At 75.0% G+C, this 57,621-nt stretch carries 50 protein-coding genes; 25 read left to right on the top strand and 25 right to left on the bottom strand.

From position 1 onward, the window contains the following. Positions 1-483 (top strand): anti-sigma factor (locus EBM89_RS02145; protein WP_147463422.1); only part of this gene is annotated, 483 nt, incomplete at its 5' end. A gap of 25 nt (positions 484-508) precedes the next feature. On the opposite strand, the gene EBM89_RS02140 is transcribed toward EBM89_RS02145, so the two are convergent. Genes EBM89_RS02140 through EBM89_RS02130 form a run of 3 tightly spaced genes read right to left on the bottom strand, consistent with a single transcriptional unit; the run spans position 509 to position 3,374 of the window. Beyond that, positions 509-1,315: an ABC transporter ATP-binding protein gene (locus EBM89_RS02140; RefSeq protein ID WP_122147810.1), complete on the bottom strand. Its 807-nt coding sequence runs from the start codon at positions 1,313-1,315 to the stop codon at positions 509-511. Continuing rightward, positions 1,309-2,340 carry a FecCD family ABC transporter permease gene (locus tag EBM89_RS02135; RefSeq protein WP_122147809.1) on the bottom strand — a complete coding sequence of 344 codons (1,032 nt, stop codon included), beginning with the start codon at positions 2,338-2,340 and terminating at the stop codon, positions 1,309-1,311. The genes EBM89_RS02140 and EBM89_RS02135 overlap by 7 nt, the downstream gene beginning before the upstream one ends. Continuing rightward, positions 2,337-3,374, bottom strand: coding sequence for a FecCD family ABC transporter permease (locus tag EBM89_RS02130; RefSeq protein ID WP_233571480.1), 1,038 nt, complete (start codon positions 3,372-3,374; stop codon positions 2,337-2,339). Before EBM89_RS02130 ends, EBM89_RS02135 begins: the two co-directional genes overlap by 4 nt. A 99-nt stretch (positions 3,375-3,473) precedes the next feature. On the opposite strand from EBM89_RS02130, the gene EBM89_RS02125 reads away from it, so the two are divergent. Next, positions 3,474-4,487, top strand: a complete 1,014-nt coding sequence (locus EBM89_RS02125) for an iron-siderophore ABC transporter substrate-binding protein (protein WP_122147808.1) — start codon at positions 3,474-3,476, stop codon at positions 4,485-4,487. Between the two features lie 39 nt (positions 4,488-4,526). Here EBM89_RS02125 and EBM89_RS02120 read toward each other — a convergent pair whose 3' ends face one another. Beyond that, complete coding sequence (locus EBM89_RS02120; protein ID WP_122147807.1) at positions 4,527-5,450, bottom strand: phosphoribosylaminoimidazolesuccinocarboxamide synthase; 924 nt, start codon at positions 5,448-5,450, stop codon at positions 4,527-4,529. A gap of 81 nt (positions 5,451-5,531) precedes the next feature. Between EBM89_RS02120 and EBM89_RS02115 the strand changes: the two genes are divergently transcribed. Continuing rightward, a complete protein-coding gene (locus EBM89_RS02115) occupies positions 5,532-5,750 on the top strand; it encodes an SCO4848 family membrane protein (RefSeq protein ID WP_122147816.1) in 219 nt (72 codons plus the stop codon). Positions 5,751-5,756: 6 nt separating this feature from the next. On the opposite strand, the gene purD is transcribed toward EBM89_RS02115, so the two are convergent. The 3 genes from purD to EBM89_RS02100 all read right to left on the bottom strand — a co-directional run bounded on the left by purD (position 5,757) and on the right by EBM89_RS02100 (position 8,961). Beyond that, entirely contained in the window at positions 5,757-7,019 is a 1,263-nt protein-coding gene (purD, locus tag EBM89_RS02110) for a phosphoribosylamine--glycine ligase (RefSeq protein ID WP_122147806.1), read from the bottom strand. A gap of 44 nt (positions 7,020-7,063) precedes the next feature. Then, the gene (locus EBM89_RS02105) at positions 7,064-8,350 is read right to left on the bottom strand and encodes an adenylosuccinate synthase (protein WP_122147805.1); all 1,287 of its coding nucleotides are present in this window, start codon (positions 8,348-8,350) and stop codon (positions 7,064-7,066) included. 188 nt (positions 8,351-8,538) lie between these two features. Further along, positions 8,539-8,961 (bottom strand): DUF3151 domain-containing protein, encoded by a 423-nt coding sequence (locus EBM89_RS02100; protein WP_122147815.1) that lies wholly within the window; start codon positions 8,959-8,961, stop codon positions 8,539-8,541. A gap of 91 nt (positions 8,962-9,052) precedes the next feature. On the opposite strand from EBM89_RS02100, the gene EBM89_RS02095 reads away from it, so the two are divergent. The 4 genes from EBM89_RS02095 to EBM89_RS02080 all read left to right on the top strand — a co-directional run bounded on the left by EBM89_RS02095 (position 9,053) and on the right by EBM89_RS02080 (position 12,846). Continuing rightward, the gene (locus EBM89_RS02095) at positions 9,053-9,424 is read left to right on the top strand and encodes an STAS domain-containing protein (RefSeq protein ID WP_122147804.1); all 372 of its coding nucleotides are present in this window, start codon (positions 9,053-9,055) and stop codon (positions 9,422-9,424) included. Positions 9,425-9,724: 300 nt separating this feature from the next. Continuing rightward, positions 9,725-10,336: a hypothetical protein gene (locus EBM89_RS02090; protein ID WP_122147803.1), complete on the top strand. Its 612-nt coding sequence runs from the start codon at positions 9,725-9,727 to the stop codon at positions 10,334-10,336. Between the two features lie 47 nt (positions 10,337-10,383). Continuing rightward, on the top strand, positions 10,384-11,196 hold the full coding sequence (locus EBM89_RS02085) for a hypothetical protein (RefSeq protein ID WP_122147802.1): 813 nt from the start codon (positions 10,384-10,386) through the stop codon (positions 11,194-11,196). Positions 11,197-11,235: 39 nt separating this feature from the next. Further along, entirely contained in the window at positions 11,236-12,846 is a 1,611-nt protein-coding gene (locus EBM89_RS02080) for an immunoglobulin domain-containing protein (protein WP_122147801.1), read from the top strand. 98 nt (positions 12,847-12,944) lie between these two features. Here EBM89_RS02080 and EBM89_RS02075 read toward each other — a convergent pair whose 3' ends face one another. Together EBM89_RS02075 and EBM89_RS02070 are read right to left on the bottom strand one after the other, a co-directional pair. Further along, positions 12,945-13,514 (bottom strand): S24 family peptidase, encoded by a 570-nt coding sequence (locus EBM89_RS02075; protein ID WP_122147800.1) that lies wholly within the window; start codon positions 13,512-13,514, stop codon positions 12,945-12,947. Positions 13,515-13,658: 144 nt separating this feature from the next. Further along, on the bottom strand, positions 13,659-15,902 hold the full coding sequence (locus EBM89_RS02070; protein WP_233571479.1) for a SpoIIE family protein phosphatase: 2,244 nt from the start codon (positions 15,900-15,902) through the stop codon (positions 13,659-13,661). 105 nt (positions 15,903-16,007) lie between these two features. On the opposite strand from EBM89_RS02070, the gene EBM89_RS02065 reads away from it, so the two are divergent. Then, positions 16,008-16,427, top strand: coding sequence for an STAS domain-containing protein (locus EBM89_RS02065; protein ID WP_122147799.1), 420 nt, complete (start codon positions 16,008-16,010; stop codon positions 16,425-16,427). A gap of 89 nt (positions 16,428-16,516) precedes the next feature. Here the strand turns inward: EBM89_RS02065 and fbaA are convergent, their stop codons facing one another. The 3 genes from fbaA to purT form a co-directional block, all read right to left on the bottom strand. After that, the gene (gene fbaA / locus EBM89_RS02060; RefSeq protein ID WP_122147798.1) at positions 16,517-17,539 is read right to left on the bottom strand and encodes a class II fructose-bisphosphate aldolase; all 1,023 of its coding nucleotides are present in this window, start codon (positions 17,537-17,539) and stop codon (positions 16,517-16,519) included. Between the two features lie 104 nt (positions 17,540-17,643). Next, entirely contained in the window at positions 17,644-18,321 is a 678-nt protein-coding gene (locus EBM89_RS02055) for a TrmH family RNA methyltransferase (protein ID WP_122147797.1), read from the bottom strand. Then, a complete protein-coding gene (purT, locus tag EBM89_RS02050; protein WP_122147796.1) occupies positions 18,318-19,538 on the bottom strand; it encodes a formate-dependent phosphoribosylglycinamide formyltransferase in 1,221 nt (406 codons plus the stop codon). Before purT ends, EBM89_RS02055 begins: the two co-directional genes overlap by 4 nt. 95 nt (positions 19,539-19,633) lie before the next feature. Here purT and EBM89_RS02045 point away from each other — a divergent pair, with 95 nt between their 5' ends. From EBM89_RS02045 to EBM89_RS02035, 3 genes are all read left to right on the top strand, one after another. Beyond that, a complete protein-coding gene (locus EBM89_RS02045) occupies positions 19,634-20,392 on the top strand; it encodes a VTT domain-containing protein (protein WP_122147795.1) in 759 nt (252 codons plus the stop codon). A 35-nt stretch (positions 20,393-20,427) separates the two neighbouring features. Then, positions 20,428-21,195, top strand: a complete 768-nt coding sequence (locus tag EBM89_RS02040) for an HAD-IIA family hydrolase (protein ID WP_122147813.1) — start codon at positions 20,428-20,430, stop codon at positions 21,193-21,195. A 142-nt stretch (positions 21,196-21,337) separates the two neighbouring features. Then, positions 21,338-22,192, top strand: a complete 855-nt coding sequence (locus EBM89_RS02035; RefSeq protein ID WP_122147794.1) for a YwiC-like family protein — start codon at positions 21,338-21,340, stop codon at positions 22,190-22,192. A 28-nt stretch (positions 22,193-22,220) separates the two neighbouring features. Here the strand turns inward: EBM89_RS02035 and pyrE are convergent, their stop codons facing one another. Together pyrE and EBM89_RS02025 are read right to left on the bottom strand one after the other, a co-directional pair. Beyond that, entirely contained in the window at positions 22,221-22,784 is a 564-nt protein-coding gene (pyrE, locus tag EBM89_RS02030; protein ID WP_122147812.1) for an orotate phosphoribosyltransferase, read from the bottom strand. 35 nt (positions 22,785-22,819) lie between these two features. Further along, entirely contained in the window at positions 22,820-23,590 is a 771-nt protein-coding gene (locus tag EBM89_RS02025) for an SDR family NAD(P)-dependent oxidoreductase (RefSeq protein WP_122147793.1), read from the bottom strand. Positions 23,591-23,699: 109 nt separating this feature from the next. Between EBM89_RS02025 and EBM89_RS02020 the strand changes: the two genes are divergently transcribed. From EBM89_RS02020 to EBM89_RS02010, 3 genes are read left to right on the top strand one after another with little or no spacing between them, the layout of a single operon-like run. Continuing rightward, positions 23,700-24,503, top strand: coding sequence for an exodeoxyribonuclease III (locus EBM89_RS02020; protein WP_122147792.1), 804 nt, complete (start codon positions 23,700-23,702; stop codon positions 24,501-24,503). A gap of 43 nt (positions 24,504-24,546) precedes the next feature. After that, positions 24,547-25,665, top strand: a complete 1,119-nt coding sequence (locus EBM89_RS22400; protein WP_122147791.1) for a DUF4190 domain-containing protein — start codon at positions 24,547-24,549, stop codon at positions 25,663-25,665. After that, a complete protein-coding gene (locus tag EBM89_RS02010) occupies positions 25,665-26,333 on the top strand; it encodes a DUF4190 domain-containing protein (protein WP_122147790.1) in 669 nt (222 codons plus the stop codon). The genes EBM89_RS22400 and EBM89_RS02010 overlap by 1 nt, the downstream gene beginning before the upstream one ends. Positions 26,334-26,337: 4 nt before the next feature. Here the strand turns inward: EBM89_RS02010 and EBM89_RS02005 are convergent, their stop codons facing one another. Beyond that, complete coding sequence (locus EBM89_RS02005; RefSeq protein WP_122147789.1) at positions 26,338-26,937, bottom strand: TetR/AcrR family transcriptional regulator; 600 nt, start codon at positions 26,935-26,937, stop codon at positions 26,338-26,340. Positions 26,938-27,093: 156 nt separating this feature from the next. Between EBM89_RS02005 and EBM89_RS02000 the strand changes: the two genes are divergently transcribed. Beyond that, positions 27,094-29,373 carry an aryl-beta-d-glycosidase gene (locus EBM89_RS02000; RefSeq protein WP_122147788.1) on the top strand — a complete coding sequence of 760 codons (2,280 nt, stop codon included), beginning with the start codon at positions 27,094-27,096 and terminating at the stop codon, positions 29,371-29,373. Between the two features lie 104 nt (positions 29,374-29,477). On the opposite strand, the gene EBM89_RS01995 is transcribed toward EBM89_RS02000, so the two are convergent. After that, a complete protein-coding gene (locus EBM89_RS01995; protein WP_122147787.1) occupies positions 29,478-29,738 on the bottom strand; it encodes a hypothetical protein in 261 nt (86 codons plus the stop codon). 141 nt (positions 29,739-29,879) lie between these two features. Between EBM89_RS01995 and EBM89_RS20970 the strand changes: the two genes are divergently transcribed. From EBM89_RS20970 to EBM89_RS01985, 3 genes are all read left to right on the top strand, one after another. Then, complete coding sequence (locus EBM89_RS20970) at positions 29,880-30,371, top strand: hypothetical protein (RefSeq protein WP_158609439.1); 492 nt, start codon at positions 29,880-29,882, stop codon at positions 30,369-30,371. Between the two features lie 46 nt (positions 30,372-30,417). Further along, complete coding sequence (locus EBM89_RS01990; RefSeq protein WP_158609437.1) at positions 30,418-32,808, top strand: cutinase family protein; 2,391 nt, start codon at positions 30,418-30,420, stop codon at positions 32,806-32,808. Between the two features lie 106 nt (positions 32,809-32,914). Then, positions 32,915-34,006: an FAD-dependent oxidoreductase gene (locus EBM89_RS01985; RefSeq protein WP_122147785.1), complete on the top strand. Its 1,092-nt coding sequence runs from the start codon at positions 32,915-32,917 to the stop codon at positions 34,004-34,006. Between the two features lie 64 nt (positions 34,007-34,070). Here the strand turns inward: EBM89_RS01985 and clpB are convergent, their stop codons facing one another. Continuing rightward, positions 34,071-36,671 carry an ATP-dependent chaperone ClpB gene (gene clpB, locus EBM89_RS01980; protein WP_122147784.1) on the bottom strand — a complete coding sequence of 867 codons (2,601 nt, stop codon included), beginning with the start codon at positions 36,669-36,671 and terminating at the stop codon, positions 34,071-34,073. 758 nt (positions 36,672-37,429) lie between these two features. Here clpB and EBM89_RS01975 point away from each other — a divergent pair. The 5 genes from EBM89_RS01975 (at position 37,430) to trmB (ending at position 44,221) form a co-directional block, all read left to right on the top strand. Continuing rightward, positions 37,430-39,094: a glycosyltransferase family 2 protein gene (locus tag EBM89_RS01975; RefSeq protein ID WP_122147783.1), complete on the top strand. Its 1,665-nt coding sequence runs from the start codon at positions 37,430-37,432 to the stop codon at positions 39,092-39,094. Then, positions 39,087-40,811: a glycoside hydrolase family 26 protein gene (locus EBM89_RS01970; protein ID WP_233571476.1), complete on the top strand. Its 1,725-nt coding sequence runs from the start codon at positions 39,087-39,089 to the stop codon at positions 40,809-40,811. The genes EBM89_RS01975 and EBM89_RS01970 overlap by 8 nt, the downstream gene beginning before the upstream one ends. 236 nt (positions 40,812-41,047) lie before the next feature. Beyond that, complete coding sequence (locus EBM89_RS01965; protein WP_233571482.1) at positions 41,048-42,313, top strand: UDP-glucose dehydrogenase family protein; 1,266 nt, start codon at positions 41,048-41,050, stop codon at positions 42,311-42,313. Positions 42,314-42,650: 337 nt separating this feature from the next. After that, positions 42,651-43,436: a VOC family protein gene (locus tag EBM89_RS01960; RefSeq protein ID WP_158609436.1), complete on the top strand. Its 786-nt coding sequence runs from the start codon at positions 42,651-42,653 to the stop codon at positions 43,434-43,436. A 32-nt stretch (positions 43,437-43,468) separates the two neighbouring features. Beyond that, complete coding sequence (gene trmB, locus EBM89_RS01955) at positions 43,469-44,221, top strand: tRNA (guanosine(46)-N7)-methyltransferase TrmB (RefSeq protein WP_122147780.1); 753 nt, start codon at positions 43,469-43,471, stop codon at positions 44,219-44,221. Between the two features lie 81 nt (positions 44,222-44,302). Here trmB and cydC read toward each other — a convergent pair whose 3' ends face one another. From cydC to EBM89_RS01925, 7 genes are all read right to left on the bottom strand, one after another. Further along, positions 44,303-46,120, bottom strand: a complete 1,818-nt coding sequence (gene cydC / locus EBM89_RS01950) for a thiol reductant ABC exporter subunit CydC (RefSeq protein ID WP_122147779.1) — start codon at positions 46,118-46,120, stop codon at positions 44,303-44,305. Further along, positions 46,117-47,982, bottom strand: a complete 1,866-nt coding sequence (locus EBM89_RS01945) for an ABC transporter ATP-binding protein/permease (RefSeq protein WP_122147778.1) — start codon at positions 47,980-47,982, stop codon at positions 46,117-46,119. The genes cydC and EBM89_RS01945 overlap by 4 nt, the downstream gene beginning before the upstream one ends. A 466-nt stretch (positions 47,983-48,448) precedes the next feature. After that, positions 48,449-51,613 carry an HtaA domain-containing protein gene (locus tag EBM89_RS01940; RefSeq protein WP_147463421.1) on the bottom strand — a complete coding sequence of 1,055 codons (3,165 nt, stop codon included), beginning with the start codon at positions 51,611-51,613 and terminating at the stop codon, positions 48,449-48,451. Positions 51,614-51,687: 74 nt separating this feature from the next. Further along, positions 51,688-52,503: a hypothetical protein gene (locus EBM89_RS20965; RefSeq protein WP_158609434.1), complete on the bottom strand. Its 816-nt coding sequence runs from the start codon at positions 52,501-52,503 to the stop codon at positions 51,688-51,690. Beyond that, the gene (locus tag EBM89_RS01935) at positions 52,500-53,276 is read right to left on the bottom strand and encodes a heme ABC transporter ATP-binding protein (RefSeq protein WP_369408614.1); all 777 of its coding nucleotides are present in this window, start codon (positions 53,274-53,276) and stop codon (positions 52,500-52,502) included. Before EBM89_RS01935 ends, EBM89_RS20965 begins: the two co-directional genes overlap by 4 nt. Positions 53,277-53,398: 122 nt before the next feature. Further along, the gene (locus EBM89_RS01930) at positions 53,399-54,445 is read right to left on the bottom strand and encodes a FecCD family ABC transporter permease (protein ID WP_199731938.1); all 1,047 of its coding nucleotides are present in this window, start codon (positions 54,443-54,445) and stop codon (positions 53,399-53,401) included. 59 nt (positions 54,446-54,504) lie between these two features. Beyond that, on the bottom strand, positions 54,505-55,644 hold the full coding sequence (locus EBM89_RS01925; RefSeq protein WP_122147774.1) for a heme/hemin ABC transporter substrate-binding protein: 1,140 nt from the start codon (positions 55,642-55,644) through the stop codon (positions 54,505-54,507). Positions 55,645-55,835: 191 nt separating this feature from the next. Here EBM89_RS01925 and EBM89_RS01920 point away from each other — a divergent pair, with 191 nt between their 5' ends. Further along, positions 55,836-56,345 (top strand): hypothetical protein, encoded by a 510-nt coding sequence (locus EBM89_RS01920; RefSeq protein WP_122147773.1) that lies wholly within the window; start codon positions 55,836-55,838, stop codon positions 56,343-56,345. 33 nt (positions 56,346-56,378) lie between these two features. Here EBM89_RS01920 and EBM89_RS01915 read toward each other — a convergent pair whose 3' ends face one another. Then, a complete protein-coding gene (locus tag EBM89_RS01915; RefSeq protein WP_122147811.1) occupies positions 56,379-56,765 on the bottom strand; it encodes a DUF5997 family protein in 387 nt (128 codons plus the stop codon). Positions 56,766-56,898: 133 nt separating this feature from the next. On the opposite strand from EBM89_RS01915, the gene EBM89_RS01910 reads away from it, so the two are divergent. Then, positions 56,899-57,621, top strand: a 723-nt coding sequence (locus EBM89_RS01910) for a LysR substrate-binding domain-containing protein (protein WP_122147772.1), incomplete at its 3' end; no start/stop codon positions are given.

The following is a 57,621-nucleotide window of genomic DNA, read 5'->3' as shown; positions in this document are numbered from 1 at the left end:
TCCCGCCCCGCCGGGCGCCCGGGCGCACCGCGTCGGCGTCGCCGCTGGTCGGGCGTCGTCACCGCCCTGGTCGTCGCCGTCGCGGTGGCCGTCCCGAGCGGCATCGCCTGGCGCGAGTCGCAGCGGGCCGCCGAGGCGCAGGCCCGCGCCGACCGCCTGACCACGGCGCTCGCGCAGCCCGGCGCCCAGGTGGTGTCCGCGGACGTGACGTCCGGCGGCAGCGCCGTGGCCGTCATCTCCGCCGACTCCGCGCTCGTCACCGCGAGCGGGGTCACGAACCCGCAGGACGGGCAGGTCTACCAGCTGTGGGTCATGCGCGACGGCGTGCCGCTGCCCGACGCCACGCAGCCGACCTCCGACGGCACCCTCGAGATCAGCACGGCGGCGTACCGCACGGGCGACGCGCTCGCCCTGACGGTCGAGCCGGAGGGCGGCTCCGAGGCCCCGACGTCCGAGCCGGTCGTCGTCCTCGCCCCGGCCTGACGCCCGGCCCACCCCGCGCCGTGCCTCAGGGCGCGGGGTGCGCCGTGCCGCGCGGGATGACCAGCGGGGTACCCGACAGCGGGTCCGGGATCACCAGGCACGGGAGGCCGAACACGTCCTCGACCAGGTCCGCCGTGACCACCTCCCCCGGGTCCCCCTGGGCGACGACCTCACCGCCCTTCATCACCACGAGGTGCGTCGCGTAGCGCGCGGCGTGGTTGAGGTCGTGCAGCACCGCGACCAGGGTCGCGCCGTCGCGGTGCAGCCCGGCGAACAGGTCGAGCAGCTCGATCTGGTGGGCGATGTCGAGGAACGTCGTCGGCTCGTCCAGCAGGAGGATGCCGGTCTGCTGGGCCAGCGCCATCGCGACCCAGACCCGCTGCCGCTGCCCGCCGGACAGCTCGTCCACGGGCACCTCGGCGAGGTCCGCGACGTGGGTCGCCGCCATCGCCGCCGCGACCGCCTCGCGGTCGGCCTCGGTCTGCTGCCGGAACAGGTTCTGGTGCGGGTACCGCCCGCGCGCGACGAGGTCGCCGACCGTGATGCCCTCGGGCGCCAGCGCGGACTGCGGCAGCAGGCCGACCCGGCGGGCGACCTCCTTGGTCGCGATCCGGTGGATCGACTCCCCGTCGAGGACGACGTCGCCCGCGCTCGGGCGCAGCAGCCGCGCGAGCGACCGCAGCAGGGTCGACTTGCCGCACGCGTTCGGCCCGACGACGACCGTGAACGAGTCGTCGGGGATCGTCACGCTCAGGCCGGTCGACACCGTCTTCCGGTCGTAGCCGAGCGTCACGGCGTCGGCCCGCAGCCGTCCCGTCCCTGGGTTCACCATCGCCGTCGCGCCTCCTGCACGATCAGGGCCAGCAGGTACGCCCCGCCGAGCACCACGGTCACCACGCCGACGGGCACCGCCGTCGGCAGCACGTGCTGCGCGATCATGTCCGCGCCGAGCAGCACCAGGCCGCCGGTGAGCGCGGACGCCACCAGCGGCAGGCCCGGCGACCCCGCGAGGCGCCGAGCGATCTGCGGCGCGGACAGCGCGACGAACGCGATGGGCCCGGCGGTCGCCGTGACGGTCGCGATCAGCGCAACACCCAGCACGACGACCACGAGCCGCGACCGCTCGACGCGCAGGCCGTGCGCCCCGGCGGCGTCGTCGCCGAGCTCGAGCTGGCGCAGCGGCCCGCTCGCGGCGCAGACCAGCGGGGTCAGCACGGCCAGCACCACGAACGCCGGGACGGCCTGCGACCAGCCCGTCAGCGCGATGGATCCCGCGCCCCAGATGGACGCCGCCATCGCGACCTCGGTCTCGGCGCGCAGCAGCAGCCACACGTTGACGCCGTGCAGCATCCCGGTGACGCCGATGCCGACGACGATGAGCCGGAACCCTTGGACCCCGTCGCGGTACGCCAGCAGGTAGACGACGAAGGCGGTGGCGAGCCCGGCGAGCAGCGCCCCGGCCGACACCCCGAGCACGCCCGTGCCGAGCACCGTCGTCACGACGAGCACGCCGGTGTACGCGCCGGTGGAGAACCCGATGACGTCCGGGGAGCCGAGCGGGTTGCGGGTCAGCGACTGGAACAGCGCCCCGGAGACGCCGAGCGCGGCCCCGAAGACCAGCGCGACGACCACGCGGGGCAGCCGCCAGCCGGTGACGACGGTGGTCGCGAACCCCTGGTCGCTGACGAGCGCCCGCACGACCTCCGGGACGCTCAGCGGGTAGTCGCCGAGCCCGAGGGCCAGCAGCGCGAGCAGCAGGGCGGCGACGGCCAGCGCGGCGGTGGTCAGCGGGCCGCGGCGGACCCGCACGCCGGCGCGGGCGGGCGCGGGGGCGTGGGCGGGCGCAGGGGCAGTCACAGCCCGCTCGCCTTCCGTCGGCGCACCAGCGCGATGAGCACCGGCGCACCGACGAACGCGGTCACGACCCCGACCGGCAGCTCCCCCGGCCAGAGCAGCACGCGAGCGGCGACGTCGGCCAGCAGCACCAGGACGGGCCCGGCGAGCGCGGACGCCCCGAGGATCCACCGCTGGTCCGGGCCGACCAGCCACCGCACGATGTGCGGCACCATCAGGCCGACCAGCGTGATCGGTCCGGCCATGGCCGTGGCGCCGCCCGCGAGCAGCGTGATCGCGACGACCGCGAGCACCCGCGTCCGGGCCACCGACGCACCGAGCGCCGTCGCGAGGTCCTCGCCGAGCCCGAGGGTGTTGAGGGAGCCCGCCACCAGCCCGGCGAGCAGCAGCCCCACGAGCACGAACGGCAGCACGGGCAGGATCACCGACCAGCCGCGGGACTGCAGCGACCCGGACTCCCAGGTCAGCAGGACCGCGAACCGCTCCTGGTCGGCGAGCCGCAACGCGCCCACGACGCCGGTCAGCACCGCCGACAGCGCGACGCCCGCGAGCGTGAGCTGCACCGGCCCGGCGTTGGACCGGCCCGCCGAGCCCACCAGGTACACCGCGAGCGTCGCCAGCAGCGCCCCCGCGAACGCGAACCACACGTACCCGGACGGCCGGGTGACGCCGAGCAGCACGACCCCCATCGCGACGGCGAACGCCGCACCGCTGGTCACGCCGAGGATGCCCGGGTCCGCGAGCGGGTTGCGGGTCAGCGCCTGCATCAGCCCGCCCGCGACCGCGAGTCCCGCGCCCACCAGCACGGCGATCACGGTGCGCGGCAGCCGCAGCCCGACCACGGCCGCGCGGTCCGCGGCGGGCACCGCCTGGTTGGTCAGCGCGCCCCACACCGTCGGCAGGTCCACCGGCCGCGACCCGACCGCGAGGCTGAGCGCGAGCGCGGCCACCAGCAGCCCCACGAGCAGCAGCAGCGCGCCGGCGCGTCGGGTCGCTGCGGACGTCCGCACGCGCACCGGAGCACCGACGGCGGTCACCCGGGGTACCTGCGCGTCATGAGGCTAGGCTAACCTTCCGAACGATCCGCCCTGTCGCCGCGCCGTCGCGCGCACGGGCCCCTCCACGAAAGGTCTTCGATGAAGTCCATGCGTGTCGCCGCCGGCCTCGCCGCGGTCGCCGTCCTGACGCTCAGCGCCTGCTCCAGCACCGACGACTCCGGCGCCGGCTCGGGCGAGACTACCCCCGCGGGCGGCTCCGGCACGTCCGCCGAGGGCACCTTCCCGGCCACGGTCGAGACCAAGTTCGGCGAGGTCACCGTCGAGTCCCGCCCCGAGCGCGTCGTCGCCCTGGGCTGGGGCGACGCCGAGACCGCCCTGTCGCTCGGCTACCAGCCCGTCGGCGCGTCCGACTGGCTGGCGTTCGGCGGCGACGGCGTCGGCCCGTGGGCCGAGGGCCAGTACGACGAGTCCCCGGAGATCATCGAGACGCTGGAGCCGTCCTACGAGGCCATCGCGGCCCTGGAGCCGGACCTGATCCTCGACGTGAAGTCCTCCGGCGACCAGGACCGCTACGACCGCCTGTCCGAGATCGCCCCGACCGTGGGCGTCCCCGAGGGCGGCGACTCCTACCTCACCACCGGGCAGCAGCAGCTCGAGCTCATCTCCACCGCTCTCGGCGTCCCGGAGAAGGGCGAGGAGCTCGAGGCGCAGCTCGAGGACACCTTCGCGGCCGCCCGCGACGCGCACCCCGACTGGGACGGCAAGACCATCGCCGCGGCGACCCGCACCTCCGAGGGCTGGGGCGCGTACATCGAGGGCGGCGACCGCGTCGACTTCCTCCAGAACCTCGGCTTCGTGCAGTCCCCGACGATCGCCGACCTGCCGGTCTCCGCGTCCGGCTTCAGCGTCGACATCTCCTCCGAGCAGCTCGACCTGCTCGACGCCGACCTGATCGTCGCGTTCCCGATCTACATCGACACCGCCGAGATCACCGACGACCCGCAGTGGCAGGCCATCCCCGCCGTCGCCGACGGCCGCGCCGTGGTCATCGACGGCGACCTGTCGTCCGCCTACTCGCTCGGCACCATCGGCGCCCAGCAGTACGCGCTCGACAACCTGGTCCCGCTCATCGAGGACGCGCTCGGCTCCTGAGCCGCAGCACCGCACGCCCGCGGGGGCGTCGCCCGGCCCTCACCGGCCGAGCGGCGCCCCCGTCAGGCGTTCCAGGGCCTCGCGGTAGCGGTCCTGGGTGCGGGCCACGACGTCGGCGGGCAGCGCCGGGGGCGCCACGTCGCCCGCACGGTCCCAGCCCGACGCGGGCGAGGTGAGCCAGTCCCGCACGAACTGCTTGTCGAAGCTCGGCTGCGCGCGCCCGGGCTCCCAGCCGTCCGCGGGCCAGAACCGCGACGAGTCCGGCGTCAGCACCTCGTCGCCGAGGGTCACCTCGCCGGTGGTCGGGTCGATCCCGAACTCGAGCTTGGTGTCCGCGAGGATCACGCCCCGGTCCCGCGCGACCGCCTCCGCCCGGGCGTACACCGCCAGCGTGAGGTCCCGCAGCTGCTCGGCGCGCTCGCGCCCCAGCAGCGCGACGACGTGCTCCAGCGGCACGTTCTCGTCGTGCTCGCCCAGCTCGGCCTTGGTCGCGGGCGTGAAGATCGGCTCCGGCAGCCGGGACCCGTCGACCAGGCCGTCCGGCAGCGCGATCCCGGTGACCGAGCCGGACTCCCGGTACTCGGCCAGGCCCGACCCGGTCAGGTACCCGCGCGCCACGCACTCCACCGGGAACATCTCGAGCCGGCGGCACACCATCGCCCGCCCCAGCACCGCCTCGGGCACCTCCGGGGCGTCGGCGCTGACGACGTGGTTCGGCACCAGGTCGGCGAGCTGGTCGAACCACCACAGGCTCAGGCGGGTCAGCACCGCGCCCTTGCCGGGGATGCCCGGCTCGAGGACGTGGTCGTAGGCGCTCACCCGGTCGCTCGCGACGACGAGGACGACGTCGCCGTGGGCCTCGGCGACCGCGGCACCGGCCTCCTGCGTGGTGTCCGGGACGTAGAGGTCACGGACCTTGCCGGAGTAGGTGTGCGTCCAGCCGGGCAGCGCGGGTGCGGTCATGCGCCCATCCTGCCGCAGGTCGGGCCGCCCGCGGTGGACGGCCCCGGGGCCGGACCGGGACGCCGTGGCATGCTCGCGGGCATGGAGCTCCCCGTCGCCTGGTCCGTGGTCCTGCTCGTCGCCGGTGCGTGGAGCCTGCTCGTCTGGCCGCAGTTCGGCCGCCGCATCGTCAAGGACCCGCGCTCCCGCGACGCGCAGGGTCGCCCGACGCGGTTCCTCACCGTGCACGTGGTGCTGATCTCGGTGTCGATGCTCCTGGGCGCAGCGACGGCGCTGGTGGGCGTGCTGGCCCTGGTCTGAGGCTCGTCAGCCGCGCGCGGCCGCCTCGGCGATGTCGCCGCGGTGGTGCGCGTCGGCGAGGTCGATCCGGGCCACGCCCGCGTAGGCCGCGTCCCGGGCCGCCCCGAGGTCCCCGCCGGTGCCGACCACGGACAGCACCCGTCCGCCCGCGGACAGCACGGCCCCGTCGGCCCCGGCGGCGGTGCCCGCGTGCAGCACGTGCACGTCCGGCAGCGCGTCGGCGTCCGCGAGCCCGCCGATCACGTCGCCGGTGCGCGGCGCCTCCGGGTACCCGGCCGACGCGACGACGACCGTGACGGCCGCGTCGTCCCGCCAGCGCAGCGACGGCAGGTCCGCCAGCGTCCCGGTCGCGGCGGCGAGCAGGACGGCCGCGAGCGGCGTCTCCAGCCGCGCCAGCACGACCTGGGTCTCCGGGTCGCCGAACCGCGCGTTGAACTCCACGACGCGCGTGCCGCGGCTGGTCAGCGCGAGGCCGCAGTAGAGCACCCCGACGAAGGGCGTGCCGCGCCGGGCCATCTCGTCCACGGTCGGCTGCGCGACCTGCGCGACGACCTCGTCCACCAGCCCGGCGGGCGCCCACGGCAGCGGGCTGTACGCGCCCATGCCGCCGGTGTTCGGGCCGGTGTCGCCGTCGCCCACGCGCTTGAAGTCCTGCGCGGGCACCAGCGGCACCACGTGCGTGCCGTCGGACAGCACGAACAGCGACACCTCGGGCCCGTCGAGGTAGTCCTCGACCACCACGCGACCGCCCGGCTTGTCCAGGCACGCGAGGGCGTGCGCGAGCGCCGCGTCCCGGTCCTCGGTGACGACGACGCCCTTGCCCGCGGCGAGGCCGTCGTCCTTGACGACGTAGGGCGCGCCGAAGGTGTCCAGCGCCGGACCAGCCTCGGTCGCGTCGGTGACGACGACCGGGTCGGCGGTGGGCACGCCCGCGGCGGCCATGACCTCCTTGGCGAACGCCTTCGAGCCCTCCAGCCGCGCGGCGGCGGCGCTGGGCCCGAACACCGGGATCCCGGCGGCCACGACGGCGTCCCCGACGCCCGCGACCAGGGGCGCCTCCGGGCCGACCACGACGAGGTCGGCGCTCAGCGACGTCGCGAGCGCGGCGACCGCGGCCCCGTCCAGCGGGTCCACCGCGTGCAGGGTCGCGAGCGCGCCGATGCCCGGGTTGCCGGGCGCGGCGTGCAGCCCGGTGACCGCGGGGTCGCGGGACAGGGCGAGGACCAGGGCGTGCTCACGGGCGCCGGTGCCGACGACGAGGATCTTCACGCCGCCGACCCTACCGACTCCCCCGCGCGCCGCCCGCGCCCGTCTCAGCCCAGCAGGTCGTGGATGGTCACGGTGGCCTCGCGGCCCGGTCCCACGCCGACGGCCGAGATCCGGCAGCCCGAGATCTCCTCCAGGTGCGCGAGGTACCGCTGCGCGTTCACCGGCAGGTCGGCGAGCTCGCGGGCGCCCGAGATGTCCTCGGTCCAGCCGTCCAGGTACTCGTACACCGGCTTCGCGTGGTGGTAGTCGCTCTGGTCGTCCGGCATCTCGTCGAACCGGCGGCCGTCCACGTCGTACGCCACCGCCACGGGGATCTTGTCCCGGCCGGTCAGCACGTCGAGCTTGGTGACGACGAGGTCCGTCAGCCCGTTGATGCGCGACGAGTACCGCGCCACGACCGCGTCGTACCAGCCGGTGCGGCGCGGCCGCCCGGTGGTCGTGCCGAACTCGCCGCCGGTCTGGCGCAGCCACTCGCCGTCCTCGTCGAACAGCTCCGTCGGGTACGGGCCCTCGCCGACGCGGGTGGTATACGCCTTGGCGACGCCGACGACGCGGTCGATGCGGGTCGGGCCGATGCCGGAGCCGGTGCACACGCCGCCTGCGGTCGCGGAGGACGACGTCACGAACGGGTAGGTGCCGTGGTCGACGTCGAGCATCGTCGCCTGCCCGGCCTCGAACACCAGGGTCTTCCCGGCGTCCAGCGCCTGGTTCAGCACCAGCGGGGTGTTCGCGACGTACGGGCGCAGGCGCTCGGCGTAGGACAGCAGGTCCTCGACCGTCTCCTCGACCGTGATCGCGCGGCGGTTGTAGACCTTCACCAGCAGGTGGTTCTTCTGGTCGAGGGCGCCCTCGACCTTCTGCCGCAGGATGTTCTCGTCGAACAGGTCCTGGATGCGGATGCCCACCCGGTTGATCTTGTCGGCGTACGCGGGGCCGATGCCGCGGCCGGTCGTGCCGATCTTCCGCTTGCCGAGGAACCGCTCGGTGATCTTGTCGACCGTGCGGTGGTAGGGCGCGATGACGTGCGCGGCGGACGACACCAGCAGGCGCTCGGCCGAGACCCCGCGCGCCTCCAGCGCGTCGATCTCCTCGAACAGCACCTCGATGTCGATGACGACGCCGTTGCCGATCACCGGGACCACGCCGGGCGACAGGATGCCGGAGGGCAGCAGGTGCAGGGCGTACTTCTCGCCGTCGATGACGACGGTGTGCCCGGCGTTGTTGCCGCCGTTGAACTTCACGACGTAGTCGATCCGCGAGCCGAGCTGGTCGGTCGCCTTGCCCTTGCCCTCGTCGCCCCACTGGGTCCCGAGCACCACGACGGCAGGCATCTGATCACCACTCCCTGGCCCACCCGGCGACGGCCCGTCCGCGGTGGCTCGGGCACGGGGCCCGGTCGCGGGAGGTCGGGGCACCGGGCGGCAGGCGACCCCGGTACCTCCGGGAGTTTACGCCAGGCACCTGCCGCGCGTCCGGGCGCCACCCCCGTGGGTAGGGGGTGACGTCCCGGCTCAGACGCTCAGCGGAGCTCGGCGACCTCGGCGGCCGACGTGCCCGAGTCCAGCAGGAACTGGGTGCAGCGCTCGGCCTCGTCGTCCTCGCCGATGGCCTCGGCGGCCTCGGCCAGGGCCAGCAGCGCGCGCAGGAACCCCTGGTTGGGCTCGTGGGCGGCGGGGACCGGGCCGCGGCCGCGCCACCCCGCGCGCCGCAGCGCGTCCAGCCCGCGGTGGTAGCCGGTGCGGGCGTACGCGTAGGCCGCCACGGGGTCGCCGACGTCGCGCAGCGCCGCCTCCGCCAGCAGCGCCCACGCCAGGCTCGACGCGGGGACCTCGCGCGCGGCGTCGCGGGGCTCGCTCCCCCCGGACAGCAGCGCGCGCGCGTCGGCGTCGGCGCCCGGGGGCAGCAGGGTGGGCTCGGGCTCGAGCAGGTTCGGACCGGTCATCCGCCCAGTGTCGCAGCCGGGCTCCGCGTGCGTCCCGCCGGGCCGGTGGTTACAGTCGTCCAGCCCCTGCAGGTCCTCCTCGGAGATGCCCATGATCGAGATCGCCACCTCGGCCGCGACGACGACGCTCGTCATCGGCGGGGATCTCGACCTCGCGGAGCGGGACCAGTTCCCCGAGATCGCCGCGCGCGTGGTCGGGCTGCGGCGCCAGCTGCTGGTCATCGACATGTGCGACGTGACCTTCATGGACTCCACCGGCGCGGCGTTCCTCATCTCGCTCGCCGACGCCAGCCGCAAGCGCGGCGGGGCGACCGTCCTGCGCGGCGCGGACCCGCGGGACCTGTTCGTGCTCGAGATCTGCGGCGCTCTGGAGCTGTTCCGCATCGACACGGACCACCGCTGCGCGGGCGAGGCGGACGACGCCGCGACGGCGGCCGGTCAGGACGCGACGACGCGCGCCTGACGCCACGCACCCGCTAGGGAGCGACTACTCCATTGCCACCTAACTGAGTGCCGTTCAGCACTCAATACGGCGGCAGATCGCCCCTCGATTGCCGCCGTAATCTGCGCAATCGCCACTCAACACCCCTACGTAGTTCTGCGTAGGCCGTTGGGTGCTGCACGGGAACCCGTTGACTCTTCCACGAGCGAACCGCGCAGCACGACACGCTCCGGAGCACCAGGCCCCGCGACATGGGGCGACAGCTGACCGGGCACCGCGTACCCGCTCCTCCCTGTTCAACAAACTCGAGAGGACACCACGGTGACCACGACCACCACCCCCCAGACGCAGGACTCCCGCAAGAAGAAGATCTGGACCGTCGTCGGCGTCGGCGCGCTCGCCGCTGCCATCGCCGGTGCGGGCGCCGTCTCCATCCTGAACACCACGATCGGGGACAACCGCTTCAAGGCCGAGGTGCCGACCGAGGGCGAGGGCGTCACGCGGGGCGTGCACCTGGCCATCGCCGGTCAGGAGTTCGACGAGACGTTCGACGCGATCACCGCCAACCGCCAGTACCAGCGGGAGTGGGTCCTGACGAACAGCGGCCCGGACACGGGGACCTTCGACGGGGAGTTCACGAACTTCTCCCAGCTCGACGCGGCCCTCGGCGACGCCCTGACCATCGAGTACCAGGTCACGGGCGACGGCATCGACACCGGCTTCGTCCCCGCCGGCACGCTCGCGAGCGGCGCCTCGTTCGCCGACGCCACCGGCATCTCGACGATCGACGGCAACGAGACCCTCACGATCACCGTCCGGGTCACTCTCGTCGACCCCACCGTGCTCGGCACCACCCCCGAGGGCGACGACCCGGTGACGCTGAACGTGGCCGGCGACTTCGTCGTCAGCTACACCAACCCGTTCGGCGTCTGACACCGCCCGGCCGACCCACCGCACACCACGTCGACAGGAGATCCACCGTGACCGACGACGCCACCCGCACCGGGTACGCCGCCCACGGTGGCCCCCCTGGCCCGGACCGGCCGGAGCGTCGCCACCCGGCTGCTCCCGGCCGGGCCCGGGGCGCGGGTCCCGCCGCCCACGCGGCTGCGGGGCTCGCGCTCGCCGGCCTGGTCGTCGCGGGGGTCGCCGGTGCGGCGACCCCCGCGGTCGCCGCACCGGACGGCCCTGTGGTCACCATCTCCGGCGACCCGCTCGTCCACACCTTCGACACCGAGGTCCCGGGCGACGCGGTCACCGGCACCTGGACCGTCAGCACCACCGCCACGCACCCGGTGCCGTTCAGCGGCACCCTGCGCGCCGACGCACCCGACCCGCTGGCGGACGCCCTGGCCGTGCAGTACGGCGAGGTCGGCGCCGACGGCAGCGTCTCCACGTGGCACGACGCGGGCACGCTCGCCGAGCCGGTGGCCTACGCCGCCGCCGTCCCGACCGCGACGTCCGTCTCCGCCGCCAGCCCCCTCACGATCCCCGTCCGCGTCTCGCTGCCCGACCCGTCCGCGCTCGTGGGCGACCCCGGGCAGCCCCTCGACGTCACGGCGACCTTCACCGTCACGCACCTCGACCCCGGCGCCGGCGGCACCCCCGCGGTCACCGACCCCACCGCACCCGGCCAGGCAGGTCCCGGCCCCCGTGGGGTCCTCGCGATCACCGGGCCCACGGGCTGGTTCGCCCTGCTGGCCGCCGCGCTGGTGGCCGCCGGCATCACCACCCGCCGCCGCGCCCGCCGCAGCGCGGCCACCCTGCCGACCCCGTCGGCCGACATCCCCTGACCCCGTCCGACCCACCGCACCCGACCCGGAGGTGAGACCGTGCTCCGCACCTTGCCCACGCGCCCCACCCACCCCGTGCTCGGCGCGCTCCTGGCAACCGTCCTGGGCCTGACGCTCGGGCTGTCCCCGGCCGCAGCGCCCCCCGCCCACGCAGACCCCGTGCCCGCGAGCGAGCCGGACGACGCGACCTCGACGCCCGAGGAGGCTGAGGAGGCTGAGGAGGCTGAGGAGGCTGAGGAGGCTGAGGACGAGTCGTCCTGGGTCGAGGAGCCGGAGGCTCCGGCCGAGGGTGACGAGTCGTCGGAGACGACGGACGGCTCCCCGTTCCGGATCCAACCCGAGGACGTCATCGTCCCGGAAGGGGAGGTCATCCTCATGCGGACCACCGTCCTCAGCCCGTTCGACGGCCTGGTCACCTGGGAGGTGTCGACGGACGACGGCCACAGCTGGCGGGCGAGCACGACCGGACCGGCCACGGTGCTCGCCGGCCGCCTCACCCCGGCGGTCCTGACCGTGAACGCACAGCTGGGTGCCACCGTGACCCGGAACGGTGAGCACCGCCGTGCGGTGCTCACCTACGTCGACGACGTCGGCGAGACCCACGTCCTGCGTTCCTCCAGTGCGACCATCACGGTCACCCCTCGCGCCGTCCAGGTCTCCGCGCAGCCGGAGAGCCAGTCGGTGGTCGCCGGGACTCCCGTGCGGTTCCACGCGGAGAGCACCGGCACGACCTTCCCCACCGAGGTGAAGTGGCAGGTCTCCACGGGCCTCGTGGACGCCGCCGGCGAGCCGCTCTGGACGTACCTCGCCGGCGCCGACAGCGACACCCTCGATCTCGGGCAGGCCAGCATCGCCATGGACGGGCGGTGGTACCGGGCTCGATTCGACAACGGATCGCCGGACGCCCCGGACGGCGTCTACACCGAGCCCGCCCGGCTGCGCGTCGCCTACGCCCTGCCGGCCGCGACCGGTGGAGCCGCACCGACCCAGAGCGCCGCTCTGACGGTGCGCGACACCGTCCGGTCGTACACCGGACCGCTCGAGGTCCACGCCCCCGCCGGCACCCGCATCACCGACGTCGGCACCGACGACGGCTCGACGCCGCCCACCGTGGCCATCGCGGAGGACGGCCGGAGCGCGGTCGCCGGGTCTGCGCGGTGGGGCCTCGGCGCCGCCGGGATCGTCGTCACCCTCGAGGTGGACGGCGACCAGCAGCCGGGTGCCGTGCTCGACGGCGGTACGGCCCGGATCCTGCGCGCCGACGGGTCGGTCCTCGCCGAGTCCGCGCTCTCGGTCGCGGTGCTCGGCGTCCCCGAGGTCACGGTCCAGCCGATCTCGAGGTCCGCGCTCGAGGGCCAGGACGTCGCGTTCGAGGCGGTCGCCACGGGCGTGCCCTCGCCGACCGTCCAGTGGCAGGTCTCGACCGACGGGATCGCGTGGACCGATCTGCCGGGCGAGACCGGGACGACGCTCGCACTGGACCGGGTGACCACCGCGCAGGACGGCTCGTCGTACCGGGCGGTCTTCACCAACACCGCGGCACCCGGGGGCGTCCCCTCGGACCCGGCCACGCTGCGGGTGCGGCCCGTCACGCCCCTGCACCTGACCGTGACCCCGAGGGTCCAGGTCGTCAGCAGGCTCCCGGCCTGAGAGCACGACGCACCGCGCACGACGACAGCAGGCCCTCGGTCCAGCCGGACCGAGGGCCTCGTCGTGCCAGACCCCGGTCGGGGCACGACGTCGACGCGTCAGTGCGTGGCGCGCGGCTCGTCCTCGCCGCCCGGGTCGCCGGCCTCCGCGTGGTCGTCCGCGCCGGCCACGACCGCGCCGTCCGCGCGCCGCCGCAGCGGGAGCAGGAGGAGAAGCAGCGCCGCACCGCCGAGGACGACCCGGCCGACCACGGACTGGGTGAACTGGAAGGCGTCCGCCATCGGGCCGGTGAGCGCGAACCGGGGAGTGCCCCGCACCGCGTCCTGGCTCACCGGCCGCGGGTCGCGCTCCTCGTTGCCGTCGCCCTGCAGCCACGCCGTCCCGTCGTCGAGCGGCTCGACGACGCGGTGCACGTACACGGGCGCGTCCTCGGCCGGTTCCGCGCCGGCGCTGAACGCCACGACGACGATCTCGCCGGTCCGGGTGAGCTCGGCTCCGTCGGGCTGCTGGACGACGAGGACGTCACCCACCTGGTAGGTGGGCGTCATGGAGCGCCCCTCGACGGTGAGGTAGAAGTCGCCGGTCGCGACCCGCCAGACGAGCGGCCCGGCGAGGGCCACCAGCAGCAGCGCCGCCACGACCCGGGCGAGCACGCGGACAGTCGTCATCTCGGTCGTCCCCCTACGGTCTCGGCTGCTCGGGCGGCGGGACCATCGTCACCGGCCGCGACCCCAGTACAGCAGCGGGCACGGCACCCACCCACCGGCGGCGCGCCCCTACGCAGCACCAGCGACGTGTGGTCCCTCCCGTCGTCACACCGGGTCCGTCCCCCGGGTCCCGGCGGCGGAGCCGTCCGGTCCGGCAGCCGGGTGCACCCGCGCCCAGACGACCTTTCCGCCCCCGGACGGCCGCCACCCCCAGTCGGCGAGTCGCTCCACGATCCGCATCCCGAACCCGCCGATACGCCCCGGGTGGCCCTCGGTCGCGACGGGCGGCGTCGGGTTGGAGTCCTCCACCTCGATACGCAGGCCCTCGCCGGTGTCGTGCAGCCGCAAGGTCACCCGTCCCCAGCCGTGCAGCACCGCGTTGGCGACCAGCTCGGACACCACGAGCTCGGCGTTCGCCGCGTCCCCGAGGTCCCACGCGTGGCAGGTGCGGACGACCGCGTGCCGGGCCCGGGCGATGGAGGACGGCTCGCCCGGCAGCTGCCAGCGGCGGCTGCGGACGTTGCCTGCGTGCCCCGAGGCGTCCACCAGGTCGGGGATCCGGACGACGACGACCGCGACGTCGTCCTCCGGGCTGTCCGCGAGGCGTGCCAGCAGCTCCTCGCCGATGCCGGCGGCGTCCACGGCCGTCGCCCCCGCGGCGATCTCCCGCAGCGCCACGAGCCCGTCCAGCAGCGACCGGTCGCGGCGCTCGATGAGGCCGTCCGTGTAGTAGACCAGCACGTCACCCGGGTGCAGGTCCTGCGACGCCGTGGACCGGCGCCCGTCGCCGAAGCCGATGAGCGCGCCGCCCGCCGCGTCCAGCAGCGTCACCTCGCCCGCGCGCACCAGCAGCGCGGGCAGGTGCCCCGCGCGGGAGTAGTCCAGCCGCCACGTGGCGCACGCGCCGTCCGCGGGCACCGACCGGGTCAGGGTGCTGAGCACCAGTCCCGCCGACCGGGGGATGCGCATGCCACCGACCAGCGTGTCGACCCGCTCCAGCACCGGCCCGGGCTCGGTCACCTCGAACGCGTACGCGCGGACCACGGACCGCAGCTGCCCCATCGCGGCCGCGGCCTCCACGTCGTGCCCGACCACGTCGCCGATGACGATGCCGACGACGTCCGACGAGATCTGCACGACGTCGTACCAGTCGCCGCCGACCTGGGCGTAGACCACGTTCGGGGCGTAGTACGACCAGACGTCCAGCCCGTCGACCTCCGCCTGCTCGGGCAGCATCGCGCGCTGCAGCGTCTCGGCGACGCGGTGCTCCCGGGCGTACAGCCGGGCGTTCTCCATCGCGAGCCCGACCCGCCGGGCGGTCAGCGACAGGATCGTCCGGGTGCGCGCGTCCATGCCGCCGCGCACCGGCACCGGTGCGCCGAGCCCGCCGCGCGGGGGGACGGCGCCGGGGCGCGCCAGGACCACGAGCAGGCCGAGCACGCGGTGGCGGCCCGGCAGCGGCAGGACCGCGACGTGGTGGGGGTCCCCGCCGTCCGCGACGGCGTCGCCGAGCCGGTCGCGCAGGTCCGCGGCGAGCCACGCCGACACCGACCCGGCCTCGTGCGGTCCGTCGAGCGGCAGGTCGATCGGGAACGCCGCCCCCTCCCCCTCGCCGTCCAGCAGGCGCTGCACGGCGTCGGTCGGCGACGGCCGCCCCCGGCGCACGTACGCGGGCCGGGCCTGGCCACCCGCCGGGGGACGACGGCCGGCGGCGTGGGCGGCCCGGCGGTTGTCCAGGCCGTCGGCGGCCTGCAGCCCGTCGTCGTCCACGTAGAACCCCGCCCAGGCGACCACCCGACGGATGAGCAGCTCCGCGATGAGCTGCAGCCCGTACGGGTCGTCCAGGTCCATGATCAGGTCCGACACCGCGGCGATCAGCGCGAGGTCCTCGCTCTCGCGCCGGACCACCTCGACCTCCTGGGCGACCGCGGCGTCCCGGTCGACCTCGGCGGTGACGTCCACCAGCGCGGCGACCCAGTGCGTCGGCGTGTCGTCCGCGCCGCCCGCGATCGGTGTCACCACCGTGCGCGCCCAGAACCAGTCGTCGCCCGCGCGCCGCAGCCGCAGCAGGGCCGACGTGGGGCGGTCCGCCAGCACGGCCTCCCCGAGATGCCGCAGGCCGGAGCCGTCCTCCGCGGCCATCGCCACCAGCCCGGCAGCCGGTCCGGCGACGTCGTCCAGCGTCAGCCCCGTGGTGCGGGTGAACGCCTCGTTGACCCACACGACGGGCCAGTGCGGCGCCTCCGCGGTCGCGATGAGCACCGGCATGCCGACTACCTGGTCGATGACCCGGCGCAACCCGTCGAGGGCGACGTCGCCCCCGGAACCCGGCGCGGAGTTGACCACCACCGCCTCCGATCGTCTAGCGTTCCAGCATGTCCGGCGAAGCCACCCACCGGACACCGACACCCGGTACGGCCGACGCGGGCCGTCACCCGGAGGGAAGGGAGCATCGTGCGCGACGGTAACAGCACACCGCCGGGCGGGCTCGCCGGGGACCAGGGCGACCCGGACGCTTCGGCGCCGACGGTACCCGCTCCCCGCGAGGCACCGGGAGAGCCGGGCTCCGTCCACGTCATCCTGTCCCCCGACCGGACCACGATCGTGCTGTCCGGGGAGGTCGACGCGGACCTCGGGCCGGACCTCACGCAGGCGACCACCGACGCCGAGCAGGCCGGCGTGCCGATCGAGGTCGACGCCCACCACGTGACGTTCATGGACTCCTCGGGCGTGGCGTTCCTCGCCCGCCTCGCGAGCCGCACCCCGCATCGCGTGCGGCTGCTGCACGTCCCGCCCACCGTGCAGTTCCTGCTCGAGGTCACGCGGATCGGCGAGCTGCTCGACGTCGTCGAGGACGCGCCCCGCCAGGACTGAGCCCCGCGCTCCCGACGCACGGCCCACGACGCACGAGGGCCCGGTCACCGTCACGGTGACCGGGCCCTCGTCGTCTCAGGACCGCGGGGTCAGGAGAGCTTGTTGCCCGCCGAGCGCAGCTGCTGCGCGGCTTCGACGATGCGGGCGGCCATGCCGGCCTCGGCCAGCTTGCCCCAGGCGCGCGGGTCGTAGGCCTTCTTGTTGCCCACCTCGCCGTCGACCTTGAGGACGCCGTCGTAGTTGGCGAACATGTGGCCGACCACCGGACGCGTGAACGCGTACTGGGTGTCCGTGTCGATGTTCATCTTGATGACGCCGTTGTCGACCGCCTCGGCGATCTCCTCGGCGGTCGAGCCGGAGCCGCCGTGGAAGACCAGGTCGAACGGGTCGGTCTTGCCGATCTCCGCGCCGACGGCCTTCTGGATGTCCGCGAGGATCGACGGACGCAGCTTGACCGCACCCGGCTTGTACACGCCGTGCACGTTGCCGAAGGTCAGGGCCGTCAGGTAACGGCCCTTCTCGCCCGCACCGAGCGCGCGGACCGTCGCGAGACCGTCCTCCGCCGTGGTGTAGAGCTTCTCGTTGATCTCGGCCTCGTGGCCGTCCTCCTCGCCACCGACGACGCCGACCTCGATCTCGAGGATGGTGCGCGCGGCCTGCGACAGCTCGAGCAGCTCGGCCGCGATGACGAGGTTCTCGTCCAGCGGGATGTCGGAGCCGTCGAACATGTGCGACTGGAAGGTCGGGTTCTTGCCGGCCTTGACCTCCTCGGCCTCCAGGGCCAGGAGCGGACGGACCCAGGAGTCCAGGTTCTTCTTCACGCAGTGGTCGGTGTGCAGGGCGACGGTGATGCCGTAGCCCTTCGCGACCTCGGCCGCGTACGCGGCGAGCGCGCGGGTACCGGCGACGCGGTCCTTGACCGTCGAGCCGGACGCGTACTCCGCGCCACCGACCGACACCTGCAGGATGCCGTCCGACTCCGCCTCGGCGAAGCCCTGCAGCGCGGCGGTGATGGTCTGGGAGGACGTGATGTTCACGGCCGGGTAGGCGAACTTGCCCGCCTTCGCCCGGTCGATCATCTCGGCGTACACCTCGGGGGTGGCGATCGGCATCGCAGCAGCTCCAAAGAAAGTGGGGTATCGCTATCGCACCAAGTCTGGCACGAGTCACGGGCCCCGCGTCCGGGACGTCCTGCCCACCGGACGCCGGGCGACCCTCAGACCGGCCCGGGCCCCGCGTGCCGGAGGGCCCACGCGTGCATCGCGATGGCCCCGGCCGCACCCGCGTTGATCGACCGCGTCGACCCGTGCTGCGTGATGTGCAGGACCGCCTCGGCGCCCGCCTGGGCCGCGGGCGTCAGACCCGTGGACTCCTGGCCGAGCAGCAGCACGCACGCCCGCGGCAGCGGGTACCCCTCGATCGGCACGGACCCGGGGACGTTGTCGATCCCGAGCACGGGCAGCGCCGTCCCGCCCTCCCCCGCGGTCGCCGCCCAGGCCAGCAGGTCGCCGACGTCGGGGTGGTGGTGCACGTGCAGGTACCGGTCGGTGACCATCGCACCCCGGCGGTTCCACCGGCGCCGACCGACGACGTGCACGCCCGCGACGTTGAAGGCGTTCGCCGTGCGGACGACCGAGCCGATGTTGAGGTCGTGCGCCCAGTTCTCGATCGCGACGTGCACGGGGTGCCGCCGGGTGTCGAGGTCGGCGACGACCGCCTCGACGGTCCAGTAGCGGTAGGCGTCGACGACGTTGCGCCGGTCGCCGTGGGCGAGCAGGTCGGGGTCGTACCGGGGGTCGTCCGGCCACGCGTCGGGGCCGCCCGGCCACGGGCCGACGCCGACCTCCTCGGGGTCGCGGGGCGCGTCGGGGACGGCCTGCCCGTCGTCCGTCACGGCGCCGGGTCCAGCGCCACGGTCAGCGCGTCCGCCGCCGCCCGTGCCCGGTCCAGGGCCTCGGGGACGTCGGTGCCGCGCGCCACGGTGACGGCGACACGCCGCCGTCCGGCGACGGCGGGCTTGCCGAACAGCCGCACCTGCGCGGTCGGGACCGCGAGCGCCGCGTCCACCCCGGTGAACCGCGGGACGCCCGTGCCCTCGGCGAGCACGGCGACCGACGCGGCCGGGCCGAGCAGGTCGACCGCCGGGACGGGCAGCCCGAGCACCGCGCGGGCGTGCAGCGCGAACTCGGACAGGTCCTGCGACGCCAGGGTGACGAGCCCGGTGTCGTGCGGGCGCGGGGAGACCTCGGAGAACAGCACCGTGTCGCCGACGACGAACAGCTCGACGCCGAACACGCCCCACCCGCCGAGGGCGTCGGTGACCTGCTTCGCGACCCGTTGCGCCTCGGCGAGCGCCGCGGCGGGCAGCGCCGCGGGCTGCCAGGACTCGCGGTAGTCGCCGTCCACCTGCACGTGCCCCACCGGGGCGCAGAACGTGGTGCCTCCGGCGTGCCGGACCGTCAGCAGGGTGATCTCGGAGTCGAAGCGCACGAAGCCCTCGACGATGACGCGCACGGCGCCGCCGTCGCCCGCCGTGGCGCGGCCCCCGGTCTGCGCGGCGGTCCACGCGGCGTCCAGGTCGTCGGCGGTGCGGACGACGGACTGCCCCTTGCCCGAGGACGACATCACGGGCTTCACGACGCACGGCAGGCCCACCTCGGCGGCGGCGGCGCGCAGGTCGGCGAGCGAGTCCACGAACCGGTAGGGCGACGTCGGCAGGCCGAGGTCCTCGGCGGCGAGGCGCCGGATGCCCTCGCGGTCCATGGTCAGGACGGTGGCGCGCGCGGTCGGCACGACCCGCACGCCGGTCGCCTCGACCTCGGCGAGCACGGCGGTGGCGATGGCCTCGATCTCGGGGACGACGACGTGCGGGCGCTCGGCGTCGAGCACCGCGCGCAGCGCCTCGGGGTCGAGCATGTCCACGACGTGCGAGCGGTGGGCGACCTGCATCGCCGGGGCGCCTGAGTACCGGTCGACGGCCACCACCTCGACGCCGAGACGCTGGAGCTCGATCGCGACCTCCTTGCCGAGCTCGCCGGAGCCGAGCAGCAGGACCCGGGTCGCGCCGGGGGTCAGGGGGGTGCCGAGGGTGCCGGGCCGTGCGGTCGTCATGCCCGCCATCCTCGCGCACCGGGAACCACCGGGAACCACCGGGAACCACCGGGAACCGACCGGGGTCCCGGGTCGCCGGTCGTACCCTGGGCCCCATGCCTGCGTCAGCCGCGCTCGCCGCGCTCGTCCCCGCCCTCGGCCCCCGGCCCGCGCTCCTGCCGGACTGGCTGGACGCGGAGCACCTGATCTCGTCCTTCGGGACCTACGCCCTCATCGGCATCGTCCTGGTGGTGTTCATCGAGACGGGTCTGCTGTTCCCGCTGCTACCGGGCGACTCGCTGCTGTTCACCGCGGGCGCTCTGGTCGCGCAGCAGGCGCTGGACTTCCCGCTGTGGCTGCTGTGCGTGCTGCTGTTCGCCGCCGCGTTCCTCGGGGACCAGGTCGCGTACCTGATCGGCAACAAGGTCGGGCCCCGGCTGTTCCGGCGACCCGACTCGCGGATCTTCAAGCAGCAGTACATCGACAACACCTACGCGTACTTCGACAAGTACGGCGGGCGCACGGTGATCCTGGCGCGGTTCGTGCCGATCGTCCGCACCTACGCCCCCGTGGCGGCCGGTGTCGGGAAGATGCGGTACCGCACCTTCGTCTCGTACAACCTCGTCGGCGCCCTGGTGTGGGGCGTCGGCGTGACGGTGCTCGGCTACCTGCTCGGCACCATCACGTTCGTCCGCGAGAACATCGAGGCGCTGGCGATCCTCATCGTGCTCGTCTCGGTGATCCCGGTCGCGATCGAGCTCTGGCGCGGACGGCGCGCCGCGCAGCGCGGCGACCTGACCGCCGAGGGCCGGGACAGCCGGTATGACGAGGCCGCGGAGCGTGCGGCCGTGGAGCGGAAGGCGTTCGACCGGTGACCACCCAGCGGCCCATCACCTCCTGGCTGTCCGACATGGACGGCGTGCTCGTCCACGAGGGCGTGGCCCTGCCAGGCGCCCCGGAGCTCGTCCGCGCCCTGCGCGACGGCGACCACCCGTTCCTCGTGCTGACGAACAACTCGATCTTCACGCCGCGCGACCTGCGCGCCCGGCTCGCGTCCTCCGGCATCGACGTCGCCGAGGAGTCGCTGTGGACCTCGGCGCTCGCCACGGCGCAGTTCCTCACCGACCAGATGCCCGGCGGCTCCGCGTACGTCATCGGCGAGGCCGGGCTCACGACCGCCCTGTACGAGGCGGGGTACACGCTGACGTCCGCGGACCCGGACTTCGTGGTGCTCGGCGAGACCCGCACGTACTCGTTCGAGGCCATCACCCGGGCGATCCGGCTCGTCCAGGGCGGCGCGCGGTTCATCGCCACCAACCCGGACGTCACCGGCCCCAGCCAGGAGGGCGACCTGCCCGCCACCGGCGCGGTCGCCGCGATGATCACCGCCGCCACCGGTCGGCAGCCCTACTTCGTCGGCAAGCCCAACCCGATGATGATCCGGTCCGCGCTCAACCGCATCGACGCGCACTCCGAGACGACCGCGATGATCGGCGACCGCATGGACACCGACGTCGTCGCCGGGATCGAGGCCGGGCTGCGGACGTTCCTGGTGCTCACCGGGTCCACGAAGGCCGAGGACGTCGCCCGCTACCCGTTCCGCCCGACCCAGGTCCTGGACTCGGTCGCGGACCTGGTCGACCGCGTCCCGGAGTGGGCGGTCACGCCCCCGGCGTGACCCGCGCCGAGTGCGCAGAACCTGGTCCGTGATGCGGCGTTCGTCCCACGGGTTCTGCGCACTCGGCGGGGACCGCGGGCGTGAGGCGGGCATGAGCCCGACGTCCCTGGTCCCGCCTCCCGACGGTCGAGACGATGGGGGGATGAGCCCCACCCGACCCGCGCGCGCCGGACGGCCCGGACCGGCGACAGCCAGGACCCCGGTCGCGCCCCGCCGTCGGCGCATCCCCCGGGCGTGGGTGCCGAACCAGCACGGCGCGTGGGCGATGGTCGTCACCCCGCCGCTGGTCGGGGCGCTCGTCGCCGGACCCCGCCCGGTGCACCTGCTGCTGCTCGTCGCGTGGCTCGCCGCGTACTGCACCTACTTCGCCGCGACGCAGTGGCTCCGGTCCGGCCGCAGAGCGCGCTACCGCACACCCGTGCTCGGGTACGCGGCGGCCACCGCCGTGCTCGGCGTCCCGCTGCTCGCGCTGCACCCGGCCCTGCTGCGCTGGGCGCCGGTGTACGCGCTGCTGCTGGCCGCCAGCCTGCGCTACGCCGCCCGGCGCGCGGACCGGTCGTGGGCGAACGACCTCGTGACGGTGCTCGCCGCCGGGCTGATGACGGTGGTCGCGGCGGGGCTGCCCGGCCCGGCACCGTCGGGGCTGCTCCCGCCGGGCGCCGACGACGGGCGCGCCTGGACCGCCGCCGCAGTGCTCACCGCGTACCTCGTGGGCACCGTGCCGTACGTGAAGTCGCTGATCCGCGAGCGCGGCGAGGCCCGGACGCGGCGGATCTCCACCGGGTACCACGCGGCGCTGCTGGCCGTCGCGACGCTGCTGGCCGTGACGGGAGCGGTGCCCGCGCCCGGGGGCGCCGGGCTGGCGGTCGTCGCGGCGGCGCTCCTCGCGCGCGCGGTCGTGGTGCCGCGGCGAGGTCGTCCCAGCCCCGCCGCGATCGGCGCGGGCGAGGTCGTCGCGACCGTCGCGGTGACGGTCGCGACGCTGCTCGCGGTCTGAGCGCGGACGCGCCCGCCGCGGTCGCGCGTCAGGCCAGGCCGAGGTCCGTCAGGTCGAACAGGTAGTGGTACGGCACACCCATCGCCTCGATCTTCTCCCGGGCGCCCGTGGCCCGGTCCACGATGACGGCGACGCCGCGCACGTCCGCCCCGGCCTCGCGGGCGGCCTCCAGCGCGGCGATCGGGGACCCGCCCGTGGTGGAGGTGTCCTCCAGGACGACGACGGGGCGGCCCGCGATGTCGGGGCCCTCGATGCGGCGCTGCATGCCGTGCGCCTTGGCCTCCTTGCGGACCACGAACGCGTCGAGGTCCTGGCCGCGCGACGCGGCGGCGTGCAGCAGGGCGGTGGCGACGGGGTCGGCGCCCAGGGTGAGCCCTCCGACGGCCTCGACCTCGGCGGTGCCGAGCCCGACCTCCTCCAGCCGGTCGAGCAGGACGTGCCCGATGAGCGGCGCGGCCCGGTGGTGCAGGGTCACGCGGCGCAGGTCGACGTAGTAGTCGGCCTCCCGCCCGGAGGACAGCGTGACCTTGCCGCGCACGACGGCCAGGTCGACGATGAGGTCGCGCAGCTGCTCGCGCGGGGTCGGGGACATCGCGGTGTTCACGCCCGCCAGGGTAGCGGGGCGGCCTACTCCCCGAAGCCGAGGGCGCGGCGCGGCTCGTTGAGCTTGCGCACCGCCGCGCGCGGCAGCACCCGCAGCAGGCCGGACCCGAGGCGGTAGCGCAGGCTCGGGGTGGAGATGACGACGCCGCGGCGCACGTCCGCGAGCGCCGTCGCGACGACGCGCTCGGGGCTGAGCCAGGCGATCTCCGGGACGTGCTGGTCGATGCCCGCGCGCTCGTGGAACTCGGTGTGCACGAGGCCGGGGCACAGCACGGTCGCGGTGACGCCGGTGCCGTGCAGCTCGGAGGCGAGGCCCTCGGTGAAGGTGCGGACCCACGCCTTGTGCGCGGAGTACGTGCCGGTGGCCGTCAGGGCCGCGACGGAGGCGACGTTGAGGACGGCCCCGCGCCCGCGGCGGACCATCGGCTCGACGGCCGCGCGGGACAGCACGAGCACGGCCCGGACCATGAGGTCGAGCGCGGCCTCCTCGCGGGCGAGGTCGCCGGTGACGAACCGCTGGTGCAGGCCGAGGCCGGCGTTGTTCACGAGCAGGCCGACGGGACGCTCGTCGGAGCGCAGCCGCTCGGCGACGCGCTCCAGGTCCGCGCGGTCGGTGAGGTCGGCGGCCAGGACCTCGGCGTGCACGCCCGCGGCGGCGCGCAGCTGCGCGGCCAGCCGCTCCAGGCGCTCGGCGTCCCGGGCGACGAGGACGACGTCGTGCCGGGCGGTCGCGAGCTGCCAGGCGAACTCCAGGCCGAGGCCGGCGCTCGCCCCGGTGATGAGTGCGGTTCCCATGCGCCTCACCCTACGGACCGCCCCGTCGGGTTGTCGCCAGGTCGTGGGGGTGGTCCCGGGGAGGTGGGGTGGCAGCACCGTGTCGGGTGCGCCCGGTAGGTTGCCGGGCATGCGCCTCGCCACCTGGAACGTGAACTCCGTCCGCACCCGCGTCGACCGCGTCATCGCCTTCCTGGAGCGCTCCGGCACCGACGTGCTGGCCATGCAGGAGACGAAGTGCAAGGACGAGCAGTTCCCCCGCGAGGCGTTCGAGGCCGCAGGCTACGAGGTCGTCACCAGCGGGTTCAGCCAGTGGAACGGGGTGGCGATCGCGTCGCGCGTCGGCATCACGGACGTCGAGCACGCGTTCGCGGGCCAGCCGGGCTTCGGCGAGGAGCCCGTCGTGGAGGCGCGCGCGCTCGGGGCGTCGTGCGGCGGGGTGCGGGTGTGGAGCCTGTACATCCCGAACGGCCGGGAGATCGACGACCCGCACTTCACGTACAAGCTCCGCTGGCTGGAGGCGCTGCGCACGGAGGCCGGGCGTTGGATCGCCGACGACGGCGACCCGGCCCTGCCGGTCGCGCTGGTCGGGGACTGGAACGTCGCGCCGCTCGACACCGACGTGTGGGACATCGGCGTGTTCGCGGGTCGCACGCACGTGACCCCCGCCGAGCGGGACGCGTTCGCGGCGTTCGCGTCCGCCGGGTACACCGAGGTGTCACGCGAGCACCTGCCCGCCGAGCACACCTACACCTACTGGGACTACCAGCAGCTGCGGTTCCCCCGGAACGAGGGCATGCGCATCGACTTCACGTGGGCGTCCCCGGCGCTCGCCGTGCGGGTCACGGGGGTGGAGATCGACCGCAACGAGCGCAAGGGCAAGGGCGCGTCGGACCACGTCCCCGTGATCCTCGACATCGCGGACGCCGCCTGATCGGCCGACGTCGGGGCACGCGCGGCTCGGCTAGGTTCGGCGCATGACGACGCCCACCGGTCCGGACGCCCCCGGCCCGACCCCGACGCCCGCGCCGACGTCGGGCTCGCCGTTCGCGCCCGCGGGCTGGCCCGCGACGTCGTCCGTGCCGCCGGAGGACATCGCCTGGCCGCCGGCCCCGGCGCAGCCCGCGTACGCCGCGCAGGCCCCGTACCCCACGCAGCCGGTGCAGCCCGCGTCGTCGCCGTACGGTCCGCCGTCCACGCACGCCCCGCAGTCGCCGACCCCCGGCTGGCCCGGTCCCACCGGGTACGCCTCGGCGTGGGAGCCGCAGGCCCCGCTGCCCGCCCCGACCGGGACCGCACCCGCCTGGGCACCCGACCCCACCCCGACCTCCCCGGCCGCCCCCACCTACCCCGCCCCCGGTGGGTACGCGCAGCCGTGGTCCCCGCCGCCCGGCCCGCCGCCGACGGACCCGCTGGCGGTGGCCTCGCTCGTCACCAGCTGCACGGGCCTGCTGATCGTGCTCGGGGCTCCGGTCGGTCTGGGTCTCGGCATCGCCGCGCTGCGCCGCATCCGCCGCACGGGCGCCTCGGGCCGGGGCCTCGCCCTGGCGGGCACGTGGATCGGTGCGGTCCTGACGGGGGTGTTCACGCTGGGCCTGGTGGCGGCGGTGGTGATCCCGGTCGCGCTGAACGCGCAGGACGGGACCACCACGTCCACGGGCACGTCCGACGAGGAGCAGTGGGCGCAGGACACGACGATGCCGCCGTTCGAGCTGAGCCTCGACCTGGCGCCCGGTCAGTGCCTCGCGACCGCCCCGGAGGCCTACGACATGTCGGACGCGGCCGTCGTGGACTGCGGTGCGGCGCACGAGACCGAGGTGCTGGAGATGCTGGCGATGTCGGCGCCGGTGCTGGAGGACCTCACCGCCCCGGATGCGGGGTACACGGAGCTGCTGGACCGCTGCGAGCAGGCGGTCGCGACGGCGGTGGACCCGGCGGTGCTGCCGGTGGAGAGCTACGCGGACGTGTACTACCCGCACCCGTCGCAGTGGGAGGGCGGCGGTCGCACGGCGTACTGCGTGCTGACGACGTTCCCGGCGGCGACGGGCTCGGCGGTCGCGGGCACGTTCGCGGCCGGTGGCGGGACGAGCGCCTGATGCCGCAGGGGTACCCGGAGGCGTACTACGCGCCGGGCTGGGGCGCGCCGCCCCCGCCCCGGACGGACCCGGTGGCGGTGACGTCGCTGGTCACGGGCGTGCTCGGGCTCGGCCCGGTGGCGCTGGTGCTGGGGCTGGTGGGCCTGCGCCGCACCCGACGCGGTCGCGAGCCCGCGCGGCGCGGCCGCGGGCTGGCGGTGGCCGGGACGGTGCTGGGCGTCGTCGGCACGGTCGTGGGCGCGGCGCTGGTGGCGTTCGTCGCGGTGACGACGGTGACGTCGCGCCCGCTCCCCCCGGACGTCACCGAGCCGGTGGACGCGCGGGCGGTGCAGCTGGTGACCGGGTCGTGCCTGGAGACGCTGCCGCCGGATGGCGAGGTCGACCGGGTGCGGGTGGTGCCGTGCGCCGACCCGCACGAGGCGCAGGTGCTGACGGACTACCGGTTCGACCGCGGGGCGCGCTGGCCCGGCGCCGAGGAGGCCGCGGCGGCGGTGGCAGCCGCGTGCACCCTGACCCCCGACGAGGTCGCGCAGGGCATGCGGGTGGTGGCGTGGTCGCCGACGGAGGCGTCGTGGCGGCGGGGCGACCGCACCGGGTTGTGCGTGGGCGTGCTGCCCGACCCGGTCACGGGGTCGCTGCTCGACGAGAGCGCCACCCCGGTCGGCTGAGGTCTCAGAGGTCGACGGTGAGGTGCCCAGCGACGAGCGCCCGGACGACGGCGACCATGTCGGTGGCACCGCCGTCGAGCAGCCACTGGACCTGCATGCCGTCCATGAGGGCGATGAGCTGGCGCCCGGCGACCTCGGGGTCGACGCCCTCGCGCAGCTCGCCCGCGTCGCCCGCCTGCCGGTAGGCGCGGACGGCGGCGTCGACGGACGTGCGGTAGCGGTCCACGAAGAACTGGTGCGCGGGGTGCTCGGTGGAGGTGGCCTCCGCGGAGAGCACGGCGTAGAGCTCGACGATGTGCCGGCGGGTGGTGTTGAGCTCGACGAGCTCGACCAGGCGGCGCAGGGTGACGACGCCGTCGGTGTCGTCCAGGCCGACCCACTCGATGTCGACCTCGTCGCGGTGCTCCAGCACGGCGAGCAGCAGGGACTCCTTGGTCGGGAAGTGGTGCAGCAGCCCGGGGTGGGAGATGCCGCAGCGGGCGGCGATCTCGCGCAGCGACGCCCCGCGGTAGCCGACCTCCCCGAACATCGCCATGGCCTGGTCGATGATCTCGCGGCGCTTCGCGCGCCCCTTGGCGTAGCCCCGTTGCACCTCGACGCTCATCGGTCTGCCCCCTCGCGGTCGCCGGCCCCGGTCCTACGGGGCCGTGCTGGCGCACAGCGTCTCACAGCGGGGTGGAACCGTACCCCCACAAACCCGACCGCCTGGTCGGCAACTGGAGTACGGTGGAAACCCACTGATCGCACGAGGAGGTGCCGCATGTCCGTCGCACTCGACGTGGAGCGTGTCCTGGCCGGGCTCACGCTGGAGGAGAAGGCCGCCCTGACGTCGGGATCCGACTTCTGGCACACCGAGGGCGTCGAGCGCCTCGGCGTCCCGGCGGTCATGGTCACGGACGGCCCGCACGGCCTGCGCAAGCAGGCGGAGGACGCCGACCACCTCGGGATCGGCAACTCGGTGCCCGCCACGTGCTTCCCGCCCGCCGCCGCGCTCGCGTCCACGTGGGACGTCGACCTGCTGGACCGCGTCGGCCGCGCCCTCGGCCGCGAGACCGCCGGGAACGACGTCGCGGTGCTGCTCGGCCCCGGCGTGAACATGAAGCGGTCGCCGCTGTGCGGGCGCAACTTCGAGTACTTCTCCGAGGACCCCGCGCTCGCGGGCGACCTCGGCGCCGCCCTGGTCGCGGGCATCCAGTCGCAGGGCGTCGGCACGTCGCTCAAGCACTTCGCCGCGAACAACCAGGAGACCGACCGCATGCGCGTGTCCGCCGAGGTGGACGAGCGCACGCTGCGCGAGATCTACCTCCCGGCGTTCGAGCGGGTCGTCACCCGCGCGCAGCCCTGGACCGTCATGTGCTCGTACAACCGGGTCAACGGCACCTACGCCTCCCAGGACCCGTGGCTGCTGACCGAGGTGCTGCGCGATGAGTGGGGCTTCGAGGGCCTGGTCGTGTCCGACTGGGGCGCCGTCGTGGACCGGGTCGCCGCCGTCGCCGCGGGCCTGGACCTGGAGATGCCCGCGACCGGCGGGCGCACCGACGCCCTCGTGGTCGACGCGGTGCGGAACGGGACGCTGGACGAGGCGGTGCTCGACGTCGCCGTGCGGCGCGTGCTCACCCTCGTCGCGCGGGCGCAGCCCGCGCTCGCCGCACCGGCCCAGATCGACGTCGAGGCGCACCACGCCCTGGCGCGCGAGGCCGCGGCCGACGGCTCGGTGCTCCTGAAGAACGACGGCGCCGTCCTGCCGCTGTCCGCCGAGGCCGCCACGGCGGCCGTGGTCGTCGGCGAGTTCGCCCGCACCCCGCGCTACCAGGGCGCCGGGTCCTCGCAGGTGAACCCCACCCGCCTGGACGACGCCCTCACCGCGCTGCGCACCGCGACCGGGGTGCACCTGCCGTTCGCGCCCGGGTTCTCCGTCGCGGGCGTCGCCGGGTCCGAGGCGGCCGACGACGCCGCCCTGCTCGCCGACGCCGTCGAGGCCGCGCGCGGCGCCGGGACGGTGCTGCTGTTCCTGGGCCTGCCCGCGCCCGACGAGTCCGAGGGCTACGACCGCACCCACCTGGGGCTGCCCGCCAACCAGGTCGCGGTCCTGCGGGCCGTGGCCGCCGTGAACCCGCGCGTCGTCGTGGTGCTCGCGAACGGCTCGGCCGTGTCCGTCGAGTGGCAGGACGACGCCGCCGCGGTGCTGGAGACGTGGCTCGGCGGCCAGGCGGGCGGCTCGGCCGTCGCGGACCTGCTGCTCGGCGTCCGCACCCCGTCCGGCCGGCTCGCCGAGACGATCCCGCACCGCGTCGAGGACACCCCCGCGTTCGGCAACTTCCCCGGCGAGGCCGGGACCGTCCGGTACGGCGAGGGCGTGCTCATCGGCTACCGCTGGTACGACACCCGCGGTGTGGACGTCGCCTACCCGTTCGGCCACGGGCTGTCGTACACGACGTTCGGCTACACCGACGTCGTCGCGACCGTCACCGGCGAGGGCCCGACGTCCGCCGTGCGCGTCGGCGTCACCATCACCAACACCGGGACGGTCGCGGGCGCGGAGACGGTCCAGGTCTACGTCGGCGACCCCGAGGCCGCCGTGCTGCGCCCCACCCGCGAGCTCAAGGCGTTCGCCAAGGTCGCGCTGGCGCCGGGCGAGTCCCGCGCGCTGACGTTCGACCTGGACGCCCGGGACCTGTCCTACTGGCACCCCGGCCTGCACCGCTGGGTCGTCGGCGGCGGGCGCACCGTGGTGGAGGTCGGCGCCTCCTCCCGCGACATCCGCGGCACCGCCGAGGTCGAGGTCGCCGGCGAGCCGCTGTTCGGCCCGCTGTCCGCCGAGTCGACCGTCACCGAGTGGCTCGCGCACCCCACCGGGTCCGCGGTGCTGGGCGCCGCCTTCGGCGAGGCCACCGCGGCGCTCGACGACACGATGCTGGCGATGCTCGGCGACATGCCGATGCGGGTGATCGCGAGCTTCGGCATGGGCGGCTTCGACGCCGACGGGCTGGACCGCATGGTCGCGGAGGTCGCGGGGACGACCGGGACCGCCGCGGCCTGAGCCCCCCCCCGCCACGACGACCGAGCCCGCGGGACCAGCTGGTCCCGCGGGCTCCGTCGTGCCCAGCACCGCCGCCCCGGCGCGCCGCGAGCGTCGAGGCACCACTACGCGAGCAGGAGCACGAGGACCGCGACGCCGACCAGGACGGTGATCACCACACCCGCCGCGAGCGCGGCACCGGCGACCGCGAGGACCACCCGCATCACCACGGCCCGCACCCGGTCCGCCACCGTCTCCCGCTCCGCCCGCTGCAGCATCAGCGCGAGGACGACGACCACCAGCGCGACCGCGCAGACGACCGCACCCACCGGGGCGACGAGCATCCCCAGCACCACGATGTCCAACGCCCAGTCCGCCGACGTCACCCTCCACCTCCACGCACCGCCGATCGTTCGTTCCCACCCTGGCGCCCCCGTCCACCCACGCCTGCACCAGCGACGGTGCGCGGTTCTGCGTAGGTGGTGGCGGCGGCACTGGGTGCTGTGACCCGCCCTAACGTCGCCTGTGTGCCCGGGCCCCCGCATGAACGCCGCACCCGGCACCCGCGCGGCCCGGTACCGCTCGTCCTCGTGCTCGGCGTCGTCGCCGCGACGACCGTGGCGTGCTCACAGACCGACCCCGCGCTCTACGCGCCGCTGCACGAGCTGGCCGACGACCTCGGCGTGACCGACGTCGGTCCCGTGCTCGCCGAGCGGACCTGGGGTACCGGGGGCTTCTCCTCCACCGACCCCACCCTCGGGTACCTGATCGGCGGGTGCGACATCTACCCGACGCTGGTCGACCTGGTCAACGACGCGGGGTTCGAGGCGTATGCCCCGACCCGCTACGTCGAGGGTCGGCCGGTCTCGGGGTGGTCGACGACGGGCAGGGCGACCGCTCCGCTGGTGTCCGTCGCCGAGCAGGAGCCCGATTCCGCAGCCACGTTCCACGACGAGCTGGTCGAGTTCGAGGGCTGCGCCACCCAGGTCAACATCCTCGGCTCACGACCGACCCCGTGAGCACCCACCCCCAGCGCGATCCCGCTACCCGAAGGAGAAGGATCAGATGAGACGACTTTTCGCCGCGCTCGCCCTGGTCGCCCTGGTCGGCATCGGCAGCGTCGGGCCGGTGGCGCCGCCCGCGACGGCCGGTGAACTCCGTGAGACCTGCACCACCTACGAGTTCATCGGTGCGCGAGGTTCCGGCCAGGCACCGACCCACGCACCGCTCGACCCAGCGAGCTACCTCGCAGACGAGCGAGCGGGCATGGGCCGCGAGGTGTTCGCGGTGTTCGAGGGCGTCGAGCAGGCGGTCCTCGCTGCGGGCGAGTCGATCACCGGGCACGGCCTGCGGTTCCCCGCCCCGGGCGTCTTCGACGGCACGGATCTGATCAACGGACTGCGAGCAGCGAACAGCTGGGGTCAGAGCGGGGCGTACGGGGACTCCGTGCGGATCGGCAGCGCGGAGCTGCTGCGCCGGGTCGAGTCCCGCGCAGCGCAGTGCCCGGATATGACGTTCGTGGTCGCGGGGTACTCGCAGGGGGCCGAGGCCGCAGGGACCGGTCTGGCCGCACTCCCCAGACGGTTGCAGCAGCGGGTGGCCGCGGCCGCCTTCTTCGGGGACCCGCTGTTCAACGCGAACGACGCGGACCCCGGCTACTCCTCGTTCGACCGTGACCACCACGGTGCGATGGGAGCCCGCGTGCTGTGGGACCGCTCGCGCCAGGGCGCGGTCACGGCGTCCTACTGCCGTCTGGCGGACCCGATCTGCAACCTCACGACGATGACCGTCCTCGACCCGGGGCAGGTGAAGTTCTCCCGGGACCTGGGGTGGCTGATGCGCACGACGCGGTCGCTCGGGATCGGCCTGTTCGACCACCACCTCACCTACTCCGCGGCGGACGGCGACCTGGCGCGGTCACCGGACGTCAGGGACGCGGTGATCCGCCTCAGCAACGCCCTCGGGGTGACGAGCGGGGTGGTCACCTCGATCCCGACCGACGTGGTGTTCGTGATCGACACCACCGGCTCGATGTCCGGGCCGATCAGCTCGGTCCGCCAGCAGGTGCACCACCTGGTCCGGGTGCTGGAGGAGCAGTCCGCGGACTTCCGGGTCGGGTTGGTCGAGTTCCGCGACTGGTTCGACGCGTTCCAGGCCAGGGTCGTCACACCGCTGACCACGGACACGGAGGTGTTCCGTGCCGGGTTGAACGGGCTGGTCGCCTTCGGCGGTGGGGACACGCCCGAGAGCGTGTACTCGGGGCTCGTTCGCGCCTTCGACCAGGACTGGCGGGCAGACGTCCGCCGCACGGTGGTGCTGGTGGGCGACGCTCCGCCGCACGACCCGGAGCCGGTCACCGGCCTGACCCGCGACCAGGTCGTCGCGCGGGCGCTCGGCACGGACGTCGTCACGGGCGTGCCCGGCCCCCGGGCCGGCCGCGGCACCGAGCCGATGGCGGGCGAGGCACCCTCCCTGCGCGGGCCGGTGGCGGTGTACGCCGTCAACTCGGGGAGGTCCGCCGACACCTCCGCGGCGTTCGGCGACATCGCCGAGGCCACGGGCGGGTTCCTGATCGAGTCCGTGGGTTCGGTCGCCGACCAGGTCGGCGAGGCGCTGCTCGCTGCCGGCCAGGCGCCCGAGGTGCAAGTGGCACCGACCTTCTCCCGCGCCGGCCAACCCGCCTCGCTCAACGCCGGAGGGACCTACCCCGCGGCGGGGGACGTCGTCGTCGCCTACGACTGGAACCTCGGGACGGGGACCCCGGTCGGCAGCTACGACGCCACCACAGACGGGCCCCGGCTGGAGTGGGTGTTCGACGAGCCCGGGGAGTACCGGATCACCGTTCGCGCCCGGACCGCTGGTGGACGCTCCGCGGTCGCGTCGAACGTGCACGAGGTGGATCCGGCCTACACGCGGGTCCCGCACGTCCCCCAGGACGTGATCGCGACGACGGCGGCCGACGCTGAGGTGGAGGTGTCCTGGGCGGCGGACCCCGAGGCGTACTGGTACACGTTCTGGGACGCGGACGGCGAGGTCATCGACGCGTACAGCTGGTACGAGCCGGGGTGGACGCTGTACGACCTGCCGCCGGGTGAGCCCGTGACGTTCTTCCTCACAGCGGGCAACGACCTCGGGACCAGCGAACCCGCGGGCCCGTTCACGGCGGTCGCCGGAGGTGAGCGCACCCCCGACCCGGCGGTCGCCCCGGACGAGCCCGTACCGACGGTGCCGACGGACGGGCTCCCGGAGGGCGCGCCCGGCGACCGCGCCGACGGCGCGGGCACGTCTGCGGCGGCCGTACCGCAGTCCACTCCGGGACAGGCGGACCGACCGGGCGGGACGGCGCTGGCGGCGACCGGCGCTGGACTGGTGATCGCCGCCGTCGGCGCACTGGCGGCCTCGGGCGTCGGGGCCCGGGTGTTGCACCGCGTGCGCGGGCGCGGCGACGGGGACTGAGGCCTGCCCGGGCGGGCTGGACGTCCCAGGCGACCGCCCCGCGCGGGTGCCAGGGTGGACGTACCGGTGCGGGACGCGCCGGCACCGGGCGAGGAGAGGAAGTCCCATGGGCGGGTCGCGGGTGGTCGTGGTCGGTGGCGGGTACGGGGGGTCGCTGGTGGCCTCGCTGCTCGACGACGTCGCGGAGGTGACGCTGGTCGAGCCGAAGGACGCGTTCGTGCACGCGTCCGCGGCCCTGCGCGCGGCGGTGGACCCGGTCTGGGAGGACCGGGTGTTCTACGGGTACGACCGGCTGCTCACCCGCGGCCGCGTGGTGCGGCAGCGCGTCGAGCGAGCGACGTCCGCGGGCGTGCAGCTCGCCGACGGCACGGCGGTCGAGGCCGACCACCTGGTGCTCGCCACCGGGACGGCGTACCCGTTCCCCGCGAAGTTCCTCGAGTCCGAGACGCGCGTCGCCCGGGCCCGGCTCGCCCGGATGCGCGAGGGCCTCGCCCGCGCCGAGCGGGTGCTGGTCGTCGGGGCGGGCGCCGTCGGGCTGGAGCTCGCCGGCGAGCTGCTCGACACCTTCGGGCACCTGCGGATCACGCTGGTCGACCAGGCGCCCGACGCGCTGACCACCGGGGACTACCTTCCCGAGCTGCGGGCCGCCGTGCACGCCCAGCTCGACGGCCGCGTGGACTTCGTGCTCGGCTCGCGCCTCGGGTACCTGCCGCCGTCCGACGTCGGCACGTACGAGCCGTTCGCGGTGGAGACCGAGGCGGGCGTGCGCGTCGAGGCGCAGATGTGGTTCCGCTGCTACGGCACCGTCGCCGCCTCCGACTACCTGGCGGGCGACCTCGCCGGGGCCCGCAACGGGCTCGGCGAGGTCCGCGTCGAGCCGTCGCTCGCCCTCACCGGGCACCCCGGGGTGTGGGCGGTCGGCGACATCACCGACGTGCGGGAGTCCAAGCGCGCGTCCGCCGCGCGGGCGCACGCCGAGGTCGTGGCCGCGAACATCCGGGCCCGCGTCGAGGGCCGCGAGCCGACGGCGACCTACGCCCCCGCGCCGGAGCGGATCGTGCTGCCGCTGGGCCGCACCGGCGGCGCGAGCCAGGTGATGGGGCCCGACGGCACCCGCCACGTGCTCGGCGCGGAGGAGACCAGCCGCATCAAGGGCGCGGACCTGTTCTCCAGCGAGATGGCCGCGCTGTTCGGCTGACGACGAGGCGGGGGTCGCCGGTCCCTCTCGGGACCGACGACCCCCGCCGTCGCACCTCGCCGGTTCAGGCCCGCTCGAGCACCAGCCCCGGGGCGTCGTCCGGCGCCCGGGTGACCCGGACCGTGTCGCCGTCGTGGACCTCGCCCGCGAGCAGCATCCGCGCCAGGCGGTCGCCGATCTCCCGCTGCACCAGGCGGCGCAGCGGCCGGGCGCCGTACGCGGGGTCGAACCCCTCGATGGCCAGCCACTCGCGCGCCGCCGGGTCGACGTCCAGCGTCATCCGGCGGTCCCGCAGCCGGCGGCCCAGCGACGCGACCTGCAGGTCCACGATGCGGCTGAGCTCGTCCAGCGACAGCGGGTCGAACAGCACCACGTCGTCCAGCCGGTTGAGGAACTCCGGCTTGAACGCCTCCCGCACCGCACCCATGACGGCGTCGCGGCGGGCGTGGTCGTCCAGGGTCGGGTCGACCAGGAACTGCGAGCCGAGGTTGGACGTCAGCACGAGGATGACGTTCCGGAAGTCGACCGTGCGGCCCTGGCCGTCGGTGAGGCGCCCGTCGTCGAGCACCTGCAGCAGGATGTCGAAGACCTCGGGGTGCGCCTTCTCGACCTCGTCCAGCAGCAGCACCGAGTACGGGCGCCGCCGCACGGCCTCGGTGAGCTGGCCGCCCGCCTCGTAGCCGACGTAGCCCGGGGGCGCCCCGATCAGGCGCGCGACCGAGTGCCGCTCCTGGTACTCCGACATGTCGATGCGCACCATGGCGCGCTCGTCGTCGAACAGGAAGTCCGCGAGCGCCTTGGCGAGCTCGGTCTTGCCGACGCCGGTCGGGCCGAGGAACAGGAACGACCCGGTGGGCCGGTCCGGGTCGGCGATGCCCGCGCGGGCGCGGCGCACCGCGTCGGAGACCGTGGCGACCGCCGCGGACTGCCCGATGAGGCGCCCGCCGATGACTTCCTCCATGCGGAGCAGCTTCGCGGTCTCCCCCTCCAGCAGCCGACCGGCGGGGATGCCGGTCCACGCGGCGACGACCTCGGCGATCTCGTCCGGGCCGACCTTGTCCGCGATCATCGGGGCGTCCGCGACCAGGGCGTCCCCGGCGCGCTCGCGCTCCTCGGCCTCGGCGATCTCCTGCTGGACGGCGGGGATCTCGCCGTACTGGATGCGGGCGGCGGCGGCGAGGTCGCCCTCGCGCAGCAGCCGGTCCGCTGTCGAGCGCAGGTCGTCCAGGCGGGCCTTCAGGTCACCGACCAGGTTGTGCCCGGCCTTCTCCGTCTCCCACCGGGCGGTGAGGCCGGCCAGCTCCTCGCGACGGTCCGCGAGGTCGGCGCGCAGCTTCTCCAGCCGCTCGCGGGAGGCCGGGTCGTCCGCCTCGGACAGCACGACCTCCTCCATCTCGAGCCGGGTGACGGCGCGCTGCAGCTCGTCCACCTCGACCGGCGAGGAATCGAGCTCCATCCGCAGCCGGGACGCGGCCTCGTCGACCAGGTCGATGGCCTTGTCCGGCAGCTGGCGGCCGGTGATGTACCGGTCGGACAGCGCGGCGGCAGCGACGAGGGCGGAGTCGGCGATGGCGACCTTGTGGTGCGCCTCGTACCGCTCCTTGAGCCCGCGCAGGATCGCGACGGTGTCCTCGACGGACGGCTCGCCCACCAGCACCTGCTGGAACCGGCGCTCCAGGGCGGGGTCCTTCTCGATGCGCTCGCGGTACTCGTCCAGGGTGGTCGCGCCGACGAGGCGCAGCTCGCCGCGGGCGAGCATGGGCTTGAGCATGTTGCCCGCGTCCATGGCGCCCTCGCCGCCGGCACCCGCGCCGACGACCGTGTGCAGCTCGTCGATGAAGGTGACGACCTCGCCCTCGGAGGAGGTGATCTCCGCCAGGACGGCCTTCAGGCGCTCCTCGAACTCGCCGCGGTACTTCGCGCCCGCGACCATGGCGGCCAGGTCGAGCGAGATGAGGCGCTTGCCGCGGAGGGACTCGGGGACGTCGCCCGCGACGATGCGCTGCGCGAGGCCCTCGACGACGGCGGTCTTGCCGACGCCGGGCTCGCCGATCAGCACCGGGTTGTTCTTGGTGCGCCGGGACAGCACCTGCACGACCCGGCGGATCTCGGCGTCGCGGCCGATCACGGGGTCGAGGCGGCCGTCGCGGGCGCGCTGGGTGAGGTCGACGCCGTACTGCTCCAGGGCCTTGTAGGTGCCCTCGGGGTTCGCGCTGGTGACGCGAGCGGTGCCGCGCACCGACGGCAGGGCTGCGGCGAGCGCGTCGCGGGACGCCCCCTGGGCGCGCAGGGCGTCGGCCACGCCGGTCTGCCCGGCGGCGATGCCGAGCAGCAGGTGCTCGGTGGACACGTAGTCGTCGCCGAGGCTGCGGGCCTCCGCGTTGGCGGCGTCGAGGACGGCGCCGGTGGCGCGGGACGGCACGGGCTGCGACACGGACTCCCCGGACGCGGCCGGGAGGCCGACGAGCACCGCGCGCACGGCGCGGCCGAGGGCCTGGCGGTCGGCGCCGACGGCGTCGAGCAGGCCGTTCGCGACCCCGCCCTCCTGGGCGAGCAGCGCGTTCAGCAGGTGCGCGGGCTCCAGCTGCGGGTTGCCCGCGGCCGAGGCCTGCTGGATGGCGTCGCCGAGCGCCTCCTGCGTCTTGGTGGTGAGCTTCGCGTCCAACGTCCCCTCCGTGCGGTTCGTGCGGTCTGTGCGGTGCGCGGGCCCGGTGCGGTCCCTGCGCTGTCCTCCGGTGCAACCCGGTCGAAGTTGAGCCTATTCCGCTCAACTCTGTCCCGTCGACCGCGCTGGCGGCGCCGACGGCGCCCGACCGCGGCCCGGCGCGCGGCGTCCCTGGCGGCGAGCCGGCCACCACCCGACCCGACCACCGCCCGACCGGACGCGCGGCGACCTGCCCGCGACGCCCGACCCCGTCACAACTCGCTGTCACAGCACACGTTGACACCTACTCAGGTCACAGGGCGTTGTGACGGAGTTCACGCCCGTGACACACGCCCGACGCACGCGTGTGACATCGCGCGCCGCCGGTGACCTGCGGCGACAGCACCTCGGAGATACGTCCCACGATGTCCGGTCTGCGAGACGTTGATCTGCGCATATGGTGGCAATCCGGACAGCCGATCAGTGATCAATCTCACAAACAGTGCCCGATTCGCCCGAAGAGAGTTGCGTTGCACCAGCCGCGACCAACACTCTTGGACCACTCAGCCGGGTGCTCATCCGGCTCACAGGAATCACTCCTCCGCACCCGCCCGAACGGGTGACCCCCTCCGATCCACCGCCCATCCTCCAGTCACAGCGGACGGCGAACCCTCACCTCGGCAGCCGGTCGAGGACAGCGCCTTCCGCCCCCCGCACAGCCCCTCCGCCGCGTCACCGTCGCCGCCGGCTCCCACCCCCCGACAGCGCCGAGGTGAGCGATGTTCATCTTCATCCTGCAGATCCGGCACATGCTCGACGACCACGCCGAGCTGTACCTGTTCACGGTGTTCTCCGCCCTCGTGTGGGCCCTGTGGATCCTCAAGGTCGCCCTGTCCCGGCGCTACAAGCCCTGGACCGAGGAGCACCACGAGACCACGAGCGTCATCGTCCCCGTCGTCGACGAGCCGCTGGACCTGTTCCGCGACGTGCTCACCCGCGTCACCGAGCAGCACCCCGACGAGGTCATCGTCGTCATCAACGGCAAGCGCAACCCCGACCTCGAGGCCGTGTGCGAGGAGTTCGCGCCGCTCGTGCAGTGGGTGCACACCCCGATCCCCGGCAAGCGCAACGCCGTGAAGATCGGCACCGAGATGTCGAAGTACGACATCACCGTGCTGCTCGACTCCGACACCGTGTGGACGCCCGGCACCCTGAGCGAGCTGATCAAGCCGTTCAAGGACGCGAACGTCGGCGGCGTCACCACCCGCCAGCGCATCCTCGAGCCCAGCCGCTCCTGGATCACCCGCTGGGCGGACTGGCTGGAGAACTCGCGCTCGCTCTACTCGATGCCCGCGCAGTCCGTGCTCGGCCAGGTCGGCTGCCTGCCGGGACGCACCATCGCGTTCCGCCGGCACATCCTCATGGAGGTCATGGACGACTTCATGACCCAGCGGTTCATGGGCGTGTTCCTCGAGGTCTCCGACGACCGCACCCTGACCAACCTCACCCTCAAGCAGGGCTACCGGACGGTCTACCAGCACACCAGCCTCGTCTACACGGACGCCCCGCTGCAGATCAAGAAGCTCTTCAAGCAGCAGCTCCGGTGGGCGCGCGGCTCGCAGTACAACACCCTGCGGATGCTGCCCTGGATGCTCGGGCACGCCCCCGTGCTGTCGATCTTCTTCCTCGCCGACATCATCCTGCCGTTCCTGCTGGTCGGGACGATCGCGGGCTGGGTCTACCGGGCCGCCAGCGGCACCGGCGTCAACCTCTACGAGGCGATGCTCGAGACGTACGGCGCGCAGGCCGGCTGGTTCTGGGTCATCGCGCTGATGGTCGTCTCGTCCGTGCTGTCCATGGCGATCCGGCAGATCCGGCACCTGCAGGAGGTCCCCAGCGACTTCTTCCGGCTGCCGATCTTCATCATCGTCTCGACGTTCTTCCTCATGCCGGTCCGGCTGCTCGGGTTCCTGCGCATGGCGCACGCCTCCGGCTGGGGCACCCGCGCCGGGGCCTACGCCGGTGGCGACCCCGGTCAGGGCGGCGTGGAGCCCGAGGGCGGCGTCGCCACCCTGGAGGCCGAGCTCGACCTGATGTCCCGCCCCGCCCCGGTGGACGTCGTGGACCGGGACGGCGGCCTGCCGACCCAGCGCGACCACGCCACCGACCCGCAGCACGGCACCCCGGTGCCCGCGGGTGTCGCCGCGCACGCGGCGCACGCCGAGCAGGCCGCGTACGGGTCCACCCCCGCGTGGCACACCACCGCCGCCGGCGGCGTCCCCGCCGGTGCCGTCGAGACCGCGCCCGTGGCCGAGGCGACCCGTCGCCAGGCCCGGGCGGCCGCCCCCGCGCCGACCCCGAAGAAGCGGCTGAACCCGCTCGCCGGGATCCCCTACGTGATCGCCGCGGTGATCTTCGCCCTGGAGGCCCTCCTCTATGTCTGACGCACCCGTCCCCCACGGCAAGGCCTGGTGGGCTCCCACCATGGGCCGGATGACCGTCCGCGCGCGCATCGCCACCGCGGTGATCGCCATCGCCCTGCTGGGCATCACCCTCATCGTGTGGAACACCCCCGCGGTGTCCTCCATCGTCAACGCGCAGGCCGACGAGCCGACCGCCGCCGAGCTCGCGCTCCGCGAGCGCAACGCCGAGCTGGAGGGCCAGCTGCAGTCCAGCCAGGCCCAGGCCGACGCCCTGCGGGACGTCCTCGCCGACGAGCAGGCCGCCCGCAAGAAGGGCGAGGAGTCCGCCGCGCAGAACCAGGCGCAGCGCGAGGCCGACGCCGCCGCGGCGGCCGAGGAGGAGGCGAACGCGAGCAGCGGGCGGTCCTCGTCCTCGTCGCGGTCCACCCGCTCGTCCTCGAACCGCGGGACCGCCGCCGCCGCGCCCGCCGCGGGCAGCGACGGCGGGGCCGCCAACCCGAGCAACCCGCGCCCCGAGCAGCCGAGCACGCCGCCCGCCGGGCCGACCAAGCCCACCGCGCCGAGCAAGGCCGCCCTGGTCAACCCGACGCAGCGGTACTTCGGGATGTACACCGAGCAGGCGCCGTTCAACTGGGCGACCTTCGACGACGCCGCGAACGACGTCGGCCGCCAGCAGAACCTCGTCGGCTACTTCGGCGGCTGGGACGAGAGCTTCCGCGCCAACGCGGTCACCCGGTCCTGGGAGCGCGGCATGCTGCCGATGCTCACCTGGGAGTCCCGGCCGATCGGGTCCAAGAACGACGTGGTCGAGGAGCCCGACTACACGCTCCCGAAGATCATCGCCGGGGAGTTCGACGCCTACCTCACGCAGTACGCGAAGGACGTCGTCGCGACCGGGCTGCCGCTGGCGATCCGCCTCGACCACGAGATGAACGGCATCTGGTACCCGTGGGCCGAGCAGACCGGCTCCGGCTCCCCGATCAACGGCAACGGCGTGGGCGACTACGTGAAGATGTGGCAGCACGTCCACGACATCTTCGAGGCCAACGGTGCCAACCAGTACGTGATCTGGGTGTGGGCGCCGAACATCATCAACAACCTGCCCGCCGCGAACCAGGGCCTCGACTTCCTCAAGGCCCTGTACCCCGGTGACGCGTACGTCGACTGGGTCGGCGTCTCCGGCTACCAGCGCCCGCCCTACAAGGCGGACAACGACGCGACCTTCTCGTACACGTTCGACCGGACGCTGGACCAGCTCCGGGCGATCACGGACAAGAAGATCATCCTCGCCGAGGTCGCCGCGTCCGAGACCGGCGGCACCAAGCCCCAGTGGGTGCGGTCGTTCTTCCAGGGCTTCGACCCCGGCCAGAACGACGACATCGTCGGGTTCGCCTGGTTCAACCTCGCGATCACCACCTACGTCGACGGGCAGCTGTCCACCAACGACTGGCGGGTGGACTCGCGGGCCAACAGCCTCGACGCGTTCCGCTCCGGCCTGAACGCCGCGTCGCACCAGTTCGGGGGCACCCCGCTCGGCGACTCCGCGGCGGCCGCCGCCACCTCCGCGGCCGCAGCGGCCGAGGCGCGGACAGCACCGGAGGCGAGCCCGGCGCCCACGACGTCACCGGCGCCCACGCCGACACCCACCCCGTCCGCCACGCCCACGCCCACGCCGACCCCGTCGGCCACGCCGAGCGCGACGCCCAGCCCCACCCCGAGCCCGGCGGCGACCCCGTGACCCGCCGCACCGCCCGGTCCACCAGCCGCATCAGCCGCCCGCAGCGCCCCACCGTGAGGAGCACCCCGATGAACGACGCCTCGCTCGCCGCCGCCACCCTGTCCGCCGAGGACCTGGCCGCGACCGGCCTGCCCTACGACGAGCCCGACACCGAGGGCTCCGGGCCCGGCTCGTCCGGCCCGATCAAGATCAGCGTGTTCGGCACCGGGTACCTCGGCGCCACCCACGCCGTCGCCATGGCGGAGCTCGGCTTCGAGGTCATGGGCGCCGACACCGACCAGGGCAAGGTCGACGCCCTCGCCGCGGGCAAGGTGCCGTTCTTCGAGCCCGGACTGGACCCGCTGCTCGAGAAGCACCTCGCCACCGGCCGCCTCACCTTCACGTCCGACCTGGCCGCCGCCGCGGCGTGGGGCGACGTGCACTTCATCTGCGTCGGCACCCCGCAGATGAAGACCAGCCACGCCGCCAACCTCTCCTACGTGGAGTCCGCGGCGACCACCATCGCCCGCAACCTCACCAAGGACGCGCTGATCGTCGGCAAGTCCACCGTCCCGGTCGGCACCGCCGCGCGGCTGCGCGAGGTCATCGCCGCCGAGCTGCCCGCGGGCCGCAAGGCCGAGCTGGTGTGGAACCCGGAGTTCCTGCGCGAGGGAAAGGCCGTGGACGACACCCTGCACCCGGACCGCATCGTCCTGGGCGGCACGTCGGCGCAGGCCGAGGCCACGCTGCGTGAGGTCTACGCCGGTCCGATCGCCGAGGGCACCCCCGTGGTCGTCACCGACCTGCCGACCGCCGAGCTCGTCAAGGTCAGCGCCAACGCGTTCCTCGCCACCAAGATCTCGTTCATCAACGCGATCTCCACCGTGTGCGAGGCCGCCGGGGCCGACGTCACCGTCCTCGCCGACGCCCTGGGCCACGACGTCCGCATCGGGCGGCAGTTCCTCAACGCGGGCCTCGGCTTCGGCGGCGGCTGCCTGCCCAAGGACATCCGCGCCCTCATGCACCGCGCCAACGAGCTCGGCGCCTACCGGGCGTCCGCGCTGCTGCAGCAGGTCGACGAGATCAACATGGGCCAGCGCGAGCGCGTGCTGGACATGGCGGTCGAGGCGTGCGGCGGGTCCGTGCTGAACCACCGCATCGGCGTCCTCGGCGCGGCGTTCAAGCCCGACACCGACGACGTCCGCGACTCGCCCGCCCTGAACGTCGCGGCGGCCCTGCACCTGCGCGGCGCGCAGGTCACCGTCTTCGACCCCGAGGCCGGCGACACCGCCCGCCGGTCCTTCCCGACCCTGTCCTACGCGACCTCCATCCAGGAGGCCGTCGAGGGCACCGACGTCGTGCTCGTCCTCACCGAGTGGGACGAGTTCGCCAAGGCCGACGCCGAGAAGCTCGCGCCGCTGACCAGCAGCCCGCGCGTCGTGGACGCGCGCGGCAAGCTCGACCCCGCGCGGTGGCGCGCCGCCGGCTGGGAGTTCGCCGGCCTGGGTCGACCCGCCGCCTGACGGCGGCCAGGGACGGGGGCGTCCCGGCGGGACGGCGCGCGGAGGGGGCGCCGCACCACCGGGGCGCCCCCTCTGTCGTGCGCCGGGGCGCCGGGCGTGGTGGGCGTGGGCCCGCTGGCGCGGGGCACACCGCCCGCCGGTGTCCCGGCCCGGGGCGCGCCCTCTCCCCCGGTCCCCGTACCGCCCCACCGTGCACGAGGGGGCGGGACGAGGACCGGGGGCGATGCCTCTGCCCGCCCGGCGCGCGCGGGGGTGGTGGGTGTCGGTGCGCGGTGGTTGGGTGGGCGCACGCGCGGACGACCGCGTCCAGCGCGCCCGACGACCGCAGGAGCACCGGATGTCCACGCGCACCACGCCCCAGCCAGACGGCACCCCCTGCTGGGCCGAGCTCTCCGTCCCGGACCTCGACGCCGCCCGCCGGTTCTACGGCGCCCTGTTCGGCTGGGACTGGCAGATCGGTCCGGCCGAGACCGGGTTCTACAGCCAGGCCCTCGTGGAGGGCCGCCCCGCCGTCGCCCTCAACGGGTACCGCCCCGACCCCGACGCCCCGGTGCAGTGGCTGACCTTCCTCGCCGCCGCCGACGCCACCGCGACCGCCCAGCGCGCCGTCGCCGCCGGGGCGCACCTGCTCGCCGGACCGATGGACGTCATGGACGCCGGGGCGATGGCCGTCCTGCGCGACCCCGCCGGTGCCGTCGTCGCGCTCTGGCAGGCGGGCACCTCCATCGGCGCCGAGGTCGTCGACGAGCACGGGTCGCTCGCCTGGTCCGAGCACATGTCCGACCGGCCGTCCGCGGCCCGCGAGTTCTACCCGGCGCTGTTCGGCCTCGACCTGCAGGACATCAGCGCCCCCGGCTTCGACTACACCACGCTCGTGCGCGGCGAGGAGCCCGTCGCCGGGATCGGCGGCGGCTCCGAGCGGCCCGAGTGGGCGCTCTACCTCGCCGTGGCGGACACCGACGCCGTCGTCGCGCGCGCCCAGGACCTCGGCGCGACCCTGCACCTCGACCCCGAGGACTCGCCCTACGGGCGGCTCGCCGGGATCACCGGGCCGTTCGGCGAGCGGTTCTGGGTGATGGGACCCGTCACGGAGGACGGCGCGGCCGCCGCGACCGCCGGCTGAGGCGGCCCCCACCCGGCGACTACCCTCGACGGGTGCCCGCCGACCTCACGCCCGCCGACGCGTTCCGGCACGCGCCGAACGCCGAGGGCGAGCCGATCCGGACGTTCCACCCCCGACGGGCGGCACTCGGTGAACGCCGGACCACGGCGCTCACCGACCTGTTCCCGCGCCTCGGGTTCTCGGTGCACGACCCCGACCTCGGCCTGCCGCCCACCACCCCCGACGGACTGCTCGACACGGTCGCGCTGTTCGGCCGCACGGCGCCGGTGGTCCTGGAGATCGGCTCCGGCATGGGCGACGCGACGGCCACGATGGCGGCCGCCGACCCCGGGCGCGACTACCTGGCGGTCGAGGCGCACCTCCCCGGCATCGCCAACCTCCTCGCGCTGGTGGACGACGCCGGGCTGACGAACGTCCGCGTCGCGCACGGGGACGCGCTCGACCTGGTCCGCCGGCTCGTCGCCGAGTCGTCGCTGGACGCGGTGCACGTGTACTTCCCGGACCCCTGGCCCAAGGCCCGGCACCACAAGCGGCGGATCATCGCCCCGGCGCACGTCGCGCTGCTGCGCTCGCGCCTGCGGCTCGGCGGGACCCTGCACTGCGCGACCGACTGGGCGCCGTACGCGGAGCAGATGCTCGAGGTCGTCGCCGCGGACCCCGGCCTCACGAACCCGCACGAGGGCTACGCCCCGCGCCCGGCGCACCGGCCGGTGACGAAGTTCGAGCAGCGCGGCCTCGACGCCGGCCGCCCGTCCCACGACGTCATCGCCACCCGCACCCGCTGACCCCGCCTCCCGCGCGCCAGGGCTGCCGCCGACGCATCGAGACGGTGGGCCCGGCCGGGCGGGTGGCCGGGGCGTGCGGGGTCAGGCGGGGGTTGTGAGGGTGTCGAGGCGGACGACGCGGTCGGCGGTGCGGACCGCGCCGGGGCGGTGCGCGATGACGAGCACGGTGCGGCCGCGCGCGGCCTCGGCGAGCGCGTCCTGGATCTCTGCCTCGGTCTGGACGTCGAGCTGGCTGGTCGCCTCGTCCAGCACGAGCACCGGGGCGTCCAGGAGCAGGGCCCGGGCGATGGCGACGCGCTGGCGCTGACCGCCCGACAGCCGCTCCCCCATCTCCCCGACGCGCGTGGCGTACCCGTCGGGCATGGCGGTGATCGCGTCGTGCAGGGCGGCGCGGCGGCACGCCTCCTCGAGCTGCTCGTCGGTGGCGTCGGGGGCGGCGAGCCGGAGGTTCGCCGCGAGGGTGTCGTTGAACAGGTAGGTGCTCTGCGAGACGACGGCGACGTGGCGGCGCAGGTCGTCCAGCGCGAGGTCCCGCACGTCGACACCGCCGAGCAGCACGCGGCCGCCGTCGGGGTCCCAGGCGCGGGTCAGCAGGTTGACGAGGGTGGACTTGCCCGAGCCGGACGCGCCCACGACGGCGGTGGTGCTCCCGGCGGGGACGTGCAGGTCGAGCCCGTCGAGGACCGGACGCCGCTCGACGTCCCCGGCCGCCGCGGCGAGCGCCACGGCGGTGGGGTCGTCGGGGTCGAGGTCGGGCGCCGGGTAGGTGAACCGGATGCCCTCGAACCGCAGGTCGAGCGGCCCGTCGGGCACTGCGACGGGCTGCGCGGGCGAGGTGGTCGCGGGGGCGGCGTCGGTGATCCGCCAGATGCGGCGGGCGGACGCGAACGCCTGCTCCAGGTCGGGGGCGACGTCCTCGACCGCGAGCACGGGGACGAACACGGCGAGCGAGACGACCACGGCGACGGCGTAGTCGGACCAGTCGAGCGCACCGGAGGACACCCGGGCAGCGCCGACCAGGGCGACGGTGGCGGCGGCCGCGACGGTGAGCACGGCGTTGGCGGCACGACGGCGGGCGGTCCACACGCCGAGCCGGGTGAGGCCGCCGTCGACCTCCTCGGCGAGGGCCCGCGCGTCCGCGCGGCGACGGTCGGCGGCACCGAACGCGAGCACCTCGCGCACGCCCTGGAGCGACTCGGTGACGAGCTGGGCGATGCGCCCGCGTGCCGCACGGACCTCGGTGGCGGCCGCACCGGCGCTGTTGCGACCCCACCCGGGGACGAGCGCGCCGACGGCGAGCAGGAACGGCAGCAGCACGAGCGCGAGCACGGGGTCGGAGCCGACCGCGAGCCACACCAGGACGACCACGGGGACGACGACCGCCGCGACCGCGGGCACCAGGGTGTGCGCGAAGAACACCTCGACCCGGTCGACGTCCTTGGTCGCCCGGTTGACGAGGTCGCCCGTGCGGCGGGACAGCACGCCCGCGGGTGACTGCGGGGCGAGCCGGTCGTAGAAGTCGACGCGCAGCATCGCCAGCGCGCGGAACGCCACCGCGTGCCCGGTGAACTGCTCCAGGTAGCGCAGCACGCCCTTGACCAGCGACAGCACGACCAGCGTCCAGACGAGCCCGGCGACGGGCTGGTCGGGGACCTCGGCGACGCGGGCGACCCCGCCCGCCGCGATGCCGAGCAGGGCGATGCCGAGCAGCTGCCCGAGCACGCGGCAGACCAGGGACGCGACGAGCGGCGCGAGCACGGGTCGGCCGAACCGGATCAGCCGCCGCGAGATCGCGGCCCGGCTCAGCGGTGCGTCCGGGGTGGTGGGGCCGCTCGACGTGGCCGCACGTCCGGCTCCGGCGGGGGCCGCGGTGGGGCCGGAGGTGGTGGGGGCGCTCACGGACGGGCCTCCTGCTCGGTGGTCGTGGCGGAGGTCGCGGTCGTCCCGGCCGCGCCGGGCGACGGCGGTGCGGCCGGCGAACGCGGTGGTGCTCCGACGGTCGAGAGGTCCAGGGCACGGGCGTAGTACGAGTCGATGCTGCCCAGGGCGTCGGGCGGGCCCTGCTCCACGATGCGCCCCTCGGCGAGGACGAGGACCTCGTCGGCGCCGCGCACGGTGCTCAGCCGGTGCGCGACCACGACGACGGTCCGCCCCTCGCCCGCCCGGTCGAGGGCCTCGACGAGCGCCCGCTCGGACGCGGCGTCGACCTGGCTGGTGGGCTCGTCCAGCAGCAGCACGGGCGCGTCCTTGAGCAGCGCCCGGGCGACGGCGAGCCGCTGCGCCTGGCCGCCCGACAGGGACAGGCCCCGCTCCCCCACCCGGGTCGCCAGCCGGTCGGGGAAGCCCCGGACGTCGTCGGCGAGGTTGGCCTGCGCGAGGACGTCCCACAGCAGGTCGTCGTCGGCGTCGGGGGCGGCGAGCCGCAGGTTGTCGGCGAGGGTGCCGGTGAACAGGTAGGTCGTCTGGGCGACGACGGCGGTCTGCGCCCGGACCCACGCGACGGGCACGGTGGTGGCGTCGTGGCCGCCGACCCGGACGACGCCGGAGCCGGGCCGCAGGTGGGCCTGGAGCAGGGCCGCGACGGTGCTCTTGCCCGAGCCGGAGGGGCCGATGAGCGCGGTGCGCCCGCCCAGCGGGACGGTGAACGACACGTCGCCCAGCACCGGGTGACCGCCCGGGTAGGCGAACGACACGTGCTCCAGCGCCAGCGCCTCGGGTGTCGCGGCACCGCCGGGCGCGGCGGGTGCGGGCTCGCGATGATCCACGTGGAACGTGCTGGTCACGGGCTCGCGGACGCCCGGTGCGTCGGCGGCCACGGCGTGCTGCGCGAGCACGGCGTCGATCTCCCGCACGGACGCGCGCCCGCCCATGCCGACGTAGAAGAAGGAGCCGACCCGGTCGAGGGGCTCCAGCAGCACGGTCGACACCAGGACGACCGCGACGGCCTGCCCGGGCGTGATCGCTCCGTCACGCAGCCGCACGACGGCGAGGCCCGCGGCGGCGGTGACCATGGCGAGCGAGAACGACGAGTCGATGACGAGCAGCACGAGCTGGTTGCGGGCGAGCAGGCTCATCACCATGCGGCGCAGGTGCTCGGCGCCGCGGGCGAGCTCGGCGCCCTTGGCGGTCGCGCGCCCGAACGCGGTGGACGTCGGGAGCCCCTGGATCGCGTCGAGGAACTGCGCGGCGAACCGTCGCGACGTCATCCGGTACTGCACCGAGACGCCCCGGAACGCCTTCTGGAACCCGCCGACCAGCAGCGGGATGGCGGGCAGCGCGAGCGCGAGCCACCCGGCGACCACCCAGTCCACGGCCACGCCGAGGGCGACGAGCGCGACGACGGGGACGGTCATCGAGGCGATGATCGGGAACTTGAACGTCGCCTCGTACCCGGAGGCGCGCTCGACGCCGTCGGTGGCGGTCGAGACGAACCGGCCGGAGCGCTCCTGGGTCCGGAACGCGACGCCGAGGCGGAATACCTGGTCGAGCAGGACGTCGCGCCGCACGGACTCGCGCGGGCCGACGGCGCCGAGGCTCAGGCGCGGGCCCGCGAACGCGGCAGCACCGAGCACGACGACGCCCGCGACGAGCGCGAGCACGGCGAGCGGCGGGACCCCGTCGCCGGTGCGCGCGGCGTCGATCACGGAGCCGAGCGCGAGGTAGGCCGTGGTGGTGCCCGCGGCGACCAGCCAGGTCAGGGCGGCGGGGACCAGGGCGACGCGTCGCGGCAGGGGCGGCGTCGGGACGACGGGCGGGCCCACGGGCTCGGCGCCCGGGTGCGCCGGGCGGCCGGGACGACCGCCGGGGTGCGCGGACCCGCCGGGGCGCCCTCCCGGGTGTCCGGACCCGCCGGGGTGCCCCTTCGCCCCGGGATGACGCGCACCCTCGGCATGACCCCCACCCCCGGGGTGACCCGCGGGCCCCGGGTGACCAGGACGCCCGGCGTGGCCGGTCGCCCCAGGGTGACCAGCGCGCGGGCCGGGAGCACCCGGCGCCGCCGTGGCACCCGGTCCCGGGATCGTGCTCTGCCCGGTGGGGTGGTCTCCGGTCGCGCCATCGGGGCGTCCGGTGGGGGGCGTGGTCATGCGTCGTCCTCGTGCGAGTGGGGGGAGGTGAGGAGAGGTGTGGCGCTCACGGTGCCACGCGGCGCGGTCCCGCGCGACATCGTGCGCCGAGCCTGGGGACGACGCGGCCGGAGCCGCGCCGCCCCCAGGGCTCAGGTGGTGCTCAGGCCAGCGCGACCGCGCCGGCCGACCGGCGACGGCGGTAGCCCACCGCCGTCAGCAGGGCGCCGAACAGCAGCAGCGCCGCGGCGTACCCGAGCGGGCCCGACGGGTCGCCACCGGTGGTCGCCAGGGACCCGGACGCGGCGTCGCACTCGACCTCCGCGCCCAGCGGCAGCGTGAACGACACCGGGTCGAGGGCAGCACCGGCCTGGTAGAAGCCCTCGAACACCGTGGCACCCGCCTGGGTGAGCGTCGCGGGGACCCCGGACCAGGAGACCTGGTTCGCGCCCGAGGACGCCGACCCGGAGGACAGCGCCAGGGTCGCCAGGGCGACGCGCGACGAGCCGGACGGGCTGGTGACCGTCATCGTCAGCGTCGCCGACGAGGCGCTGGTCACCCGGACCGTCGGGTCGGAGAACGTCAGGTCCAGCTGGCCGGAGTGCCCGGTGAAGTGCACGCCGCCGTCCCAGGACGTGGCGCCCGCGGCGGCCGTGGTGTTGTACCGGCCGGAGCCGCCGGACCAGGTCCACGGACCGCTGCCCGAGACGCCGGACGCGCTGATCGACCCGTTGGCGATCGGCCCGGTGACGTAGGTGCGGAACGAGTCCCGCACGCCCCAGGTGAACGACGCCCCCGACACGGCGCGGGCCACGCAGGTGGGCTGCGCCGCGGTGACGGTGATCGGGAACTCCAGGGTCTGGTTCGCCCCGATCAGCACGAGGGTGTGCGCCCCGGCGGGGGTGGACGCCGGGATCGTGAACGTCACGGCGAGGACACCCGCCGCGTCGGCGGTCAGGCCGCTGGCGAGCACGACCGGGTCGGAGTGCAGCTCGAGGCGGATGCCGCCCTCACCGGCGCCGAAGCCCCCGGCGGTGAGCGTCAGCTCGCCGCCCGCGACCACGGATCCCTGCTCCGACAGGCCCTGGACCTCGCGGACCGGGGTGGTGTCCACCGGGGTGGTGGGCGTCGTCGGGTCCGTGGGGACCGTCGGGGTGGTCGGCGTCGTCGGGGTCCCGCACTCGGTCGCGGCCCCCAGCGGCAGGCTGAACGTGATCGGGTCCAGCGGTGCACCGGCGGCGTAGAAGCCCGCGAACGCGGTGCTGCCCGCGGCCGTGAGCGTCGCCGGGACACCGGCGTACGTGATGCGGGTCGCGTCCGAGGTGGACGTGCCGCGCGACAGGTCGAGCGTGGCGACCTCGACGCGCGAGGGCGCCGCGGTGCCGGAGGTGACCGACATGATCAGCGAGGCGGTGGTGGCACCGGTGACCCGGACCTCCGGGCTCGCGAACGTGAGGTCGAGCTCGCCCTCGTGACCGGTGAACCGCACGCCGCCGGACCAGACCGCCGTGGCGAGCCCGTCCTTCGCGACCTGACCGGTGCCCGCGGACCAGGTCCAGGGGCCGGTGCCGGTCACGCCGGTGGTGGAGATGGTGCCGGCCGCGATCGGGCTGGTGATGTAGGAGCGGAACGACTCGCGCACGCCCCAGGAGAAGGTGCCGCCGGTGATGGCGACGCAGGTCGGCTGCTCGCCACCCGGCTGCTCGCCACCGGGGTTCTCGCCGCCCGGGTTCTCGCCGCCCGGGTTCTCGCCGCCCGGGTTCTCGCCGCCCGGGTTCTCGCCACCGGTCGTCGCGAAGGTGAGCGGGACGGCGTGCTCGTTGACCGCCTGGACCGCGCCACCGGCACCGGTCGTGAACACCGCGAGGGTCCCACCGGCCAGCGCCTTGGCGTCCAGCGTCGCCTTGTCGATCGTCACGGTCCACGTGAAGTCCGCCGTGCCGTCACCGTTGTCCGACCACTTCAGGTACGGAGCCGCGTCGTTCGCGTCCTGCACCCACCGCGAGTACGCGTTCGTGCGCGCCGAGGACGGCGCGTTCTGCGACGGCTGCCACGTCTCGGCCAGCCACCCGATCTGCGCGTAGAACCCGGCCGGAGCACCCGGCACCGGGTACTGCGCCACCGCCGAGGTGTCGTAGTTCGTACCCGTCACCGTGATCGTCGCGCCCGCCGGGTCCAGACCCGTCGACTGCGAGACCGCCAACGTCGGGGTGGACGGGGTCGTCGGCTCGGCCGCGAAGGTGAGCGGGACGGCGTGCTCGTTGACCGCCTGGACCGCGCCACCGGCACCGGTCGTGAATACCGCGAGGGTCCCACCGGCCAGCGCCTTGGCGTCCAGCGTCGCCTTGTCGATCGTCACGGTCCACGTGAAGTCCGCCGTGCCGTCACCGTTGTCCGACCACTTCAGGTACGGAGCCGCGTCGTTCGCGTCCTGCACCCACCGCGAGTACGCGTTCGTGCGCGCCGAGGACGGCGCGTTCTGCGACGGCTGCCACGTCTCGGCCAGCCACCCGATCTGCGCGTAGAACCCGGCCGGAGCACCCGGCACGGGGTACTGCGCCACCGCGGAGGTGTCGTAGTTCGTGCCCGTCACCGTGATCTGCGCACCCGCCGGGTCCAGACCCGTCGACTGCGACACCGCCAGCGTCGGCGTCGCGGGCTCCGGCTCGGTCCCGGGGTCGGTGCCCGGGTCGGTGCCGGGGTCGGTCCCCGGGTCAGTGCCCGGATCGGTCCCCGGGTCAGTGCCCGGATCGGTCCCCGGGTCAGTGCCCGGATCGGTCCCGGGGTCGGTGCCCGGCTCCTCGGCCGCGGCGAACGCGATCGGGACCGACTTCTCGTTGCCCGCCTGCACCACGCCCTTGCCGCCCACGGTGAACACCGCGAGCTGCCCGCCGTCGATCGCGACCGCGTCCAGCGCGGCCTTGTCGATGGTCACGGTCCAGGTGAAGTCGGCGAGGCCGTCCTCGCCGATGGTCCAGCCGACGTAGGCGCCGCCGGTCGTGGTGTCCTCGACCGCGACGTTGTAGGCGTTGCTGCGCGCCGTCGACGCGGCACCCTCGGAGGGCCGCCACGTCGGGGCGAGCCAGCCGATCTGCGCGTAGAACCCCGCGGTGTAGGGGCCCTGCGTGAAGTTCGGGTTGAAGTTCTCGCCCGTGACGGTGATCGTCGCGCCCGCCGGGTCCAGCCCGGTGGTCTGCGACACGGTGAGGGTCGCGCCCTCCGCCGCGACCGCGGGCGTGGCCGCGAGCGCGGACGCCCCTCCTACGACCAGCGCGACGAGCGCGCTGGTGACCGCGCGCCAGGCGCGGGTCCTCGTTCCTCGGTGCATCGTCTCCCTCTCCGGCCCGGGGTCCCGGGCGATCGTGCGGTCCGTGGCCCTCGGCGGGCGCCGGTCCGTGCCTGTCACAGCTGCTGGTCCTGCGCGGTGGCCTCCGCGCGGCGGCGCGCGGCGCGCACACCGGCGACACCCGCGACGGTGGCCGCGAGCGCCGCGGCGACGGCGGTCCCGCCGATCACCCACGGCGCGGCCCCGCTGCCGCCGTCGGGCTCCTCGGCCTCGGGGGCGACGGCGACGGTGGTCGCCTCGGTCGAGGGCTCCGGCGTCGGCTCCGGCGTGGGCTCGGCGGTCGGCTCCGGCGTCGCCTCGGCGGCGGCCGCGGTCGCGAACGTCACCGGGGTGAAGGACTCGTTGTTCGCGTTGGTCACCCCGTGCGCACCGAAGGTGATGACGCCGCAGGTCACCTGGAGGCAGTCGACCTCGACGGTGCCCCCGGCGGCGTCGAGCGCGGTGAGCGTCGAGCCGGGCACGACGAGGTCGGCGGTCCAGGACCCGTCGGCGGCGACCTCGCCGCCGTTCGCCTCGACGGCCGTGGTCGACCCGGGGAACGCCACGAAGCGCTGGTACCCGGCGTTCTCCTGACCCTGCACGTCGACCGCGTACCGGTACTGCGTGCCGGACACGCCGCCCGCGCTCGGTCGCCACGCGTCACCCGCGGCGGGGTCGATCCAGCCGAACAGCACGTAGATGCCGCCGAAGCCGCCGGTGACGGACTGGAAGCCGGTGCCGTGCAGCTGGACGGTCGTGGGCGCGTCGGCGGCGAGGCCCTCGGCCCCGGTGACGTCGACGAGGGGCGCGGCGAGGGCCGGGGCGGCGACGGTGAGCGTCGCGGCGGCGGCGAGGGCCCCGGTCGCGAGGGCGCGGCGCAGGGTGCGGGTCATCGGTGGTCCTCCGGGGTGGTGCGGTCGGGCAGGACGATCAGGTCGCCGGTGCGGGGGTGGGTCAGCACCTCGACGCGGTGCCGGTAGACCTCGCCGAGCAGGTCGGCGCGCAGCACCTCGGCGGGGGTGCCGAGCGCGCGGGCTCGACCCTCCCCGAGCAGCAGGACGCGGTCGGCGTAGGCGGCGGCGAGGCTGAGGTCGTGGAGCACGGCGACGACGGCGTGCCCGGCGCGGGCGAGGTCGCGCGCCTGGGCGAGGACCATCTCCTGGTGCCGGATGTCGAGGGCGGCGGTCGGCTCGTCCAGCAGCAGCACGGGGGTGGCCTGGGCGCGTGCCCGGGCGTACGCGGTGCGGGCCTTCTCGCCGCCGGACAGCGTCGGGAACCGGCGGTCCGCGAGGTGCAGGACGTCGGCGGCGGCCGCGGCCTCGGTGACGTGCCGGTCGTCGTCGTCCTCGGCGGCGGTGCCGCGCCACGGGGAGCGGCCCATGCGGACGACCTCGGCGACGGAGAACGGGAAGCTCAGCCGGTGCTCCTGGAGCAGCACGGCCCGGCGGCGGGCGAGGTCGGCCACGGGGACGTCCTCGATCGCGGTCCCGGCGGAGGTCACGGTGCCCCGGGTGGGCCGCAGGTCACCGGCGAGCAGCCCGAGCAGCGTGGACTTCCCGGCCCCGTTGGGCCCGACCACGGCGAGCAGCGAGCCGGGCTCGACGTCGAGGTCGACCCCGTCGAGCAGGGTCACCCCGTCCACGTCGAACCCGACCCCGCGCAGCACGATCGCGCCCGCCGACGCCGCGTGCGGAGAAGCGGGCCCAGGATGTCCGGGATGTGCCGCAGGTTCTGCGCACTCGGCGGCAGGGCGGGTCCGGGCCCGCAGGGCCCGCAGCGCGCGCGGGCTCATGCCCAGCCCCCGGCCTGCTTGCGGGTGCGGCGGATGAGCCAGAAGAAGAACGGCCCGCCGACCAGCGCCGTCAGCATCCCGATGGGCAGGTCCGCGTACGCGACGGCGGTCCGGGCGACGAGATCGGCGGCGAGCAGCAGCACCGCCCCGCCGAGCGCGCTGAGCGGCACCAGCACCCGGTGCCCGGGGCCGACGGCCATCCGGATCAGGTGCGGCACGACGAGGCCGACGAACGCGATGATCCCGCAGAACGCCACCGCCGCCGCGGTGAGCAGCGCGACCCCGACGATGCTGACGATCCGCAGCCGCTCGACGTCGACCCCGACGTGCCGGGCGGCGCGCTCGCCGAGGGCGAGCAGGTCCAGCCGCCGGGCGACGAGGAGCGCGACGACGAGGCCGACGGCCACGAACGGCGCGACGACGGCGACGTACTCCCACCGGGTGCCGTTGAGCGACCCGAGCTGCCAGAACACGATCTGCTCGCGCGCCTGGGTGTCGGCGAGGAAGGTGAGGAAGGCGATCCCGGCCCCGGCGACGGCGTTCACGGCCACGCCGGTGAGCACGAGCGTGACGACCTCGGTGCGCCCGCCCGACCGGGCCAGCAGGTACACGGCGAGCGTGGTGACCAGGCCGCCGACGAACGCGAGCGCCGCCGACGTGAACGCCCCGAGGAACGTCAGGTTGAACACGATCCCGGTGCAGGCCGCGAGTGCCGCGCCGGACGAGACGCCCACGACGCCGGGGTCGGCGAGGGGGTTGCCGAACACGCCCTGCATGACGGCCCCGGCGGTGGCGAGCGCGGCCCCGGCCAGGATCGCCATGACGACGCGCGGGAACCGGATGGTCCACAGGGCGGCGTCACCGTTGGGGTGGCTGGGCAGCGTGCCGACGTCGAGCCCGAGGCGGTGCAGGACGGAGCCGAGCACCTCGGCGGGCGGGACCCGCAGCTGCCCGGTCCCGGCAGCGACGACGGCGAGCACGAGCAGCAGCACCGTCAGCCCGAGCGCGAGCGGCAGCACCCGGCGGTGCCGCGTCCGCGTCAACGGCGCGGGAGCCGACGCCCCGGACGACGCGGTGCGCGCGCCGGCGTCCCGCAGCGCCGTCACGAGGCGTCCGGCGCGTAGAACGCGCGGGCGAGGGCGTCGAGCGTCTGCGCCGACGTCGGGCCGAACGACAGCACCTGGTTGTCGGCCATGTCGACCACGCGGCGGTGCTGCCCGGCGGGCGTCTCGGCGACGGCGGGCAGCTGCTCCAGCAGGCCGTCGACGCCGCCGACGGACTCGAGCCCCTTGGTCATGACGAGCACGAGGTCGGGCTGCGCGGCGACGAGCCCCTCGTCGGTGACGGGTCGCATGCCCTGCCAGCCGATCTCGCCCGCCACGTCCACGGCGCCGAGCGCCCCGATGAGGGAGTCCGCGCCGGAACCCTCGCCGAACAGGTAGTACACGCCGGCCTGCCCGCGCAGGTAGAGGAACACCACCCGCAGCCGGTCGGCGGGGTCGGTGGGGGCGAGCCGGTCGATCTGGGCGGTGACGTCCTCGATCTCGGCGGCGGTGCGCGCGGCGAGGGTCGCGCCCTCGTCGGGCAGCCCGACGGCGGCGGCGACCGACGTGATCAGGTCCCCGACCGTGTCGAGGTCGCGGTGGGAGTCCACGACGACGACGGGGATGCCCGCGTCGCGCATCTGCAGGACCGTGTCCCACGGGCCGAGGGTGGTGTCCGTGATGATGAGCGTCGGCGCGAGGTCGAGGATCGCCTCGCCGCTGAGCTCGTGCCCGTTGGTGGTGACCAGCGGCAGGTCGGCGATCTCGGGGAACGTCGAGGACGTGTCGCGGCCGACCACGCTGTCCCCGAGGCCGAGCTCGTAGACGATGCGCGACGTCGAGCCGTAGAGGTCGAGCGCGAGGATCCGGCTGGTGTCGGTGACGGTCACCTCGGCGCCCTGCGCGTCGGTGACGGTGGCGGGCAGCGCGGGGTCGGGGTCGGCCGCGACGGGGTCCACCGGCGTCGCCACGGAGACGGCGGTCTGCTCGCCTTCCCACGCGCGGGGGTCGTCCAGCGGCGTGACGTCCGCGAGCGCGGGCCGGTCCCCGGCGGCCGCCGCCGTCGATCCCCCGCCTCCGGGGGTGAGCCCCGTGCAGCCCGCGAGCAGGGCCACGGCCGCGGATGCGACGAGCGCCGCGAGGGTCCGGCGGGTGCTGCGGTGGCGCGAGGCCGGGCCGGACGGGCGACGCAGGGGCATGACGGGCGACTCCAGGTGCAGGTGGCTCGCGCGGTGGCGCCGTCGTCGGGGCCGGATCGCGAAGGTGAGCCAAACCTAAGTTAGTGGAGCCTTGCCTGACAAGACACGGTGTCAGAAAAGACAAACCGGACACCCGTTCGGGTGAGAGCCCCCGCCCGGCACCCGCGCGCGCCTCGCCCTAGCCTGAGCGCGTGCCGACCACCCCCCGACCCGAACCCAGCCCGCAGGAGCGCGCCGACCGGCTCAAGGAGCGGGTCTACGTCACGTTCGCGGCGCTCGCCGTCGTCCTGACGCTGCGCTCGCACGGCGAGGTCAGCGCCGGCGTCGCCGCCACGACCCTCGCCATCACCGTCGGCGGCACGCTGCTCGCGGTGCTGCTCGCCGACGTCGTCGCGCACCTCGCGGTGCACGCGTCCCTGCCGAGCCCGGCCGAGGCCCGGCACATGGTCGCGGTGTGCACGGGCGCGCTCGGCGTCCTCGTGCTGCCGATGATCTTCCTCGGCGTCGCGGGCGGCGGGGGCTGGACCGTCGACGCGGCGCTCCAGGCGTCGACGATCGCGCTCGTGGTGAGCCTGGGCGTCGTCGCCCGCATCGCCGTCCGCCGGCTGCCGATCCCGAAGGCGCAGCGGCTGCTCGTCCTGGTCACCGTCGTCGCCCTCGGCTTCGCGGTCGTCGCCCTGGAGCTCCTCGCCCACGGCTGACGACCGACCCCCGGGTGACCCGGGTCGCGCCGGTCAGGCCCGGCGGTCACCCTTCGGGTCCCGCTCGGCCGCGCGCGCGGCGTCGCGCTCGCGCAGGCGCTGCTCCTCGCGCTTCACCTCGGCCTGGGTCGCCCGCTCGCGGTGCAGCCACTCCGGGCTCTCCGCGATGATCGCGTCGATCTCCTCGGTCGTCAGCGGGTCGGTGAGGCCGGCACGGGCGAGCCCGGACGTCGAGATGCGCAGCCGCGCCGCGACGACCGCGCGCGGGTGCGGGCCCGTGCGGCGCAGCTCGCGCAGCCACTCCGGGGGCGTGCGCTGCAGCTCGTCCAGCTCGGTGCGGGACACCGGGCCGTCCTGGAACTCCGCGGGCGTCGCGGGCAGGTAGACCCCGAGCTTCGCCGCGGCGGTCGCGGGCTTCATCGTCTGGGACGTGCGCACGCGCGGCGCGGGGGCGTCGGCGGGTGCGGCGGGCTGCTCGGGCTGGTCGGTCACCGCACCAGGATACGGACCACGGGGCCCGGGCCGCGCCCCGCCGCCGACTACGCTGGTCGGGATGTCCGAGCAGCCTCCCACCCCCACCGACCCGCCGGCGTTCCGGCTGCTCCTCGTGCCCGGCGTCGTCCCCGCCTCCTGGGTGCGGACCTGGCGCGAGCGCGTCGCCGACGTGCGGCTCGACCTGGTGCACGCGCCCGCCGCCGAGGCCGCCGCGGTCCTCGCCGCCGGGGACGCCGACGCGGCCCTGCTGCGGCTGCCCGTCGACCGGGACCTGCTGTCCGCGATCCCGCTGTACGTCGAGACCACCGTCGTCGTCCTCCCGAAGGACCACCTGCTCACCGCGCTGGACGAGGTCACCCCCGCCGACCTCGCCGACGAGACCCTGATCACCCCCGCCGACGACGTCCTGCGCTGGACCGACCCGCCCGGCGAGCCCTCCCTGCTCCCCGCCCCCGCCACGACGGAGGACGCCGTCGCCCTCGTCGCCTCCGGCGTCGGGCTCCTCGTCGTCCCCCAGTCCCTCGCGCGGCTGCACCACCGGCGTGACCTCACCTACCGTCCCTTCGCGGCTGCCGCCGGGGATGCCGCCCCGACCGTCCCCGCGTCGCGCACCGCCCTCGCGTGGGCCGCGGAGCGCGACGGGGACCCGCTGGTCGAGGAGCTCATCGGGATCGTCCGGGGGCGGACCGTCAACAGCTCGCGCGGCCGCGGCGGCGCGGGCGCAGGAGCCGGCGCTGCGTCCGACGGCGGGGGCCGCAACGGCGCCGGGCGCGGCGACGCG

The organism is Cellulomonas triticagri (assembly GCF_003696205.1).
Lineage (GTDB): Bacteria > Actinomycetota > Actinomycetes > Actinomycetales > Cellulomonadaceae > Cellulomonas > Cellulomonas triticagri.
This window is presented reverse-complemented; position numbering and strand designations above follow the sequence as displayed.

Coding starts and splice junctions, on each gene's coding strand:
- EBM89_RS02140 (WP_122147810.1), bottom strand. CDS start 1,315: ATGGTGAACCCAGGGACGGGACGGCTGCGGGCCGACGCCGTGACGCTC.
- EBM89_RS02125 (WP_122147808.1), top strand. CDS start 3,474: ATGAAGTCCATGCGTGTCGCCGCCGGCCTCGCCGCGGTCGCCGTCCTG.
- EBM89_RS02120 (WP_122147807.1), bottom strand. CDS start 5,450: ATGACCGCACCCGCGCTGCCCGGCTGGACGCACACCTACTCCGGCAAG.
- EBM89_RS02115 (WP_122147816.1), top strand. CDS start 5,532: ATGGAGCTCCCCGTCGCCTGGTCCGTGGTCCTGCTCGTCGCCGGTGCG.
- EBM89_RS02105 (WP_122147805.1), bottom strand. CDS start 8,350: ATGCCTGCCGTCGTGGTGCTCGGGACCCAGTGGGGCGACGAGGGCAAG.
- EBM89_RS02100 (WP_122147815.1), bottom strand. CDS start 8,961: ATGACCGGTCCGAACCTGCTCGAGCCCGAGCCCACCCTGCTGCCCCCG.
- EBM89_RS02095 (WP_122147804.1), top strand. CDS start 9,053: ATGATCGAGATCGCCACCTCGGCCGCGACGACGACGCTCGTCATCGGC.
- EBM89_RS02075 (WP_122147800.1), bottom strand. CDS start 13,514: ATGACGACTGTCCGCGTGCTCGCCCGGGTCGTGGCGGCGCTGCTGCTG.
- fbaA (WP_122147798.1), bottom strand. CDS start 17,539: ATGCCGATCGCCACCCCCGAGGTGTACGCCGAGATGATCGACCGGGCG.
- purT (WP_122147796.1), bottom strand. CDS start 19,538: ATGACGACCGCACGGCCCGGCACCCTCGGCACCCCCCTGACCCCCGGC.
- EBM89_RS02045 (WP_122147795.1), top strand. CDS start 19,634: ATGCCTGCGTCAGCCGCGCTCGCCGCGCTCGTCCCCGCCCTCGGCCCC.
- EBM89_RS02040 (WP_122147813.1), top strand. CDS start 20,428: ATGGACGGCGTGCTCGTCCACGAGGGCGTGGCCCTGCCAGGCGCCCCG.
- EBM89_RS02035 (WP_122147794.1), top strand. CDS start 21,338: ATGAGCCCCACCCGACCCGCGCGCGCCGGACGGCCCGGACCGGCGACA.
- pyrE (WP_122147812.1), bottom strand. CDS start 22,784: ATGTCCCCGACCCCGCGCGAGCAGCTGCGCGACCTCATCGTCGACCTG.
- EBM89_RS02025 (WP_122147793.1), bottom strand. CDS start 23,590: ATGGGAACCGCACTCATCACCGGGGCGAGCGCCGGCCTCGGCCTGGAG.
- EBM89_RS02020 (WP_122147792.1), top strand. CDS start 23,700: ATGCGCCTCGCCACCTGGAACGTGAACTCCGTCCGCACCCGCGTCGAC.
- EBM89_RS22400 (WP_122147791.1), top strand. CDS start 24,547: ATGACGACGCCCACCGGTCCGGACGCCCCCGGCCCGACCCCGACGCCC.
- EBM89_RS02010 (WP_122147790.1), top strand. CDS start 25,665: ATGCCGCAGGGGTACCCGGAGGCGTACTACGCGCCGGGCTGGGGCGCG.
- EBM89_RS02005 (WP_122147789.1), bottom strand. CDS start 26,937: ATGAGCGTCGAGGTGCAACGGGGCTACGCCAAGGGGCGCGCGAAGCGC.
- EBM89_RS02000 (WP_122147788.1), top strand. CDS start 27,094: ATGTCCGTCGCACTCGACGTGGAGCGTGTCCTGGCCGGGCTCACGCTG.
- EBM89_RS01990 (WP_158609437.1), top strand. CDS start 30,418: ATGAGACGACTTTTCGCCGCGCTCGCCCTGGTCGCCCTGGTCGGCATC.
- EBM89_RS01985 (WP_122147785.1), top strand. CDS start 32,915: ATGGGCGGGTCGCGGGTGGTCGTGGTCGGTGGCGGGTACGGGGGGTCG.
- EBM89_RS01975 (WP_122147783.1), top strand. CDS start 37,430: ATGTTCATCTTCATCCTGCAGATCCGGCACATGCTCGACGACCACGCC.
- EBM89_RS01970 (WP_233571476.1), top strand. CDS start 39,087: ATGTCTGACGCACCCGTCCCCCACGGCAAGGCCTGGTGGGCTCCCACC.
- EBM89_RS01965 (WP_233571482.1), top strand. CDS start 41,048: ATGGCGGAGCTCGGCTTCGAGGTCATGGGCGCCGACACCGACCAGGGC.
- EBM89_RS01960 (WP_158609436.1), top strand. CDS start 42,651: ATGTCCACGCGCACCACGCCCCAGCCAGACGGCACCCCCTGCTGGGCC.
- EBM89_RS01940 (WP_147463421.1), bottom strand. CDS start 51,613: ATGCACCGAGGAACGAGGACCCGCGCCTGGCGCGCGGTCACCAGCGCG.
- EBM89_RS20965 (WP_158609434.1), bottom strand. CDS start 52,503: ATGACCCGCACCCTGCGCCGCGCCCTCGCGACCGGGGCCCTCGCCGCC.
- EBM89_RS01925 (WP_122147774.1), bottom strand. CDS start 55,644: ATGCCCCTGCGTCGCCCGTCCGGCCCGGCCTCGCGCCACCGCAGCACC.
- EBM89_RS01915 (WP_122147811.1), bottom strand. CDS start 56,765: ATGAAGCCCGCGACCGCCGCGGCGAAGCTCGGGGTCTACCTGCCCGCG.